General features: G+C 72.0%; 36 protein-coding genes and 1 pseudogene (1 of these 37 running past the window's edge). 11 read left to right on the forward strand and 26 right to left on the reverse strand.

Annotated features, from left to right (window positions below; translation table 11 throughout):
* Positions 1–182 precede the first annotated feature (182 nt).
* The 9 genes from AC0682_RS25805 to AC0682_RS25845 all read right to left on the reverse strand — a co-directional run bounded on the left by AC0682_RS25805 (position 183) and on the right by AC0682_RS25845 (position 30571).
* Positions 183–2576, reverse strand: coding sequence for an ATP-binding cassette domain-containing protein (locus AC0682_RS25805; RefSeq protein WP_478535388.1), 2394 nt, complete (start codon positions 2574–2576; stop codon positions 183–185).
* Between the two features lie 94 nt (positions 2577–2670).
* Positions 2671–3087, reverse strand: coding sequence for a VOC family protein (locus tag AC0682_RS25810; RefSeq protein ID WP_478535389.1), 417 nt, complete (start codon positions 3085–3087; stop codon positions 2671–2673).
* A 10-nt stretch (positions 3088–3097) separates the two neighbouring features.
* Entirely contained in the window at positions 3098–3517 is a 420-nt protein-coding gene (locus AC0682_RS25815) for a helix-turn-helix transcriptional regulator (protein ID WP_478535391.1), read from the reverse strand.
* Between the two features lie 306 nt (positions 3518–3823).
* Positions 3824–5071 (reverse strand): ACP S-malonyltransferase, encoded by a 1248-nt coding sequence (gene fabD / locus AC0682_RS25820; RefSeq protein ID WP_478535392.1) that lies wholly within the window; start codon positions 5069–5071, stop codon positions 3824–3826.
* Positions 5071–6135, reverse strand: a complete 1065-nt coding sequence (locus AC0682_RS25825; protein WP_478535393.1) for a ketoacyl-ACP synthase III family protein — start codon at positions 6133–6135, stop codon at positions 5071–5073. Before AC0682_RS25825 ends, fabD begins: the two co-directional genes overlap by 1 nt.
* Positions 6132–14543, reverse strand: coding sequence for a type I polyketide synthase (locus AC0682_RS25830; RefSeq protein ID WP_478535394.1), 8412 nt, complete (start codon positions 14541–14543; stop codon positions 6132–6134). The genes AC0682_RS25825 and AC0682_RS25830 overlap by 4 nt, the downstream gene beginning before the upstream one ends.
* On the reverse strand, positions 14536–18969 hold the full coding sequence (locus AC0682_RS25835) for a beta-ketoacyl synthase N-terminal-like domain-containing protein (RefSeq protein WP_478535396.1): 4434 nt from the start codon (positions 18967–18969) through the stop codon (positions 14536–14538). The genes AC0682_RS25830 and AC0682_RS25835 overlap by 8 nt, the downstream gene beginning before the upstream one ends.
* 24 nt (positions 18970–18993) lie before the next feature.
* On the reverse strand, positions 18994–29676 hold the full coding sequence (locus AC0682_RS25840; protein WP_478535398.1) for an amino acid adenylation domain-containing protein: 10683 nt from the start codon (positions 29674–29676) through the stop codon (positions 18994–18996).
* A gap of 478 nt (positions 29677–30154) precedes the next feature.
* Positions 30155–30571 (reverse strand): nuclear transport factor 2 family protein, encoded by a 417-nt coding sequence (locus tag AC0682_RS25845; protein WP_478535400.1) that lies wholly within the window; start codon positions 30569–30571, stop codon positions 30155–30157.
* A 139-nt stretch (positions 30572–30710) separates the two neighbouring features.
* On the opposite strand from AC0682_RS25845, the gene AC0682_RS25850 reads away from it, so the two are divergent.
* The gene (locus AC0682_RS25850; protein WP_478535402.1) at positions 30711–31304 is read left to right on the forward strand and encodes a PadR family transcriptional regulator; all 594 of its coding nucleotides are present in this window, start codon (positions 30711–30713) and stop codon (positions 31302–31304) included.
* A 528-nt stretch (positions 31305–31832) separates the two neighbouring features.
* On the opposite strand, the pseudogene AC0682_RS25855 reads toward AC0682_RS25850, so the two are convergent.
* Positions 31833–31961: pseudogene (locus AC0682_RS25855) on the reverse strand (alcohol dehydrogenase); the annotation flags it as partial.
* Positions 31962–32277: 316 nt separating this feature from the next.
* Here AC0682_RS25855 and AC0682_RS25860 point away from each other — a divergent pair.
* From AC0682_RS25860 to AC0682_RS25870, 3 genes are all read left to right on the forward strand, one after another.
* Positions 32278–32685, forward strand: a complete 408-nt coding sequence (locus AC0682_RS25860) for a cation:proton antiporter regulatory subunit (RefSeq protein ID WP_478535404.1) — start codon at positions 32278–32280, stop codon at positions 32683–32685.
* Positions 32682–35444 (forward strand): HAD-IC family P-type ATPase, encoded by a 2763-nt coding sequence (locus AC0682_RS25865; RefSeq protein WP_478535405.1) that lies wholly within the window; start codon positions 32682–32684, stop codon positions 35442–35444. The genes AC0682_RS25860 and AC0682_RS25865 overlap by 4 nt, the downstream gene beginning before the upstream one ends.
* Positions 35445–35619: 175 nt before the next feature.
* Positions 35620–36255: a universal stress protein gene (locus AC0682_RS25870; RefSeq protein ID WP_478535406.1), complete on the forward strand. Its 636-nt coding sequence runs from the start codon at positions 35620–35622 to the stop codon at positions 36253–36255.
* Here the strand turns inward: AC0682_RS25870 and AC0682_RS25875 are convergent.
* The 3 genes from AC0682_RS25875 to AC0682_RS25885 form a co-directional block, all read right to left on the reverse strand.
* The gene (locus AC0682_RS25875) at positions 36252–36404 is read right to left on the reverse strand and encodes a hypothetical protein (protein WP_478535408.1); all 153 of its coding nucleotides are present in this window, start codon (positions 36402–36404) and stop codon (positions 36252–36254) included. The two genes, AC0682_RS25870 and AC0682_RS25875, sit on opposite strands and share 4 nt — an antisense overlap.
* Before the next feature lie 335 nt (positions 36405–36739).
* On the reverse strand, positions 36740–37900 hold the full coding sequence (locus AC0682_RS25880; protein WP_478535409.1) for a methyltransferase: 1161 nt from the start codon (positions 37898–37900) through the stop codon (positions 36740–36742).
* Positions 37901–38113: 213 nt separating this feature from the next.
* Positions 38114–38326, reverse strand: a complete 213-nt coding sequence (locus AC0682_RS25885; RefSeq protein WP_478535411.1) for a hypothetical protein — start codon at positions 38324–38326, stop codon at positions 38114–38116.
* Positions 38327–38493: 167 nt separating this feature from the next.
* On the opposite strand from AC0682_RS25885, the gene AC0682_RS25890 reads away from it, so the two are divergent.
* Both AC0682_RS25890 and AC0682_RS25895 read left to right on the forward strand, forming a co-directional pair.
* Entirely contained in the window at positions 38494–39045 is a 552-nt protein-coding gene (locus AC0682_RS25890) for a GH25 family lysozyme (protein ID WP_478535412.1), read from the forward strand.
* Between the two features lie 220 nt (positions 39046–39265).
* Positions 39266–40099, forward strand: coding sequence for an endonuclease I family protein (locus AC0682_RS25895; RefSeq protein ID WP_478535413.1), 834 nt, complete (start codon positions 39266–39268; stop codon positions 40097–40099).
* A 21-nt stretch (positions 40100–40120) separates the two neighbouring features.
* Here the strand turns inward: AC0682_RS25895 and glsA are convergent, their stop codons facing one another.
* Both glsA and AC0682_RS25905 read right to left on the reverse strand, forming a co-directional pair.
* Entirely contained in the window at positions 40121–41473 is a 1353-nt protein-coding gene (glsA, locus tag AC0682_RS25900) for a glutaminase A (protein WP_478535414.1), read from the reverse strand.
* A gap of 13 nt (positions 41474–41486) precedes the next feature.
* Entirely contained in the window at positions 41487–41903 is a 417-nt protein-coding gene (locus AC0682_RS25905) for a hypothetical protein (protein ID WP_478535415.1), read from the reverse strand.
* 183 nt (positions 41904–42086) lie between these two features.
* Between AC0682_RS25905 and AC0682_RS25910 the strand changes: the two genes are divergently transcribed.
* The gene (locus tag AC0682_RS25910; protein ID WP_478535416.1) at positions 42087–43202 is read left to right on the forward strand and encodes a baeRF3 domain-containing protein; all 1116 of its coding nucleotides are present in this window, start codon (positions 42087–42089) and stop codon (positions 43200–43202) included.
* Positions 43203–43254: 52 nt separating this feature from the next.
* On the opposite strand, the gene AC0682_RS25915 is transcribed toward AC0682_RS25910, so the two are convergent.
* From AC0682_RS25915 to AC0682_RS25955, 9 genes are all read right to left on the reverse strand, one after another.
* Positions 43255–44214, reverse strand: coding sequence for a D-2-hydroxyacid dehydrogenase family protein (locus AC0682_RS25915; RefSeq protein WP_478535417.1), 960 nt, complete (start codon positions 44212–44214; stop codon positions 43255–43257).
* A gap of 71 nt (positions 44215–44285) precedes the next feature.
* The gene (locus AC0682_RS25920; protein WP_478535419.1) at positions 44286–46682 is read right to left on the reverse strand and encodes a phosphoketolase family protein; all 2397 of its coding nucleotides are present in this window, start codon (positions 46680–46682) and stop codon (positions 44286–44288) included.
* Positions 46683–46769: 87 nt separating this feature from the next.
* Positions 46770–48182 carry an NADP-dependent succinic semialdehyde dehydrogenase gene (locus AC0682_RS25925; RefSeq protein ID WP_478535420.1) on the reverse strand — a complete coding sequence of 471 codons (1413 nt, stop codon included), beginning with the start codon at positions 48180–48182 and terminating at the stop codon, positions 46770–46772.
* Positions 48183–48330: 148 nt separating this feature from the next.
* Positions 48331–48801 carry an ATP-binding protein gene (locus tag AC0682_RS25930; RefSeq protein ID WP_478535422.1) on the reverse strand — a complete coding sequence of 157 codons (471 nt, stop codon included), beginning with the start codon at positions 48799–48801 and terminating at the stop codon, positions 48331–48333.
* 184 nt (positions 48802–48985) lie between these two features.
* Positions 48986–51082, reverse strand: coding sequence for a xanthine dehydrogenase family protein molybdopterin-binding subunit (locus AC0682_RS25935; RefSeq protein WP_478535423.1), 2097 nt, complete (start codon positions 51080–51082; stop codon positions 48986–48988).
* Positions 51083–51121: 39 nt separating this feature from the next.
* Positions 51122–52132, reverse strand: coding sequence for an FAD binding domain-containing protein (locus AC0682_RS25940; protein ID WP_478535425.1), 1011 nt, complete (start codon positions 52130–52132; stop codon positions 51122–51124).
* Positions 52129–52692, reverse strand: coding sequence for a 2Fe-2S iron-sulfur cluster-binding protein (locus tag AC0682_RS25945; RefSeq protein ID WP_254813140.1), 564 nt, complete (start codon positions 52690–52692; stop codon positions 52129–52131). The genes AC0682_RS25940 and AC0682_RS25945 overlap by 4 nt, the downstream gene beginning before the upstream one ends.
* Before the next feature lie 87 nt (positions 52693–52779).
* Positions 52780–53175: a hypothetical protein gene (locus AC0682_RS25950; protein WP_254813139.1), complete on the reverse strand. Its 396-nt coding sequence runs from the start codon at positions 53173–53175 to the stop codon at positions 52780–52782.
* Positions 53176–53265: 90 nt separating this feature from the next.
* Positions 53266–54231 (reverse strand): LLM class F420-dependent oxidoreductase, encoded by a 966-nt coding sequence (locus AC0682_RS25955; protein WP_478535426.1) that lies wholly within the window; start codon positions 54229–54231, stop codon positions 53266–53268.
* A gap of 88 nt (positions 54232–54319) precedes the next feature.
* On the opposite strand from AC0682_RS25955, the gene AC0682_RS25960 reads away from it, so the two are divergent.
* Positions 54320–54676 carry a DUF6479 family protein gene (locus AC0682_RS25960; protein WP_478535428.1) on the forward strand — a complete coding sequence of 119 codons (357 nt, stop codon included), beginning with the start codon at positions 54320–54322 and terminating at the stop codon, positions 54674–54676.
* A gap of 320 nt (positions 54677–54996) precedes the next feature.
* A complete protein-coding gene (locus AC0682_RS25965) occupies positions 54997–55821 on the forward strand; it encodes a VOC family protein (RefSeq protein WP_478535429.1) in 825 nt (274 codons plus the stop codon).
* 5 nt (positions 55822–55826) lie between these two features.
* Here AC0682_RS25965 and AC0682_RS25970 read toward each other — a convergent pair whose 3' ends face one another.
* Positions 55827–56354 carry a DUF6328 family protein gene (locus AC0682_RS25970; RefSeq protein WP_478535431.1) on the reverse strand — a complete coding sequence of 176 codons (528 nt, stop codon included), beginning with the start codon at positions 56352–56354 and terminating at the stop codon, positions 55827–55829.
* A 224-nt stretch (positions 56355–56578) separates the two neighbouring features.
* Between AC0682_RS25970 and AC0682_RS25975 the strand changes: the two genes are divergently transcribed.
* The gene (locus tag AC0682_RS25975; RefSeq protein WP_478535432.1) at positions 56579–56959 is read left to right on the forward strand and encodes a VOC family protein; all 381 of its coding nucleotides are present in this window, start codon (positions 56579–56581) and stop codon (positions 56957–56959) included.
* A gap of 7 nt (positions 56960–56966) precedes the next feature.
* Here the strand turns inward: AC0682_RS25975 and AC0682_RS25980 are convergent, their stop codons facing one another.
* A complete protein-coding gene (locus AC0682_RS25980; RefSeq protein ID WP_478535434.1) occupies positions 56967–57461 on the reverse strand; it encodes a GNAT family N-acetyltransferase in 495 nt (164 codons plus the stop codon).
* Positions 57462–57666: 205 nt separating this feature from the next.
* Here AC0682_RS25980 and AC0682_RS25985 point away from each other — a divergent pair, with 205 nt between their 5' ends.
* On the forward strand, positions 57667–57671 hold the start of the coding sequence (locus tag AC0682_RS25985; RefSeq protein ID WP_478535435.1) for a hypothetical protein. 577 nt of this gene lie beyond the right edge of the window; 5 of the gene's 582 nt are visible here — the first part of the coding sequence; the start codon lies at positions 57667–57669; its stop codon lies off the right edge, out of view.

The following is a 57671-nucleotide window of genomic DNA, read 5'->3' on the forward strand; positions in this document are numbered from 1 at the left end:
CGGCGCACCCTCTTCCGCTTCCTCGTCCGTCGGCGAGGACACAGGAACACGAGGAGCCGCGGGCGGGGGACGCGGGGGGGCCAGGGGTCCCGTGGGGGCGGGACCGGCCCCGCCCGTCCGGGGGGGGGCGGCCGGGCCCGAGGGGAGGTCCCCCGGCCCCGGCCCCGTACAGCGCTGTTCCCTCACTCCCCCACGTACGCCGCCAGGTGCTCGCCCGTGAGCGTGGAGCGGTCCGCGACCAGGTCGGCCGGGGTGCCCTCGAAGACGATCCGGCCGCCGTCGTGTCCGGCGCCGGGGCCGAGGTCGACGATCCAGTCGGCGTGCGCCATGACCGCCTGGTGGTGTTCGATGACGATCACCGACTTCCCGGAGTCCACCAGCCGGTCCAGCAGCCCGAGCAGCTGCTCCACGTCGGCCAGATGCAGACCGGTGGTCGGCTCGTCGAGCACGTACACACCGCCCTTCTCACCCATGTGGGTGGCGAGCTTCAACCGCTGGCGCTCACCGCCGGAGAGCGTGGTGAGCGGCTGGCCGAGGCTGAGGTAGCCGAGCCCGACGTCGGAGAGGCGGGTGAGGATCCTGTGGGCGGCGGGGGTGCGCGCCTCGCCCTCGGAGAAGAACGTCTCGGCCTCGTCCACCGACATCGCGAGCACCTGGCTGATGTCACGGCCGCCGAGGTGGTGGTCGAGGACCGAGGCTTCGAACCGCTTGCCCTCGCACTCCTCGCAGACGGTGGCGATGCCCGCCATCATCGCCAGGTCGGTGTAGAGGACACCTGCGCCCTTGCAGGTGGGGCAGGCGCCCTCGGAGTTGGCGCTGAACAGGGCGGGCTTCACGCCGTTGGCCTTGGCGAAGGCCTTGCGGATCGGGTCGAGGAGCCCGGTGTACGTCGCCGGGTTGCTGCGGCGGGAACCGCGGATCGCGGTCTGGTCGACGGAGACGACGTCCTCACCGGCGGGGATCGACCCGTGGATGAGCGAACTCTTGCCGGAGCCGGCGACCCCGGTGACCACGCAGAGCACCCCGAGCGGGATGTCCACGTCGACGTCCTTCAGGTTGTGCGTGGTGGCGCCGCGGATCTCCAGCGTGCCGGAGGGCGTGCGGACCTTCTCCTTGAGGACGGCCCGGTCGTCCAGGTGGCGGCCGGTGAGGGTCCCGCCCGCGCGCAGTCCGTCCACGGTGCCCTCGAAGCAGACGGTGCCGCCCGCGCTGCCGGCCCCGGGGCCGAGGTCGACGACGTGGTCCGCGATGGCGATCGTCTCCGGCTTGTGTTCCACGACGAGGACGGTGTTGCCCTTGTCCCGCAGCCGCAGGAGCAGGTCGTTCATCCGCTGGATGTCGTGCGGGTGCAGGCCGATGGTGGGCTCGTCGAAGACGTAGGTGACATCGGTGAGCGAGGAGCCGAGGTGGCGGATCATCTTGACGCGCTGCGCCTCACCGCCCGAGAGGGTGCCCGAGGGGCGGTCGAGCGAGAGATAGCCGAGACCGATCTCCACGAACGATTCGAGGGTGCCGAGCAGCGCGCCGAGCAGGGGTGCCACCGAGGGCTCGTCCAGCTCACGCACCCAGTCGGCCAGGTCGCTGATCTGCATGGCGCAGGCGTCGGCGATGGAGATCTTCCTGATCTTCGAGGACCGGGCGCCCTCGCTGAGCCGGGTGCCCTCGCACTCGGGACAGGTGGTGAAGGTGACCGCTCGCTCCACGAAGGCGCGGATGTGCGGCTGCATCGCCTCCCTGTCCTTGGAGAGGAACGACTTCTGGATCTTGGGGATGAGTCCTTCGAAGGTGAGGTTGACGCCCTCGACCTTCACCTTGGTGGGCTCCCGGTAGAGGAAGTCCTGCATCTCCTTCTTGGTGAACCTGCGGATCGGCTTGTCCGGGTCGAGGAACCCCGACTCGGCATAGGTCCGTACGGTCCACCAGCTGTCGGACTTCCAGCCGGGGATGGTGAACGCGCCCTCGGCGATCGACTTGGTGTCGTCGTACAGCTGGGTGAGGTCGATGTCGGAGACCGTGCCCCGGCCCTCGCAGCGGACGCACATGCCGCCGGTGCGGGTGAAGGTCTGCTTCTCCGTCTTGGTCCCGGCGCCGCGCTGGACGGTGATCGCGCCACTGGCCTTGACGGAGGCCACGTTGAAGGAGAACGCGTTGGGCGAGCCGATGTGGGGCTTGCCGAGCCGGCTGAAGAGGATGCGCAGCATCGCGTTGGCGTCGGTGGCGGTGCCGACGGTGGAACGGGGGTCGGCGCCCAGCCGCTGCTGGTCGACGATGATCGCCGTCGTCAGCCCTTCGAGGACGTCGACCTCGGGGCGGGCCTGCGTCGGCATGAAGCCCTGGACGAAGGCGCTGTAGGTCTCGTTGATCAGCCGCTGGGACTCCGCGGCGATCGTGTCGAAGACCAGGGAGCTCTTGCCGGAGCCGGAGACCCCGGTGAACACCGTCAGCCGGCGCTTGGGGATCTCGATGTCGACATCCTTGAGGTTGTTCTCGCGTGCCCCGTGCACACGGATCACTTCGTGGCTGTCGGCGACCGGCTGCGCAGCCGACTGCGATCCGGTCTTCCCGGCCTTGCTCATCGTCTCTCCATCTGTCGCACACACGTCGTCTCTGTCATCGCCCCGGTCCGGTTCCGACCCCGCTCGGCGGTCGGAACCGGTTCATCGGCGGGCGTCAGCCCTTGCGCGGCTGGTTGAAGCGCAGCATGTTCCCGGCGGGGTCGCGGAAGGCGCAGTCGCGGACACCGTACGGCTGGTCGATCGGCTCCTGGAGCACCTCTCCGCCGGCCGCGCGGATGCGTTCGAAGGTGGCGTCGACGTCGTCGGTGGAGAAGATCGCGCCGCGCAGCAGGCCCTTGGCGAGCAGCTCGGCCATGGCCTGCCTGTCGGCGGCCGGGGCGTTGGGGTCGGCGAGCGGCGGTTCGAGGACGATCTCCACGTCCGGCTGCGCCGGGGAGCCGACCGTCACCCAGCGCATCCCCTCGAACCCCACGTCGTTGCGGACCTCCAGACCGAGAACGTCCCGGTAGAAGGTGAGCGCCTTGTCGTGGTCGTCGACGGCGATGAAGGTCTGTGCGAGCTTGATTTCCATGCCCCTCACGCTACGGAGAGGCCGGAGGTTTTGCTTCTCCGTTCCTGACCGGTCTCGTGTGGACCTTGGCGACGCAGGCCGGGATGGCGGCGCCTTCCTCGTGCGGCCGGGCCCGGTACGCGCTGGGGCTCTCCCCGACCAGCTCGGTGAAACGGGAGCTGAAGGACCCCAGCGACGTACACCCGACCGCGAAGCAGACCCCGGTCACCGACAGGTCGCCCCTGCGCAGCAGCGCCTTGGCCCGCTCGATCCGGCGGGTCATGAGGTAGCTGTACGGGCTCTCGCCGTACGCGGCACGGAAACTGCGGGAGAAATGGCCGGGCGACATCAGCGCACCCCGCGCCAGCGCGGGCACGTCCAGCGGCTCCGCGTAGTCACGGTCCATCCGGTCGCGGGCCCGGCGCAACCGGACGAGATCCTCCAGCGTCACCCCGCCATCCTCCCACGGGCCCGACGGCTCGCGGCGTCAGGCCTTCGGGCATGACGCCGTCCGCGGGCGTCGGGCGGTGGGTGCCGCCACGCCGTCCGCGGTGTGAGGCGGTCCGAGCCCGCGCCTGCCCCGGCGCCCCGTCCCGGCGCACCCGCCCCCACGCCGAGCCCGGTCGCCACGGTGGCCCCGGCGAGTGCCCCCGCCTTGCGTGCGGAGCGCCGTGATACGGCCCGGCCGGTGTTCTGCCGGCGGCAGAACGGCGCGGGTGTCCCCCGGAGAGCGAAGTGACGGCGTGTTCGGGTCTCGTCACGCGAGGGCGCGGATCGCCTCGATGGTCCGGTCCACGCTGAGGGCCCCGTTCGCGCAGTCGCGCAGCAGGGCCGTCACCCGTTCGTCCTGGTACTCGCGCAGAGGCGCGGGTGGAGCCTCGGGGGCTGCGGCTCGGGCGATGTCGCCGCGGGTCAGGAGGTAGTCCGCCAGCGCGGCGCAGGAACGGTGCTGGAAGATGACGTCCGGCTTGACCGGAACGCCGAGGACCGTCCCGACCCGACGGGCCAGGCGCACGTAGATGATGGAGTTCAGGCCGAGCTGCCGGAACGACGCGTCCTCGTCGAAGCCCAGCGCCCCGTCACCGATCTCCGGCTGGAGGATCTCGCGTTTGATGCGCTCGATCAGGTCCCGGCGCGGGTCGGGCGCGGGCTCCGGCGCGGTGGTGATCCGGTCGATGAGTGAGGTGAGCACCTTCGATTCGCCCAGTTCCGTGAAGACCGACACGCCCGCGTCCCGGAGATACCGGATGCAGTCGGTCCAGCGGACGGGCTTGGCGATCTGCTCGGCAAGCAGTTCACGGACTTCCCCGGCTCCGGGACCGAACGGCCGGCCGGTCACGTTGGAGATGACCGGTGTCCGCAGTTCGCCCACCTCGACCGAGGCCAGCAGGGAGCGGAAGCGCTCGGCGGCCGGGGCCATCGCCGGCGCATGGAAGGGTCCGCTGACGCGGACCGGGACGAAGCCCCGGACACCCTCCACCTTCTCGAAGACCGGTCTGATCCGCGCCAGTTCCTCGCGGCTGCCGGAGAGCACGAACTGCTCGGGCGCGTTGTAGTTGGCGATGACGACGCCGGCGGCATCGTGCTGCCTCAGGGTCTCCTGGACGATCTGCTCGGAGAGACCGACGACCGCGGCCATCGCCCCGCCGCTGACCCGGCTCATCAGTTCCGCACGGCGTCGCACCAGCGTCAGGCCGGTTTCGAAGTCGAAGGCGCCGGCCGCGAGCAGGGCGCTGTACTCACCGAGGCTGTGGCCCGCGAAGAAGTCCGCGGGGGGCAGGTCCTCCCGCGCCGCCCACCAGTGCAGCGCGTTGACGACGTAGATCGCGGGCTGCGCGTACGCCGTATCGGACAGCCGTCGTTCCGGGTTCTCCAGACACAGCTCTTCGATCGGGTAGCCGAGCACCCGGTCGGCGCGGCGGCTGAGGTCGGGGAACCTTTTGAAGAGGCTCCGCCCCATCCCCTTCTTCTGGGTGCCCTGACCCGGGAACACGTGGCAGCGCATCAGATCCGCCCGCCTCCGAGGCCGGAACCGGCCGACCGCGCCGACCACTCGGGAAGCTCGACGATCCGGACCACGGCGCACGTCCAGGTGAAGCCCGCACCGACGCCGAGCAGCATGCAGAGGTCACCGACGTCCACGGCACGCTGCTCCACGAGGTGGCTGAGTCCGGCGATCTGGTCGCCCGCGCCGAGGTGGCCGACGGTGCGGCCCCAGGACCAGGTCGTGAGATCGAGGTCGATGTCGAGTGCCGCGAGGACCTCGCGCTGCAGCACGATGCGGCCGAAGTGCGGAACCACGAACCGGGCGATGTCCCCCAGACCTGTGCCCGCGTCGCGCAGGGCCCCGTCGACGCAGTCGCTCAGGCCTGCCCGGAACCGGCGGGTGAACTCGTCGAGTTCCACATCTCCCAGGTACTGCAGTTTGCGCAGGCGCAGATCGATGGGGAGCGCGGGGTCGTGGTGAGGCGTGAAGGGCGCGTCGCCGCGGTGCAGCCGCTCCAGGGTGGGGTCCGACACCGTGGAGGTGCTCAGGACCTGTGCGAACCCGGACCTCTTGCTGACCACCATCGCCGACGCGCCGTCGCCGGGGACGATGCCGATGTCGCTGTTCCAGCGGTCGATCGCCGGGAGGCTCACCTTGTCGGCGGTGGTCACCAGCGCCGCCACGTCGTCGGTGGCCGCGAGGGACCGTGCCGCGATGTCCAAGGCGGTCATGCAGCCGTTGGAGGCGTTCTTGACCTCGAAGGCGAGTGCCGAATGGTCCCCGAGCACCTCGCGGTGGATGTAGGAGGCCGTCGGGTAGAGCTCAAGGCCTTGGAAGTACACGCAGGCGTGCAGCAGCAGCGCGATGTCCTCGCCCCGGTGACCCGACCTTTCCAGGGCATCCCTGGCAGCGGCCACCGCCATCTCGGGCGGAGCTTCGTCCGTGGCCTCGCAGACCGACTCGAGCTGCGTGTCCTCGGCGTCCTGGGCGTCGAACCTGCCTTCGGCGACGGCCTGTTCGACCTTGGTCGCCGGGGGCAGATAGGTTGCGGTACCCGCGATGAACAGGGCCTCAGTCTTCACTTCTCGTTCCCTCGTGAGGTGGTGGTGTCATGGAGCAGGAGCCCGGTGATGGCCTCGGCGGTCGGGTAGTCGAAGACCAGGGTGGCGGGCAGCGTGGTGTTCAGTCGCTTGGCGAGGCGCTTGCGCAACTGGACCATGGTGAGCGAGTCGAGCCCGAGGGAACGCAGTGCCCGGTCGACCGGCACGCTGTCGGGTCCGGGCAGTCCGAGCACGTCGGCGACTTCGCTGCGGACGAGGTGCAGCAGCAGAGCCGGTCGTTCGGCTTCGGAGGCGTCCGCCATCCGCGCGTCGAGCGACTGCCCGGTCCCGGGAACTCCGGGCGCGCGCCCTTCGGTTGTGCGCTTGAGCATGCCGCGCAGCAAGGGCGGCGCTTCCGCATCACCGAGCGCGTGTCGCAGCGATGCCAGTTCCAGGCGTACGGGCATCAGCTGGGTTTCGGGCCGCGCGAGTGCGACGTCCAGGGCATGCAGGCCCTCGGCCAGGGTCAGGGCGCCGACCCCCTGACGCCGCAGGCGTCCCAGCTCGGCCTTGCCGAGGTGGGCGGTCATGCCCACTCCGGCCTGCTCCCAGAGCCCGAAAGCGAGGCTGAGTCCGGCAAGGCCCCGCTTGCGCCGGTTCGCCGCCAGGGCGTCCAGCGTCGCGTTGGCAGCCGCGTACCCGCCCTGTCCGGCTGTGCCCAGCGTTCCGGCCGCCGAGGAGAAGAGGACGAACGCGGCCAGGTCCAGCCGCTCGGTCAACTCGTCCAGCAGGCGCGCGCCCTGGACCTTGGGCGCCATCACCCGGTGCAGCCGCTCTGCGGTGTAGCCCTCCACGAGGCCGTCGTCGAGCACGCCGGCGAGGTGGAACACGGCCGTGAGGGGATGGCTCGGGTGGATCCCTTCCAGGACCGCGGCCACTGGGGCACGGTCCGTGATGTCGACCGCGACCAGGTCCACTCGCTCGGCGCCCGCGGCTTCGAGTTCCCGCACGAACGAGCCGGCTTCGGGGGTGCTGCCACCGCGCCGCGACAGCAGCACGAGCCGCCGCACCCCGTGCGCGCGGACCAGGTGGGCGGCGAGTTCGCTGCCGAGTTCGCCGAGTCCGCCGCTGATCAGCACCGTGCCGCGCGGATCGAGAGCGCGTGGCAGGGTCAGTACGGTCGTGCGTGCGGCGTTCTGCTGCGCGTGGCGCAGGGCGTACGGCGCTTCGCGTACGTCGAAGGCGGTGAACGATCCCTGGTCGTGCCTCAGTTCGGTGGCGGAGGGCCCAGCGGCCGCCTGGGCGAAGGTGAGGTTGGCGGGCATCGGCCTGAGGGTGGCGCCCTCCACCCGGATCTCCTTGCCGAGCGCGGCCCGCGCACGGCCCATGACCCGGTCACCGACGTGTACGGAGGTGACGCCGCTGCCTACCTCCATGACGGTTCCCGCGAATTCCAGGGCCTGTGCCTGCTCCGGGCTCATCCCGGCCGCCCGTACCTCGACGCGGACTTGCGACGGCGCGACCGGCCCCGGCTCGCCCTCGTCGTGCGTGGCGGCGATGACGTCCAACCGGCCGTCCTCCCGCTGACGCACGTGCCAGCTGCCTTCGTCCGGCAGGACGAGCGCGTCGACCTCCTCGACGGTCGGCCTCGCCCGTGGTACGTGGACGGTCCCGCCGCGCAGTACGCACTCCGGCTCGCCGCCGGTCCCGATCACACGCGCCAGGAGCGGGAAGTCCGGGGTACCGGGATCGAGGTCGATCAGGCGCAGGACGCGCTCCGGTTGTTCCGTGCGGGCCGTACGCACCATGCCCCACACGGCGGCGTGGGCCCAGTTCCGTACCTGGTCGTCAGGGCTCGACGACACCGCGTCCCGGGTGATCCAGACCAGCTCCGTGCCCTGGAGCCGGGCCTCACCCAGGCACACCCGCAGCGTCCGCAGCGCTTCGGCGGCGCTCCGTTCCGCTTCCTGCCCCTGGGCGGACGCGTGGTCGGGCAGCGCGAACAGCAGCCGCCGAGGCGCATCGGCCCGGCTGTCGAGCCGCTTCACGAGGGCGTCCAGGTCGGCTACGACGTCGGCGCCGAGCCCCGCGCCCAACTCCGCGTCACCGACCACGACAGTGCCCGCGGGGTCGGGGGTTTCGTCCTGGGGGTGTACGGGTTCGAAGCCGACGCGGTAGAGGTGCTCGGCGAACGCGTGTCCGCGGCGTCGGCCGCGCTGGAACTGCAGCCCACCGATCCGGGCCACCGGGTGGCCTGCCGGGTCGGCCAGCCGGACGGTGGCCGACGCGAGGTCCCCGTCTCCGCCGGACTCGTACGACACGCGCACGGTCAGTTCTCTGCCCGCGGCACGGAACAGCTCGACGTCCGACCAGATGAACGGGACGAGCGGACCGGGAGCCGCGCCCGCCTCCATCAGACCGGCGACGACGACCTGCAGGGCCGCGTCGAACAACGCCGGATGCAGGCCGTGTTCGCCCGGGTCCAGCTCGTCGGGGAGGGACACCCGGGCGTAGTAGACGCCGTCGCGGCAGGTGAGTTCGCGCAGTCCCCGGAACGCCGGTCCGTAGTCGAGCCCGTTGGCGAGGGCGCGTGCGTAGAAGGCCTGGACGTCGAGGGCGCGGGCATCGGGCACCGGCCGGTTGCCGAGGTCCGGCGGCACCGTGGCGTCGGCGCCCTCGCGGGTCACGCACTCTCCGGTCACATGCTGCTGCCAGACCAGCGGCTCGTCCGTGTCCTCGGGCTGGCTGTGCAACGTGAAGGGGCGCCGTCCGTGGCTGTCCGGATCACCGACGGTGGCCTGGATCCGCAGTGCGCGACCCGGAAGCAGAACCACCGGCTCCAGCAGCGTCAGGTCCGTCAGGGCGTCGGCGCCTGCGGTCCGCGCGGCGAACAGCGCGGCGTCGGTCAGGCCCGCGCCCGGCACGTAGACCTGCCCGCCGACGACGTGATCGGCCAGCCACGGGCCGTCGTCGAGCGAGAGCCGACCGGTGAACAGGTGGCCACCACCGCCTGCGAGCGTCGTGGCCGCATCGAACCAGGGGTGGCCGGACGTGGACTGACCGTCCGTCACCGCAGCGGGCCCGGCCGGAAGCTCCCCGAGCCAGAAGCGTCGGCGTTGGAACGCGTACGTCGGGATGTCGACCTTGTCGGCGCCACGGGCCCCCAGGACTCGCTCCCAGTCGAGAGGGAAGCCCCGTTCGAACAAGGTCGCGGCCGCTCGCCACAGCTGGTCCACGCCGCCCGAGGCGCCTTCGGAGGGCGGGCCGATCTCGACGAACGCTCCGAACCCCTGGCCGCGCAGCCGCTCCAGCACGTGGTCGAGCCCCCCGGACTCCTGCTCCGGCTCCGGCAGGTCACGCAACCAGTAGTCGCCGCCGAGCTCCGGGCCCGGCACGGCCTCGCCCGTGAGACGCGAGTAGAAGGGGACGGAGGTCCGGGCGGGAACCATCCCCGACATCGGATGGCCGACCGTGTTCCCCGACGACGAGCGGGCCCGCGTCGCGATGACGCGGGCACCGTCCGCCAGGCTCAACGCCCCGCTCACCACGGCGGCGGCGACCTCGCCCTGCGCGTCGCCCACCACCGCCGCCGGCTCCACACCCCAACTGCGCCACAGCGCCGCATGCCCGAGGTGGGTCGCGAACAGCGTGCACGGCAGCGCATCAGGGCTGTCCACGTGCTCCTCGCCGCGCAGCACCTTCAGCACGGACCAGCCGGTCAGCGGCGAGAGGACCGCGTCGCACTCCGCCACGGTGTCGCGGAACACCGCGCTCTGCTCCAGAAGTCGACTGCTCCCCCCGGGCGGCTGCGCGTCCTGGCCGCCGAAGACGAAGGCGACCTCGCCCAGCGCCGTGCCGGAGCCGGGCTCGATCGCCCGCAGGGCTTCGGCGGCACCCTCGGCGTCGCCCGCGAAGACCACGGCGCGGGCGTCGAAGTGCGTACGGCCGACGGCGGAGGTGTAGGCGATGTCCCTCATCGGCGCGGCGGGCCGTGCGTCGAGCCACTGGGCCCAGTGCGCGGCCTGCGCACGCAGAGCGGCCACGTCGGGGGCGGAGATCACCAACGGGTGGGCGAGATCGTCGCCGGACCGGTCCGCGACGACCATCTGGGGTGCTTCCCCGATCTGTGGTGCCTCTTCGATCTGTGGTGCCTCTTCGATGATGACGTGCGTGTTCGTGCCACTGATGCCGAAGGAGCTGATACCGGCGCGACGCACCCGCCGTGTCCGCGGCCACGGCCTCGGCTGCCGCAGAAGCTCCAGTTCGCCGCCGGTCCAGTCGATCCGGGTGTTCGGCTTCTCGGCGTGGAGCGTGCGGGGCAGCCGCTCGTGCTGGAGCGCCATCACCATCTTGATGACTCCGATGACGCCGGAGGCGGCCTGGGCGTGCCCGATGTTGGACTTGGCCGATCCCAGGTGCAGGGGTCGTACGCGGCCCGAGAACACCGCGGCAAGGGCACCGGCCTCGATGGGATCGCCGAGCACGGTGCCCGTGGCGTGCGCTTCGACGGCGTCGATGTCGGCCGGGGCCAGTCCCCCGTCGGACAGGGCGCTGCGGACCACGCGCTGCTGCGCGAGGCCGTTCGGCGCGGTGAGCCCCTGGCTGCGGCCGTCCTGGTTCATGGCGGTGCCCCGCACCACGGCCAGCACCCGGTCACCGTCGCGCCTCGCGTCCGAGAGCCGCTTGAGGACCAGGACACCGCAGCCTTCCGCCCAGCTCGTCCCGTCGGCGCCGTCGGCGAAGCTCTTGCAGCGGCCGTCGGCCGCGAGCCCGTCGAGGCGGCTGAACTCGACGAAGATCTGCGGGGTGCTCATCACGGTCACTCCCCCGGCGAACGCCAGGTCGCACTCGCCGCTGCGCAGCGCCTCGCACGCCAGGCGCAGGGCCACGAGCGAGGAGCTGCACGCGGTGTCGATGGTGAGCGCCGGCCCGGACAGGCCGAGTGTGTACGCCACCCGCCCGGAGATGAGGCTCGACCCGTTGCCCGTGATCTTGTAGCCGTCGCTGCTCCCGACGTCCCAGCGCCGGGCGACGTCGTAGTCCGAACTCATCGCGCCGAGGTAGACACCCGTGTTGCTGCCTTCCAGGGACGCGGAGCGCAGGTTGGCCCGCTCCAGTGCCTCCCATACGACTTCCAGCACGAGCCGCTGCTGCGGGTCCAGGGACAGCGCCTCACGCGGGCTGATCCCGAAGAACGCGGCGTCGAAGTCCTCGACGTCGCGTACGAAGCCGCCCTTGCGCTCGAAGCGTCTGCCGGTGGCGGCCCGCTCCGTCTCCTCGATCGTGCCGAGATCCCACCCGTCCCAGCGCCGCGGGAACGGGGAGGAGGCTTCGCGGCCGTCGGCGAGCAGTTCCCAGAACGCTTCGGGTGTGTCGATTCCGTCCGGAAGCCGACAGGCCATCGACACGATCACGACCGGGTCGTCAGCGTCGGGCCGCACGGGCACCGCGGCGACGGCGGGCGGGGCCTTCGGAGCCTCGTACTGCGCATCGGCGTGCGTCAGCAGCAGGTTCGCGATCGCTTGCGGTGTGGGGTAGTCGAAGGCGAGCACCGTGGGCAGCGGGACCCGTGTCCGTGCGCTGAGCCGGTTCCGCAGCTCGACCACCATGAGGGAGTCGAAACCCTGTTCGCGCAGCGTCAGGTCCGGGCGGACGCCGTCCACGGGTCGGCCGAGCAGTGCCGCGGCCTCCTCCTTGACGAGTGCGACCAGGGATCCGGGACGCTCGGATGCGGGCAGCGCCATCACGTCCTCGCGCCACGAGGCCGTGCTGACGGCCGGGACCGCGTCGTCGTGTTCGTCCAGCCAGTAGCTGCGGTGGTCGAACGCGTACGTCGGAAGGTCCGCCCTGTTCACGTCCGAGGTCGACAACACACGCTCCCAGGGGACCGGGACCCCTTGGACGTGCAGCTCCGCCAGCCCTCGCAGCGCCTGCTCGACCCCGCCGTGGCCACGGCGCAGGCTGCCCACCACGACGGCCGCCCCGTCGGCTTCGGTTCCCTGTACCAGGGCTATCTGGAGCACCGGATGCGGACTGACCTCGACGAAGGTCGCGAACCCGTCCGCTCGCAGACGTTCCAGCGCTCGGTCGAAGCGGACCGGCTCGCGCAGGTTGCGGCACCAGTAGTCCGCGTCGAGCTCCGGCCCGGCCGCCCGCTCCCCCGTCACGCTCGAATAGAAGGCGACCCCTGCGTGCGCGGGGGCAAGGCCCGTGAGCTGCTCGCGCAGGGCCGGCAGCAGCGCATCCATGTGCGGGCTGTGCGAGGCGTAGTCCACGTCCACGCGCTGGCAGTACGCGCCGGTGGCCTCCATCCGCGCGAGGAAACGGTCCACCGCCTCGGTGTCTCCGGCCACGACGGTCGATCGCGCGGTGTTCACCACCGCGACGGACAGCGCCTCGCCGCAGGCCGCCAGCTCCTCGGTGACCTGGCCCACCGGGCGCTCCACGAGCCCCATCGCCCCGTCCGGCGCGTGGTCGTGCACGGCCCGGGCGCGCAACGCCACGATGCGGGCGCCGTCCGCCAGGCTCAACGCCCCGCTGACGACGGCCGCGGCCACCTCACCCTGGCTGTGGCCGACGACCGCTGAGGGCTCGACACCCCAGGCACGCCACATCGCGGCGAGACCGACATACATCGCGAACAGCGCCGGCTGCACCACGTCCGTACGCGTGAAGGAGGGCGGGGTACCGTCCCGCCCCCGCACGATCGCGGCGACCGAGAACCCGGTGTGCGGGGCGAGGGCCTCGTCGCAGGCCGTCACGGCCTCGCGGAAGGCGTCGTTCTGCTCCCACAGCGACCGGCCCATCCCCCACCACTGGGCGCCCTGGCCGGGGAAGACGAACGCGACGCGGCCGCGCTCGGCAGCCGCGCCCGTCACCACCGCGTCGTGGCTCTCGTCGGCGGCGAGCGCCCGAAGACCGGCCACCGCCTCGTCCGTCGTACCGGCGATCACCACGCCACGCGTGGGGTGCTGGGTGCGGGTCGTCGCCAGCGAGTGCGCCACGTCGGACAGCCTCGTCCCGGGCGACTGCCGGAGGTGGCCGGCCAGCCGTGCGGCGTTGCGCGCGAGCGCGTTCGGGCTCGTGCCGGACACCGCGAGGCAGACCGGACCGCCCGCGTCCGGTGCGCCCGGCACCAGCGTGCTCTCGGGCGCCTCACCGAGGGCGACATGGGCGTTGGTGCCGCCGTATCCGAAGCTGCTCACCCCCGCGAACCGCGGCCCGTGCGGCCACGAGGCCGCCTCGGTGACCACGTCCAGCCGTTCGGCGGAGAAGTCGATGCGCGGGTTCGGTGTGCGGAAGTGCAGGCTCGGCGGAAGGACGCCGTGGTGCACCGCCAGCGCGGCCTTGACGAGCCCGAGCACGCCGGCCGCCGCTTCGAGATGGCCGAAGTTCGTCTTCGCGGAGCCGATGCGCAGCGGCGCGGGCCGGTCGGGCCCGAACACGGTGCCGAGCGCGCCCGCCTCCGTCACGTCGCCCAGGGGCGTGCCCGTGCCGTGCGCCTCGACGTAGGACACCGATGACGGTGCGACCCCGGCGTTCTCCCACGCCGACCGCAGCACCTCTGTCTGCGCCTCGTGGCCGGGGGCGGTCAGTCCGTCCGTCGCGCCGTCGTTGTTGACGGCGCTGCCGAGCACCAGTGCGTAGACGCGGTCGCCGTCGGCGAGCGCATCGGACAGCCGACGCAGCGCGACCACCGCGCAGCCCTCGCCCCGGGCGTAGCCGTCGCCGTCGGCGTCGAAGGCCCGGCACAGGCCGTCAGGGCTCTGGGTGCCGAGTCTCGTCATGGCCACCGAGGTGTTCGGATGCAGCATCAGGTTGACGCCACCGGCGAGGGCGAAGTCCGACTCGCCGGAGCGCAGGCTCTGCACGGCGAGGTGCACCGCGACCAGGGAGGAGCTGGACGCGGTCGCCACACCCATCGCGGGGCCGCGCAGCCCCAGCGCGTACGCGATGCGGGACGGGATCACCGAGGTGTCCCAGCCGATGGCCGAGTGGGCGTGGATCGCCTCGGTGGCGCCCTGCGTGAACAGCGGGTACTCCTGCCACATCGCACCCATGAAGACGCCGGTGCGGGTGCCCGCGAGGCTCTCGGTGGAGCGCCGCGCGTCCTCGACGGCGGCACACGCCACCTCCAGGGCGATCCGCTGCTGCGGGTCCATCTGCCGTGCCTCGGCCGGGGGGATACCGAAGTACTCCGCGTCGAATCCGGTGACGTCGTCGAGGAATCCGCCCCGGCGGTTCGCCGCCGCGCCGGACGCCTCCGCGTCGGCCCATGCGGGGGCGTTCCACCGGTCGGCCGGCACCTGGCGCACCGCGTCGACGCCGTCGAGCAGCGCCTGCCAGAGCGCGGCCGGGTCCTCGATCCGGGCCGGCAGCCGGCAGCCGATGCCGACGATCGCCACCGGCTCGTGGCGGCCGTCCGTCCGGGCGGCGGTCAGGTCAGACACAGGTGGCCCCGATCTCGTCGGGCGCGTAGAGCGCCAGGCAGGTCTCCTCGATCGCGGCGAGCGGCCCCGCGTCGTTCAGGATCGTCATGTGGTTCGCGGCGTCGATCTCCACCAGGCGGAGGCCCGGGAGCTCACGCTCCCAGTCCTGCCGGTAGTTCACGTGGTCGAGGGAGAAGGTCTCGCCCGCGACCTGGAAGTAGGGTTCGACCTCGCCCAGGAAGAGCCCGCGCCGGTTGCGGAAGTAGGTGCACACCACGGCTTCCGGCCGCGGCAGGGGCCTGATGGTGTGCTCTCCGAGCCGGTAGGCGAGCTGGATCGCCATGGTGCGTCTGACGAACCGCGCGGTCCGGTCAGGTCTCATGGCCAGCCCGCGCTCGGCCGCCAGCTCCGCGAGCCGCAGGACGAACGCGTCCTCGTCCAGCTCTTCCGCGACCTCGTCCCGGTGGACGAGACTGGCCCGCAGGGCCGCCGGGTCCTTCTCCCCCGCCGGCCAGAGCAGGGAGTTGACGACCTGGAGGGCCGCGCTCCGCGCCGACTGGAACCCGTTCGCGTTCGCCTTCGCCAGGCCGGTCTCGTCCGGCGAGTCCACCATCGTCAGCGACGCCGCGTCCTGGCCCTGCGCCTGCAGCCGCCGGGTCACTTCATAGGCGACGATGCCACCGAGGCAGAATCCGCCGACGTCGTACGGCCCTTCGGGCTGCACCGAGCGGATGACCTCGGTGTAGTACTCGGCCATGGCCGTGACGCCCTCGATCGGGGGGTCCTCGGTCAGCAGGCCGCGGGCCTGGATGCCGTAGAACGGGCGGTCGATCCGCCCGGCGATCGTACGGTAGGACTCGACGCCGGCCAGGGCGCCGTGGATCCAGAAGACCGGCCTGCCCTCGGTCGCACCGTTGAGGCGCACCAGCTCCGGGGCCGACGCGTGTGTGGAGCGGGCCTCCGCTTCGGACAGCCTCGCGACCACGTCGTTCAACGTGTCGTGCGGCTGCCACCATTCCGGCCGGAATCCCGGGAACACACTGCTGATCCGGCCCAGCATCGCGACCAGCAGCAGGGAGTTGAGACCGTAGTCCGCGAGCGACCTCGTGCCGTCGATCTCGTGGCGCGGCAGGCCCAGCACCGAGGCGACGAGGTCGGCGACGAAGGCTTCGCGGTCCTCGCCGTGGGGAGTGCCGACGCCTGTGTGCGCGGCCTGATCCGGCCGCGGCGTCTGCTCGGCGAAACAGCTCAGCCGGGCGAAGGGGTACCCGGGCAGGGGGATCCGCCTGCGTCGGGCGCCGCGATGCATCAGGTCCCAGTCGACGGACGTGCCGGCGACCCAGTGTTCCGCCACGTCGTCCAGCCGCGTCGGGTTCCCGTCGTGGCCGGCTTCGGCAGCGGGATCGACGCCGTCGGTGAACGCCACGCGGGCGAGCGTGTCCGGGTCCTCGTCGAGCCAACCGCCCAGCATGCGAGCGGCCTCCTCGGTGCTCCGGGCCACGAAGGCCAGTCGGCAGCTCATCGCTTCCCGGCCGACCTGCAACGTGTACGCGATGTCCGCCCAGGAGCGCGGATCGGCTTCGGCGAGCCGGTGCGTCAGCCGGCGCGCCCGCTCGCGCAGGGCGTCGACGCTCCGCGCCGAGAGCACGAGGACCTGCGCACCCGGGTCGTCGTCCGGGAGCGCGGGGGCGATGTGCTGTTCCAGCACCACATGCGCGTTCACGCCGCCGATTCCGAAGCTGTGCATGCCCGCGCGGCGCGGCAGCGGACGGCCGACGGCGTCGGTGCGCTCGGGCCAGGGCAGGTTCCGCTCGGCGATGCGCAGCCGCGTCCCCTTGAGGGAGAGGTCGGGATGGAGCCGCCCGAAGCCCGGGAGCGCCGGAATCACACCGTGCCGCATGGCCTGCGCGGTCTTCACCAGCGCGGCCAGGCCGGAGACGACCTCGGTGTGCCCGATGCAGGGCTTCACGCTGCCCAGATACGTCACATCCTCGCTCTCGTCCTCCGTACGGTGTCCGGCGCCGAGTGCCGCCAGCTCCGCGCTGTCCGCCAGCATCGAACTCATGCCGTGGGCCTCGATGTAGTCCGCGGCGCCCGGATCGATCGCGGCATCGGCGTGGGCGTGCGCGACGGCTGTCTTCATGCCCCTGATGTTCGGTGCCGTGAAGGACACGCCCCTCCCGCCGTGGGCCACGCCGGTGCCGCGCACGACGCAGTGGACGAAGTCCCCGTCCTCCAGGGCCCGGCGCAGTGGTTTGACCAGTACGGCGGCGACGCCCTCGCTGCGCACCGTACCGTCGGCGCCCTCCTGGAACGGCCGGACGTCGCCGCCCGGGCTGAGCATCCCGGCGGCCCGCATCCCGCCGAAACCGGCGGGCGACATCACCAGGTTCACCCCGCCGACGATCGCCTGCTCGCACTCGCCGTCGCGGATGGAGCGGATCGCCCGGTGCAGGGCCACGAAGGAGGACGAGCACGTCGTGTCGCACTGCTCGCTGGGGCCGTTGAGGTCGAGCAGGTACGAGATCCGGTTGGGCAGCGTCGCGGGAGACGGGAGGCTCAGCAAGTCCATGGCCGCGGGCCGGTATTCGCTCTGCGTCGTGGCGACGAAGACGCCCGTGGGCCGGCTCCGCAGCTCGGTCGCCCGGTAGCCCGCGTCCTCCACGGCGTTCCACGAGGCCATCAGCAGCAGGCGCAGCTCCGGCGTCACCTGGCGCGCCTCGGTCATCGACATGCGGAAGAAGAGCGGGTCGAATTCATGGACCCCGTCGAGGAATCCGCCCCGCAGCGCGGCGGCCTCGTCGCCGTGGCCCGCCCAGTCGGCACGCTCTTGGGGCGGTGCGGTGATGCACCGTCTGCCCTGCTCGACGATCCGCCAGAACTCGTCGACGTCGTCGGCGCCGGGGAAGCGTGCGGACATGCCGACGACCGCCATGCCGTCGAGCGCGGCCTCGTCCCGCTCGGGCTGCGGTCGAGGTCGCACGGGGCCGGACGCCTCCTTTGGCGGTGCGGGCTCCGGCGGCAGAACGTCCCGCAGCTCCTCGGCGTACTCGGAGACGATGAACTCGCCCAATTCCGCCAGGGTGTTGTGCTCGAACAGCACCGTGATGTCGAGGTCGATGCCGAGCGTCCCGCCGAGGGTCCGGGCCACGTTCACCGCGAAGATGGAATCGAGCCCGTAGTTCGAGAAGGGCTCGTCCCGCGCGATCCTCGTCCGCGGGATGTCCAGCGCCTCTGCCAGCACATCGAGCGCGACCGCCTCGATGCGGGCGCGCAGCCCGTCTCCGGGCTCGCTCCCGGCGCTGTGTCCGGCCACGGTCGGCGCCGGACTCTCTGGCACCGCCTCCACGTGGGGCAGGGACGGGCGCAGCACGGCCGTCGCCTGTCGTACGACGCCGTCGCTCTCGGCCACGATGATCTGCTGTCCCAGGTCCTCGGCGTCCCGCGCGGGCAGAACGATCGCGCGAAACCCCTCCTGCGTCAGGACGTTCCGCCAGTGCGCCGTGGACAGCAACGGGCTGCCCTGGATCCGCAGGTGCGGGTCCTCGTAGCGCCACCATCCGTCGAGCAGGCCGAACGAGAACTGGCTGAGCAGGTTGTTCGCGGTCAGCTCGTTCAGGACCAGCAGTCCGCCGGGCCGGAGCAGCGCCTTGGCGTTGCGCAGGGTGTGGCGGATGTCCCGGGTCGCGTGCAGGACGTTGGCGGCGACCACGGCGTCGTACCCGCCGAGGGTGAGCCCCTGGTCCGCCACCGGGTGCTCGATGTCCAGGATTCCGTAGGTCAGCCAGGGGTTCTCCGCACCGAACGAACGCTCCGCGTGGTTGAGGAAGGCCCTTGATATGTCGGTGTAGCGGTACTCGCGCACGTCCAGCCGCGCGGACCGCAGCGCCTCCAGGACGACGGCGCTCGTGGCACCCGTACCGGCGCCGATCTCCAGGATCCGCGCTCCGTCCGCCGTCCGGTCCCCTGCCCGCCGTCGCAGCCGCGCCACCAGGTCGGCGGCCAGCACCTGGTTGAAGAACGCGGACGCCGGATTGGTCGCGTAGGCGTGTCGCACCAGCTCCAGCGATCCGCCGGGGAAGATGACCTCGGTGGCCGACCGCCGTCCGCTGAGGATGTCGGGGAAGGCGCGTAAGGCGGTCTCCACCAGGAGGTGGGTGGCCGCGAGGTCCGGATTCCCCTGCCACGCGGGTTTCTCCGTCTCCCATTCGCGCCACAGCTGCTCGATCGACCGGTGCGGCCTGGCATCGTCGAGCAGGATCCTGCCGTCCCGCCGGTCGATGTAGCCGGCCCCCTCGAAGATGCGCAGGCACTCGTCGAACCAGGCACCGTAGCCCGGCGCGAGGCCTGCCGACTCCCGTGCGGCCTCCGGAGTCTGCCCGGACGCACGGAACGCGCCGAGGGTGCGCAGATGGGACCAGAGAAAGTCGAGCAGCAGCTGTTTCATGATCAGTCCCTTCGAAGGCCGCGATCAGATCGCGAGCGCGGTCAGCTCGGCGATGCGGGCGCGCACCAGCTCCGGTTCGCCGTCCGGCACCGCCGCCGGTTCGCGGACGTCGGCAGGCGCCGCGTCCGGCAGCACCTCCGTGGGGAGGGTGACTTCGTCGTCGCCCAGAACGATGCCCCGGTCGTTGAGCGCGGGACTGAACTTCATCAACGTCAGCCTGCCGACCGGCGCCGCGCACAGCCGCTCGATCGCCGCCGTCAGCTCGTCCGGCTGGATGAGGGGTGCCTGCGCTCCGACCACCGCCCCCCGCTCTCCCTCGGCGGGTGCGTTGTTGAAGCAGTAGCCCAGGTTCAGCACCTTGCCCGCAGCTCCGTACCGGCGCTGCACGGACAGTGCGAACGCATCGAGGAACGTGCAGGCGGCCGCGTAGTTCGCCTGTTTGATGGCCTTGAGGTAGGAGTTGATCGAGGACAGGAACAGGGCGAAATCGAGCGAGTCGCCGCCGAACACCTCCATGCACCGGACGCTCGCGTCGACCTTGCCGCGCAGCACGTCCTCGAACTGCGCCTCGCCCATCCGGGCCAGGCTCGCCCCGGAGAACACAAGGCCCGCGTGGATGACGCCGTGCACCGCGCCGAACCGTCGTACGGTCTCGTCCTTCGCCGCCCGCAGGGACGCGAGATCGGTGGCGTCGGCCCGCAGGTACAGCGGTGCGGGCCCGTGCGCGCCGGCCGCCTGCGCGATGGCGGCTTCGACGCGCGCGTCCTGCGGTCTGCGTCCGAGCCACACCACCTGGGCGCGGTAGCGGCGGATCAGGTACTCGGTGATGACCGTGCCGAGGGCGCCCGCCCCGCCGATGATGACGTACGTGCCGCCCTGCCTCAGCCGGGACACCGCGGGTGCGGCCGACCGGACAGTCAGCAGCCGCTGCTCGTGCCATCGGCCGTCGCGGTGGATGCGCAGGTTGCCGTCCGGGTCCGCGGTCAGGCCGAGCACGGCGGCGAGGGAAGGCGCGTCGTAGGCCTCGACGTCCGCCACCCGCACCCGCCAGTGCGGGTACTCCTTCGCGGTCGTCCCCGCCAGGCCGGCGACACCGGCGTGGGCCGGGTCGACGATCTCCGCCTCGTGGACGGGGTGCGCCCGCTCCGTGATCAGGGTCAGGCCCAGCGAGCGGTCGCCGTAGCCTGCGGACAGAAGGGCTTTCACCGTACGGAAGGCGTGCAGCGAGCCGTCGGCCTGGTCCGCGATGACACGCGCACCGGACCGGTCGTCCACGGCACCGGGCGCCACCCAGATCAGATGGTCGAGTTCCGGGGCCGACCGGAGAGACGTCTCCAGGTCGTCGGGCGTACCTTGTGCCGGGTCCGCGACCACGTGCGCGCCGGGAAAGCGCGCGAGGAGAACGTCCCGCGCCCGCCCCGGGGAGGCGATGATGCCCACCGATGCGGCACTCCCCGGCCATGGCGCGGATTCCGTCCGCCGCAGCGGATCCCACACCGGCATCAACGTGGCGACGCTGTCCGCCGGGCCGGTCGTCTGCTCGGCCCGGCGGCCCGCGATGCCCCGCAGGCGCAGGCACACCGTGCCGTCGTCGGCCGCCAGGTCGATGTCGATCCGGTCGGCGCCGCGCGCGTCCCCGGCACGGCGTACGAGGGCCCACATCGTGGTCGCGCCGGGGGCGAGGACTTCGGCCGACTTGATGCTGAACACCAGCCCGACCCGGTCGTCGCCGTCCAGCAGTCGCATGCACTGCATCGCCGCGTCCACCAGCGCCGGGTGCGGGACGTCGCCGCCCATGGTTCCTGACGCCGTGCCGGGCAGCCGTAGTTCGGCGAGCACCGCGTCGTCGCCGCGGTGCACCGCCACGACTCCTTGGAACGTGGGGCCGTAGTAGATGCCGCGATCCCGCCACTCGGCGTAGAACCGCTGGGGGTCGAGCGCCGTGGGCCGGAAGTCCCTGAGCAGTGCGGGCAGATCGAGCGCCTGCGCAGCCGTCGGCTCCATGGCGGACACCTCGCCCTGACAATGGAGTACGGGCTCGTCCCCGGCGGACTCCGTGGAGGACACCGTGAACCGGGTGAGCCCGCCGTCGGCGCGAAGATCCACCCGCAGTGCTCGCGGCGCTCCCGGCACCGAGAGGGGACGCAGGAAGACGACGTCGTGCAGGCGGACCGCGTCTCCCACGGTCCGCTTCGCCGCTGCCGCGGCCCACTGCAGATACACGGCCCCCGGGGCGATCCCGGTCCCCCGCACCTGATGTTCCCGCAGGTAGAACTCGTCGCCGGTGAGGACCTGCCCGTCGCGCGGCGGCTCGTCGTCCGCCTCCGCACGGACCGGCAGCGCGTAGCGTTCCCTCTCGAAGGGGTAGCCGGGCAGCGGAACACGGCGGTAGCGGCTGTCGCGGAACAACTCGGTGAAATCCGGTGCCTCACCGTCAAGGAACTGCTGGGCGAGTGCGTCCGCCCTGGAGTCTGCGCTCCGCGCCGGGACGGCCTGCCCGGAGAGCCAGGCGGTGCACCGGCTCTCCAGCTCCGCGATGTCCCGGACCACGCTCGCCCAGCGATGCCGCAGGTGCCTGCGGCCGAGCAGGAGGGTGTGGCTCACGTCGCCGACATCGAGGTCCGGGTGCTCACGGCAGTGGCGCGCGAGCCGGACGACCTGTTCGCGCAGGGCGTGCTCCGTCGCCGCTGACAGCGCGATCAGCCGGGCCCCGGCCGGCCTGGCCCGCGGCGGCGTGGGCGGCTTCGTCGGCTGCTCGACAACAGCGTGGGCGTTGGTTCCGCTCGCACCGAGCGACGTGACCGCGGCCCGCCGTCTGCCGCCCTCGGGCACGGCCCACCGCCTCGGCTCCGTGTGCACGAAGAACGGGCTGCCGGCCAACGTGACACTGGAGTTCGTCGCGGTGTGGTGGGGCAGACCGGGGATCACCTCGTGCCTCATCGCCAGCAGTGCCTTGATGACGCCGATCACGCCGGCGGCGGCCTGCGCGTGGCCGATGGAAGCCTTGGCCGAGCCGAGCGAGCAGAACCCCTCGCCGTCCGTGAAGCTGCGAAACGCGCGATCCAGCGCCCGGAATTCCACCGGATCACCGAGCCTGGTCCCGGTGCCGTGCGCCTCGACCAACCCGATCCCGGCGGGGTCGATGTCGAAGTCCTGATAGATCTGCCGGATCAGCCGTTCCTGCGAGGTCCCGTTCGGCGCGACGATCCCGTTCGTCGTGCCGTTGTGGTTGATCCCGATTCCACGGATCACGCCGTGGATGTGGTCGCCGTCCGCCTCGGCGTCCGAGAGCCGTTTGAGGATCAGCGCACCGACCCCCTCGGCGGGCACGAATCCGTCGGCCGCCTGGTCGAACGAGCGGCACCTGCCCGTCGGGGAGAGCATCCCGGCCCGCGACGCCGCCAGATAGAGCCGCGGCGAGTTCTGGACGTAGACCCCGCCAGCGATCGCCGTGGTGACCTCGCCCGCCCACAGCGCCTGACACGCCAGGTGGAGGGAGACCAACGAGCTGGAGCACGCGGTGTCGACCGCGATCGCCGGACCGTGCAGGTCCAGGTAGTACGCGATGCGGGACGGCACGAGGGAGTTCATGTTGCCCCACAGTGCCTGGCCCGGGTAGTCGGACGGACCCGTCAGATCCAGGTAGTCGCCCGCACCGCAGCCCACGTAGATACCGCACCGGTCCCGGTCGAGCGATTCGCCCGCGTGGCCCGCGTCCTCGAGCGCCCGCCACGCTTCCTGGAGGAACAGCCGCTGCTGCGGCTCCATGTAGACGGCCTCCGCACCGGAGATCCCGAAGAAGAGCGGGTCGAACTCGTCGACGCCGTCCAGGAGCCCCCCGTCCTGGCACACGCTGCCCAGTGACGCGAGGTCCCAGCGGTCCACCTTCGAGACGGCGTCCCGGCCGGAGGCCAACAGGTCCCAGAACTCGTCGGTGTCCCGGGCGCCCGGGAACCGGCCGCTCATGCCGACGATCGCGACAGGCTCCCGGCCACCGCCCGACAGCTCGGACACGGCCGACGGCACCGGTACCACCGACGGCTCGGACACCGCGGACGGCCGGCGTACGACCGACGGCTCCGGTGCCGCGGACGGCTCGGACACGGCCGAGGGCTGGGGTACGGCCGACGGCTCCAGTGCCTCGGGGGCCGCGAGGGTGGCGCCTTCCTCGTCGACGATGAAGGTCGTCAGCCGCCTGACCGACGGGTTCTCGAACAGCACGCTCGGATCGAGGTCGGTGCCCAGCGACTCGTTGAGCCGCTGCACCAGAGAGACGCCCGTGAGCGAGTCCAGTCCGTAGTCGGCGAAGGGCTTGTCGGCCGCGAGCTCATCCGCCGTCAGTTTCAGCGTTTCGGCGAGGATCCGCTCCACGGTCGCGCGGACGTGCTCCGTGAGCGAAGCGGGCTCGGCAGGCCGCGCCTCCCGGCGCGGCACGGGCGTGCCGGCGCGCGCCAGCAGCACCTGCTGACCCAGGTCACGGGCGGGCTCCGCCAGCAGTTCGACCGTGTCGAACCCGCACTCCCGCAGCACTTCGCGCCACGCGTCCGAGGACAGCGCAGGTCCGCCCTGGATGCGCCTTCCGTCCGTGAACCGCCACCACCCTTCGAGGAGCCCGAAGGTCAGATGGGACCACCAGTCGTTCCGGGCGAGCTCGTTGAGTACGAGGACTCCGCCGGGCCGCAGCAGGGCTCTGGCGTGGCGCACCGCCTGCACGATGTCCTCGGTGGCGTGCAGGACGTTGTTGGCGATGACGATGTCGTAGTCGCCCGTGGCAAGTCCCTGTGCGCCGGGCTCCCGCTCCACGTCGAAGGTCGAGAAGGCCACGTACGGCACCTGGCCGGCGAACCGCCGCTCCGCGTCGATCAGGAACGCCTTGGAAACGTCGGTATAGCAGTACTCGGCGATGTCGCGGCCCGTCAGTCGGGCGAAGACGCGCTCGCTGGTGCTGCCGGTGCCCGCTCCGATCTCCAGCAGCCGGACCCCGTGGCGGCGGCCATCCAGCTCCGCGCGCACCGCGCCGGCCGTCACGTCGTTGAAGTAGTCGGCCGTCGCGTTCCCCCGGTACGCCGGTTCGACCAGCTCGAACGAGCCGCCCGGGAACATGACCGCCGTGGCCTTCGTCCGCTCGGACAGGATCGCGGGCAGGGCCTCGATCATGCGCTCGGTCAGACCGGCCTTGGCCGCCAGCTCCCGATCGTCGGCATGGGCGTCCTTCCACGCGCGCCAGGTGCGCCACGCCTGTTCGAGACCTGGCGCGTTCTTCCCGGCCGCCACGAAATCGCCCTCGCACACGAGTTCTCCGTGGCTCAGCAGCACGCTCACCGTGCGGTCGAGCCACGGGGCGAAGGAGGGCGTGATCCTCTGCCCGAGAAGGTCACGACGGACGGGCTCGTCGAAGAGTCCCGTCGCCACGAGCTGGGCGAGCACGAGCGGGCGCGAGAGGCTGTCCATCTCGTCGGTGGCGGACCTGCGACCGGACAGGAACGTCTCGACGCCCTCGGGCCCGGCCGCGGCCACGAGCAGCGATGCCGCGTCGAGCGGGTCGGTGGACCGGGGAACCGGCACGGCGTCGAGCCCGTGCGCGTGGGTGGACCGGGGAACCGGCACCGCCTCGGCGGCAGGCCAGTACCGCTTCGCGGCGAACGGATACGTCGGCAGGCTCACCCGCATCGGCGGACGCGCGCCGTGGTAGGCGTGCCACTCGACGTCGACGCCGTTGACCCACAGGGGCGCGACCTTGTCCCACTCCCCGCGTTCGAGCCACCCGACGGCCAGGTCCCGCAGCTCCCCGGGGCGGTCGAAGAGGCCGAGCAGCTGGTCCTCGGGCCGTCGGGCGGTACCTTCGAAGACCGCTCCGCGCGCCCCGCGCCCGACGTAGTCCTGAAGAGTGGCGATCAGCCCGTCGAGGTCGTTCGCGACGAACACCACGCGTTCGGCCATCGCCCGCCGTCCGACCTGGAGCGTGTACGCGAGCGACGCCAGGTCGCCGTGCGCGTCCCGGTATCCGGGCAGGAACTCCAGAAGCTGCCGTGCGAGGACACCGAGCCGCTCCCCGTCGCGGGCCGAGAGCACCACCGCCTGGGGGCCGGGGCGTCCGGCGGCCCGCGCACCGGTCGGCGCCTGCTCCAGCACCGCGTGCGCGTTGGTGCCGCCGATCCCGAAGGAGCTCAGTCCCGCCCGCGCGGGCTCGTCGCCGTCCAGCGGCAGATTCCGGTCGGCCACGAAGAACGGTGACTCGTCCCAGTCGATCTCCGGGCTCGGCACGTCGCAGTGCAGGGTCCGCGGAACCTCTCCGTGCTGCAGGGCCAGGGCCACCTTGATGAGGCCGGCGATCCCCGCGGCAGCGTCCAGGTGGCCGATGTTGCTCTTCACCGAGCCGATGGCGCAGTACCGGCTGCGTGCCGTGTAGTGGCGGTACGCCTCGGTCAGAGCCGCGACCTCGACGGGATCGCCGAGCTTCGTGCCCGTGCCGTGCGCTTCGACGTAGCTGATGGTCGACGGGTCCGTGCCCGCCTTGTCCAGGGCCTTGCGGATCACCTCGGCCTGGCCGCGCACACCGGGCGCGTAGAACCCTGCTTTGTCGCCTCCGTCGTTGTTCACCGCGATGCCGCGGATCAGGCAGTAGACGTGGTCGCCTGCGGCGATCGCCTCGCTGGCGCGCTTGAGGAGGACCACGCCGACACCTTCACCGCCGGACATGCCGTCGGCACCGTCGGCGAACGCGCGGCTGCGCCCGTCGCTGGAGAAGTTCAGGCCCGGCTGGTGCACGTATCCCAGTTCCCCCGCGGAGAACAGGCTGGCCGCGCCGACGATCGCCTGGTCGGCATCACCGGCCAGGAGTCCCTGACAGGCGACGTGCACCGCGCTGAGCGCCGAGGAGCAGTTGGTGCTCACCGCCATGCTGGGGCCACGCAGGCCCAGCTTCGTGGAGATCATCGTGGGCACCGTGCCGCCCTGGGCGAACAGCCACGCGGCGTAGGTCTCGGAGCCGGCCAGGACCCGCGGGCCCGACGCGTTGGCCATCAGGGCCGGGAGCAGGGCCTGGTAGAAGTTGGTACTCGTGGAGGTGGTGACGCTGGTTTCGGGAACGTCCTCCGGGCGGTAGCCGGCGTCCTCCAACGCCTGCCACGCGTGCTGCAGCAGCAAGCGCGCCTGTGGGTCCATGAACTCGGCGTCGCGCGGGGAGATGTCGAAGAACGCCGCGTCGAACTCCGCCCTGCCGTCCACGACCGACCGCTGCGGCACGTATCCGGATCGGGTGATCAGCTCCTCCGGCACTCCGAGCGTGCGCAGTTCCTCGACCGACCAGGTTGTGGAGCCGCTGCGTCCTTCCACGAGCGCGGACCAGAAGGCGCGGTGGTCCATGGCTCCCGGGAACCGGCAGGAGATGCCGATCACCGCGATCGCGTCGTCGAGCGAGGCCTCGTCGGCCGCCGGAGCCGCACGGCCCGGACCGGGGCGCTGCGCGGGCTCGGCCGGCTGCGCCGCGGGGCTTGGCCCGGCAGGCAGCTGCCCCGTCAGGTGTCGGGCCATCGCCGCGACGGACGGGTGCGCGAAGACGCTGGTGGGGCGTAACGAGCAGCCGAACTCGCGGTTGATCCGCTCCACCGCTTCGATGGCCGCGAACGAGTCTCCGCCGATGTCGAAGAACCCTGCGGCACGATCGATGTCACGCGAGCCGAGCACCTCTTCGAAGATGCCGCGCACGGTCCGCTCGACGTCGAGCGCGGCCACGGGGCTGTCGGCGGCCTGGCGCGGCACGGTCCGGGCGGCCTCGGTCAGCCTGGCCCGGTCGACCTTGCCGTGCGCCGTGAGCGGAAAGGCGTCCAGGGCCACGAACGCGGCGGGCAGCATGTAGGCGGGGAGGGTCTTGGCGAGTTCCGCGCGCAGCAGTGCTGCGTCGACCGGCGCGTCCCCGTCCCCCGTGTAGTAGGCCGTGAGCCTGTCCGAGAGACCTGCGTGTTCGAGCAGGACGACACTTCGGCCGATCTCCGGGCGGGCGTCGAGCACGGCCTCGATCTCCCCGAGTTCAACACGGTGGCCGCGCAGTTTGACCTGGTTGTCCATCCGGCCCAGGACGACGATCTCGCCGTTCGGCAGTCGGCGTGCGCGGTCGCCGGTACGGTACAGCCGTCCGGGCGCGAACGGGTTGTCCAGGAAGCGCTCGGCCGTCAGCTCCGGCTTCCCGTGGTAGCCCAGGGCGACCCCCTCGCCCCCGATGTGCAGCTCCCCTGTCACTCCGACGGGCAGGGGGCACAGGTTCTGGTCGAGGACGTACAGCTGGGTGTTGGCGATGGGGCCGCCGATCGTCACCGGCTCCTTGCGGCTCAGCCGCTTGGCCGCTGACCAGATGGTCGTCTCCGTGGGCCCGTACAGGTTCCAGGCCTCGCCGCGCGCCACGAGTTGGTCCTTCAGGCCGTCCGGTAACGCCTCGCCGCCGCACAGCACCTTGACGCCCTCGGTGTTCTGCCACCCGACGCGCACCAGCATGGCCCAGGTCGCCGGAGTGCCCTGCATGATGGTGGGCCGCCAGTCGGCGACCTCCTCGGCCAGCAGGGTGGCGTCGGCGGCCGTGGCCGCATCAGCGATGCAGAGCTGCCCGCCGGTGATCAGCGGGAGGTAGAGCTCCAGGGCGGCGATGTCGAAGCTGTGCGTGGTGATGGCCAGCAGCCGGTCGTCGGACGTCACGTGCAGTGTGTCCGCCATGGCCAGCAGGAAGTTGGTGAGCGCCGCGTGCGGAACGACGACGCCCTTGGGCCTTCCCGTGCTGCCCGAGGTGTAGATGATGTAGGCGGCCGACGGGGTCGGCGCGTCGGCGGTCGTCCGCTCCGCCGCCCTGGCCCGGGTGGCCTGATCGCCCGGGCGGTCCGTCGGGTACAGTCTCGCCCCCGGTATCCCCGCGGCGGCCAGCCTGTCCATCACCGCCTCCTGGCAGACGACGAGTTGCGCGCCGCTGTCCTCGACCATGTAGGAGAGGCGTTCGGCCGGCAGTCGGCCGTCCAGGGGCAGGTACACCGCGCCGAGCCTCATGACCGCGAGGAGGGCCACGACCAGGTCGGGTGACCGCTCGTAGCAGACCCCTACGACGTCCCCGGAGCGGACGCCCTGACGCGCCAGGGCCTGGGCCAGCGCCGAGCTGCGGTCCGCGAGTTCGCGGTAGGTGAGCGTCCGCTCCCCGCAGGTGACCGCCGGGGCGCTGGGGTTCGTCTCCGCCTGCTCGGCGAAGAGATCCCAGCACGTGCGATGCGTGGGAAAGTCGGCCTCGGTGCGGTTCCACGCCTCGGTGACGAGGCGCCGTTCCTCGTCACCGAGCAGGTTCAGCCGGTCTGTCGGCGCCTGCCCGTCCGAGTCGAGGATGCTGTCCACCAGGGTGGCGAAGTGCCGGGCCATGCCCGCGACGGCGTCGGCCGAGAAGGCGTCGGGGTGGTACTTCCAGTTCACCAGGAACCCGTCACCGGGAGCCACGTCCACCGTGAGGTCGTACTCACCCAGCTGGTACAGCCCGTCGACGAGCTCGAAGTCTCTCTCGCCGGTGGCGCGGGCCCGCTCGCCCAGGTATCCGGAGAGAGCGGAATCCTGGTAGTTGTACACGACCTGGTAAAGGGGCGACCGAGGGTTCACGCCCCGGGCACCGAGATCGTCCACGATCCGGTGGAACGGGTAGCTCCCGTGCTCCAGGACTTCGAGCACCGTGGACTGTACGCGCCGGGCGAACGACGTGAACTCCTCGTGGGCGTCCGGCCTGCTCCGGACGGGCAGCGTGTTGACGAAACAGCCGACGACCGGGTCGAAGTGCTCCGTCGGGCGCCCGGCCACCGGCATCCCGATGACGAGGTCCTCGCTTCCGGTGTACCGGTGCAGCAGCGTCAGGAAGGCCGCCAGGAAGAAGATCCCCGGGCTGATCCCGTGGGAAGCGGTGAAGGCCGCGACGGCGGCGGCCCGCTCGTGCGGCAGCCGACTGGTGTACACCTCGCCCACGTGAGGCGCGTCCGGCGCCAGAGCCACCTGCGAGGGCAACCCGGTGAGGACCTCCGCGCCGGCGAGCTCCCGCGCCCAGAAATCCCGGTCCACCTCGGCGCGTCGACCGGCGAGTGCGTCCCGCTCCCAGGCGACGAACTCACCGAACGAGGCGGAGCCCGCCTCGATCGGCACGTCCCGCCCCTCGGCCCGCGCCCGGTACGAACGGAACAGCGTGTCGATGACGAGACGCCCGGACACCCCGTCGATCACCAGGTGATGGACGACCAGCAGAACGTACGCCTCGGACGGGGAGCGACGCAGGACAGCCAGCCTGGTCAAGGGACCACCGGCCAGGTCGAACGGCTGCCTCGCCCTTTCCTTCAGGAAGTCCAGCACCCGGTCGGACGGCACATCGGAGATGTCCACGTACGAGACGGAGAATCCGTCCGCGTCCATGGGGGACAGAAACGGCCCGTCGTCCGTCTCACGCACCGCGGCCGAGAGAAGCGGATGCCGGGACAACGTGTCGCGGAACGCCGCCTGAAGCGCCTCCGCGTCCACGTCCGCAGACGAGAAGCACACGGGAACGTTGTACGCGTACGTCTCCGGCTCCATCTTGGCAAGCGCCCACAGACCGCGCTGTCCCTCGGAGAGAGGAGTGTCCACGCGTCTGCCGAGTTCGGCCAGCACCTCCGTCGTCGACACCTTGCCGTCGGCGTACATGCGGGCGAGCGCGTGAAGGCTCATGCCGGATTCCTTCCTGTCACGCCACCGGACGACTCGGGACGGTCCGACCGCTTCAACACGCTCACCAGCGCGTCGGCCACGTCGTTCGACCAGCCGTCGGGGGTACGGGCGCAAGGGCGGATCGAGCCGACATCGGCGCGGCTCACCGGGGTGCCGCGGTCAGGGCACGAGCCGGGGCCTGCGCGCAGCGAACAGCAGGTACCCACGGATGTGCCCTCGGTGTCATGGAACTCAGTATGTCTCGCGGACCGTTGCGTGTTCATACGTTTGTTCCACTGTGAAGCACGTCACTTTCGCCGCGCCCCCGACGGGCGGCAGGACCGCTCGGCAGGGGGCGACCTGGGGTCCTCCAGGGCCGGTCCCGCTTCGCGGGAGGCCGCCCACACGGCCTCCTCCGCCCCGGGTCAGCAGCTGACGCGTGCCGGTGCCGGCCAGCCTGCGGCCAGGGCGGCGGAGCGGCCGCTCCCGGCCGATCCGGTCAGCGTCCAGGTGAGGGGGCCGTCACCCTCTCGGCGGCCTCGGCGGCGATCCTGTCGAACTGGGCGCCCATCGCGGCGGCGAGGGCCTGGGCGGCGGAGAGCGGCCGGACCATGACGGTGAAGTCGTCGATCCTGCCCGCCTCGTCGAAGTGGAGGAAGTCGCAGCCCTGGATCTGCCGCCCGTCCACAGTCGCCGTGAAGACGAAGGCGTGGTCACGGCCGTCCGGGTTCGCGATCTCCCGGACGTAGGTGAAGTCCTCGAAGACCCGCATCACACCGCGCAGGATCGCAGCGGTGATCTCCTTGCCCGAGTACGGCTTGAAGGCGACGGGGCTGGTGAAAACGACGTTCTCGGCGAGGAGCGCCTCGATGGCGACCTCGTCTCGGTTCTCGACGGCCTGGCGGAACGGGTGCACGACATCTCCTGTACTCAATTAGTTGACTAGACACTTCGGAGATTAGGTTCGCGCCGTGGAGGTTGTCCATCCCTCTGCGCAAAGGCCAGCGGACAGTAGTCATATCGATGACTATTCAACAATGCGATACTCTGCTTCCATGGCACTACGCAACGCTGTGATGGCCGCGCTCCTTGAAGGAGAGGCGTCCGGCTACGACCTGGCCAAGGGCTTCGACGCCTCCGTCGCCAACTTCTGGATGGCCGCCCCGCAGCAGCTCTACCGGGAGCTCGACCGCATGGAGCGCGAGGGGCTCATCACCGCACGGGTCGTCGAGCAGGAGCGCCGGCCGAACAAGCGGCTCTTCTCGCTCACCACGGCCGGCATGGCAGCCGTACGCGGCTACGTCGCCGAACCACCGGGCAAACCGACGACCATCCGCGATGAACTCCTGGTCAAGGTGCAGTGCGCGGACGTCGGCGACATCGCAGCGGTACGAGCGGCGATCACCGAGCGCATGGAGTGGGCCGCCGCCAAGCTCGCCCGGTACGAACGGCTCCGGGAGCGCCTCCTCAAAGGACGCACAGAGGACGAGTACTGCGCGCAGGCCGAACGGATCGGGCCGTACCTGACGCTGCTGCGCGGCATGGGCTTCGAGCGGGAGAACCTCCAGTGGGGCCAGACCGCGCTCCGCATCCTCGAACGGCGCACCGCCTCAGTCCGTGATCAGGACCCCGCCACATCGCAGACCTGACTCTTCGGACCACCGTCTTCCCGCCCCCGACTCACCGAACAGAGGCCGCACCGTGCCCGGAGCACACGCGACCCCCTTCTGGCGGTACGTGGCCCTCGGCGACAGCCGGACCGAGGGCGTCGGCGACCCTCGGCCCGACGGCCGGCCGGCAGGCCCGACGCCTCCGCCGAGCTGCGCTGGGCGGAGGCGTCCCACGGCCCCTGGGTCGCCCCCCGGCTGCGCGGCCGGTCCTCGGGCGACGGCCGCACCGCCAAGCGCCCGTACCTCACGCCTACCGTCGCCGAACCCGCCCGGGAATCGTGACCTCGGCAGGCCGGCACAGCGCTGTCACCAATATTCTTGGTCGGCGTCAGGCAACGTTCCTGACCAGTGCTGATGCCAACTGGGTTCAGCTCCTGTCGGTACGTGTCAGAGAGATGTTTGGCATTTCGGTACAGCGCGGGTAGCCGGGTGTTGCACCGGGGGCGCGGGGCCAGGTGCCCTCCGGGCGGACGGCTCCCGCGTGTCCACCACCCGGGGGGAATCTCCTGGCACGCGGACGTATTCCGCCCGGGTTCCGTCGATGGTGTGCCCGAGCACCCAGCCCCCTCCACCCCGGCACTGTCCGTAGCGAGCTTCCCGGCAGAAGCGGCACCTCCCGCAGGTGGAGATCGAGGAGCGGCGCACCGCGCAAGTGCCCTCACGGGCCGCGGGATCGACCGACTCCAGGGTTGGAGACGGACCCGCCCACTCCGTCGATCACCGGATCACTCGTCACGCAGCCCGTCCCGGAGCACGACCGGCGAGCGGCTGCTGCCGGCTTCCAGGATTCGCCCCGGCCGTCCGCATCGGCCAAGGACCATCGGGCCCGCCGGGGGCCCGCTCGGCCCTGCCCCGTGCCGCGCGGGACTGACAACAATGACGTCAACTCGCATGGACCCGCCCGGGGGTACCACGGGACGCCGACGCTCCGGCTCCCGCCGCCACCTCCCGAATGCCTGGACATGACGGGCCGACGAGTGCAAGGCGTACTCGGAATCGGGATCCGATCGGCGATGGACAGGGTGATGGCGTGGATGTCAACGAGGGGCTGCTGCCTGGTGTCGGGCTGCGCTACGAGTTCGCCAACCGTGACGGTGACCGGATCGGCGTGGTGGCCCGCCGCTCGGGCGACTTCGAGCTGGTGGTCCACGAGGGCGCCGACCCTGACGAGGCGCGGGCCGCGCTTTCGGCTCCCAGCGTCCCCCGATGCCTCACCGCTGCCGGGGAAGTGCCGGTAAGGCTCCGCCCCTTCACGCCAAGGCCAGAGCCGGGTGGTGTTCTCCTACAGAGAACCCGACCGGCTCGTAGACACCACCCGACCAGTCAGAACATTAGCGGCATATGCGAGAAATGGTCATGATGAGTGTTGTTCGTGCAGAGCCTCAGGGCGAGGCCTCCGGAGCTCCCGGACGAGACGGCGGTTCCACGCGTGACGCGCATCACGGGCTGAGCGCCCATGAGGTGGTGCTGCTCCTGGAGAGCGATAGCGATCGCGGCCTCAGCGAGGAGGAGGTCGCACGGCGCCTTGAGCTGTTCGGCCCCAACGTGCTGCCCTCGACCGCGGGCGCCGGTCTGCTGCGACGGGTCCTGCGCCAGTTCCACCACCCGCTGCTCTACGTCCTGCTGGTCGCGGGTGCGATCACGACGGCGCTGGGTGAGTACGTCGACTCGGCGGTGATCTTCGGCGTGGTGCTGGTGAACGCGCTGGTCGGGTTCGTGCAGGAATCGAAGGCCGAGGCCGCGCTGGAGGGGCTGCGGGCGATGGTGCGTACGACGGCCACGGTCGTACGCGGCGGCCGCAGACGACAAGTCCCTTCCGGCGAGCTGGTTCCCGGGGACCTGGTGCTGGTGGAGGCCGGCGAGAAGGTACCGGCCGATGTCCGGCTGCTCCGGCAGACCGAGCTGCGTGTGGACGAGTCGGCGCTGACGGGGGAGTCCGTCCCGGTGCCGAAGGACGAGGTGGTGCTGAACGCGCGGACCCCCGTCGCCGACCGGCGCAACATGCTGCACTCCGGGACGCTGGTGATCGCCGGGCAGGGGGCGGGGATCACTGTGGCCACCGGTACGGAGACCGAGCTGGGGCAGATTCACCGTCTGGTGGGGGCGGCCCGGATGCTGGCGACACCGCTGACCGCCAAGCTCGCCGCCTTCAGCAAGTTCCTGACGGTGGTGATCCTGGCGCTGGCCGCGGCGACCTTCGCGATCGGCGTGGTCCGCGGGCAGGATGCGGTGCAGACGTTCACGGCCGCCGTCGCCCTGGCGGTCGGTGCGATTCCCGAGGGGCTTCCGGCAGCCGTCACGATCACGCTGGCCATCGGCGTGGCTCGGATGGCCAGGCGCCGGGCCGTGGTCCGCAGGATGCCGGCCGTGGAGACGCTCGGCAGCACCACCGTCATCTGCTCCGACAAGACCGGCACGCTGACCGAGAACCAGATGACCGTGCGGGCGGTGTGGACACCCGATGGCGCCTTCGACGTGACCGGCTCCGGATACGACCCCGACGGTGTGCTGCGCGACACGGCCGGCGCGGTGGTCAGCGCCGACGCGAACCGTGCCCTTGGGTGGTGCCTGCTGGCCGGCGCCGCCTGCAACGACGCAGTCCTCGTCCGCAAGAACGGCCGATGGGACCTGTTGGGCGACCCGACCGAGGGCGCCATGCGGGTCGTGGCCGACAAGGGGCGCCTGAACGCGGTGGACGTGGCCCAACGCTATCCGCGCGCCGAGACGATCCCTTTCAGCTCCGACCGGCAGTACATGGCCACCCTCCACCGCGACACCGACACCGCCGGCCACCTGGTCCTGGCGAAGGGCGCCACTGAACGGATCCTCACTCTGTGCACGGGGCAGATGGCCGCTGACGGCAGTGTCCGACCGCTGGACCCCGCCGCCGTCATGGCAGCCGCCGAGCGCCTGGCCGCCGACGGTCTCCGGGTCCTGGCCACCGCCGCTCTGCCGTCCGCGGACCCGGGCGCCTTCACCGAGCACCAGCTGCCCGGCACCCTGGTCCTCACCGGGTTGCAGGCCATGCTCGACCCGCCCCGTCCGGCCGCGACCGCCGCGGTGAGCGCCTGCCACACCGCGGGCATCACCGTCAAAATGATCACAGGCGACCACGCGGGCACCGCCTCCGCCATCGCCGGCCGCATCGGACTGCTGACCGGTCCGGGCCCGCGCGAGGGCGACGTCCTCACCGGGACTGACCTGACGGCGCTGCCCGACCGGGAATACCCCGAGGCCGTCGACCGGGCCCGCGTCTTCGCCCGGGTCTCGCCCGAGCAGAAACTCCGGCTCGTCCAGGCCCTGCAGGAGCGCGGGCAGGTGGTGGCCATGACCGGCGACGGCGTCAACGACGCCCCCGCCCTGCGCCAGGCCAACATCGGCATCGCCATGGGCCGCGGCGGCACCGAGGTCGCCAAGGACGCCGCCGACATGGTCCTCACCGACGACGACTTCGCCACCGTCGAAGCCGCCGTCGAAGAAGGACGCGGCGTCTTCGACAACCTCACCAAGTTCATCGTCTGGACCCTGCCGACCAACATGGGCGAGGGCCTCGTCATCCTCATGGCCATCCTGCTCGGCTCCACGCTGCCGATCCTGCCCACCCAGATCCTGTGGATCAACATGACCACCGCCGTGGCCCTCGGCCTGATGCTCGCCTTCGAACCCAAAGAGCCGGGCATCATGACCAGGCCGCCCCGCGACCCGGCCCGCCCCCTGCTCACCGGCGCCCTCGTCGTCCGCATCCTGCTGGTCTCCGCCCTGCTCGTCGCCGGCGCCTGGTGGCTGTTCACCTGGGAACGCAACGCCGGCGCGACCCTGCCCGAGGCCCGCACCGCAGCCGTGAACCTGTTCGTCACCGTCGAGACGTTCTACCTCTTCAGCTGCCGTTCCCTGACCCGCTCCGCCTGGCGCCTCGGCCTGCTCGGCAACCGGTGGATCATCGGCGGCGTTCTCGCCCAGACCGCCGGACAGCTCGCCCTCACCTACCTGCCGGCCATGAACCACCTCTTCCAGACCGCCCCCATCAGCGGTGCGGCCTGGCTGAGGATCCTCGCCCTTGCCGTACTCGCCGCCGTCGTGGTCGCCATCGACAAGCGCCTGCGGCGCCACCTCATGTGACCCCGAACCTCCGGTCGGCCGGGCCTGCCGTCCACCACCCGGGGGACTGCCCAGTCGCCCTGAGCGGGGCACCCCGGATCCGGGCCCCTCCGCCCCAGCATCACCGTGGCAGTCAACACATCACGCACGACCCGCCACCCGTCAACCGCCCAAGCCTCACCACCTGGAACCCGCCATGGACAATTTCTCACTCGCCCTCATCGCCCTGGGGGTCTGGATCTCCATCGGCCTCGCCACCGCCTGGTGGATGGCCCGCAAGGGATTCCGCCACCCGGGTTGGTCGTTCATGGGGATCATCTTCGGACCGATCCTGGCCCTCGCCGCCAGCGAGCGCACTCAACTGCACCGCCTCGGACCGCTCGCTCACACAGAAGTCGGCCCGCCCGGCCCGGGCGGCCTGCGCGTACTGGTGGGCGTGGACGGTTCCCCGCAATCCCTGGCCGCGCTGGACCAGGCCGCCAACCTCCTGGGGCCCTACGCGCAGGCCCTCGTCGCCGTCGAGGTGGTCGGCTACGACACGCCCGACAGTGAAACGGACTCGAGTGTCACCGCGGCGAAGAACCACCTGAAAGCCGCCGCCGAGCGCGCCGCCGGGCGGGTGACGCACTGCGACATCATCTCCGGGCCACCCGCGCAGGCGCTGATGACCTACGCCAGGGAACAAGACGTCGACCTCATCGTCGTCGGCACCCACGGACGCGGCCTGTCCCGCCGCCTCCTCGGCAACGTGGCCCAGCAACTGGTGCGTCAACAGAGCGTGCCGGTCCTCGTCATCGGCGAGCGGCGTACGCCCGTCGGTGAAACCGCCTAGAGGAAACACGCCAGCCGGTGCTCGACCGGGGCCTGCGGGTACCTCTCCCGATGACCCGCCAGTGCCTCGGAGAGCAGCCGCTCCTCGGCCCCGGCGAGCACGCCCGGTACGCCTGCGTATGGTTCGGCGGTGTCCTGCGGCCGAGGCACGGGGGGCGTTCCACGCGGTCCAGGCACGCAGGGCGAGGACATCGGCGCCGGGTCGTGACGCGGGCGACGGGGTCGCGTTGATCAGGTGGTCCGCCAGGACTGCTGATCGCCGAGGTGACCCGTCGGCCGTACGCCACGGTTTCGCGCCGCCCGGTCTGACGACGCTCTCCCGCGTGTTCGCTGTCGCCGCGGGCCCCTTCGCGCCTGGCCATCCGGGCGAGCTGACGGAGGTCGTGCCGTTCGAACTCGTCGAAGTCGCCGGGCCGCGCGTTCGGCTTCGTTCTTCGGCGCGAGCACCACCAGGAATCCGGAGGGGCCGGGGCGGGGATATGCCGTCAGCGCTTCACCGCGCGCAGGACCACGAACTTCGGGTCCCCCGCCACCGTGGTGCAGTTGCCGAAGATCCGGCGCAGATGCGTGTGGTACGAGAGGTGCCGGTTGCCCACCACCCAGAGTTCGCCGCCCTGCCGCAGCGCCGTCCGCGCACCGACGAACATCGTGCGGGCGGTGGCGTCGGTGGTCGCCAGGTGGGAGTGGAACGGGGGGTTGTTGAGCACCAGGTCCATGGAGCCGGGGGCCAGGTCCGCGAGTCCGTCGCCGACCAGGAAGTCCGCCTTCGCCCCGTCCGGCGCGCCCAGGCGGAACGTCTCCTCGGCGGAGGCGACGGCTCCGTAGGACTCGTCCACGAAGGTGAGGTGCGCGTCGGGGTTCGCGAGCGCGGCGGAGAGACCGAGGACGCCGTTGCCGCAGCCCAGGTCGGCGATCCGGACCGGCCCGGACCGGGTGGGCAGGTGCTTGAGGAAGAAGCGGGTGCCGATGTCCAGCCGGTCGGCGCAGAAGATCCCGGCATGGTTGACGGCGGTGCGCCCCGAGGCGGGGCCGATGCCGGTGGGGAGTTCGTAGCGGTACGGCCACGGGTTCGGGGTGCGCCGCGGAGCGAGGTCCGGGTCGGGCGTGGTGAAGATGAGCCGCGCCTTCCGTACCGCCAGGGACGTACGGGTCGGCCCGATGATGCGCTCGAAGAGCTTGAGGGTGGAGGTGTGGATCTCCTTGACCATGCCGGTCCCGATGACCACGGTGCCCGCGTGGACGGCGGGGGCGATCCGGTGGAGCTGGTCCTCCAGGAACGCCAGGGACTTCGGCACCCGTACGAGCAGGACGTCGATCCGGTCCGGAGGAGTGTCGCGCGAGGACAGCAGCGTCACGGCGTCGGCGTCCAGGCCGTTGCGCTCGAGGTTGGCCAGGGTGGCCCGCCGGGCCAGGTAGGAGTCGCTGATCTGGACGGGCCGGTGGGCGGCGAGCGCGGTGGCCAGGGCACCCCACCGGTCCCCCACGACGGCGACCGTACCCGAGAGGTCGACGGGCCCGGCCTCGGCGTCCGTCAGCTGCCGGAGCAGGTATTCGTCGGATGCGTCCCAGGCCCGGAAGGGGTCGCTCGGGTGCTCGGGGAAGCGGGCCAGCTCGAAAGTGCCCTGTGAGGTCGTCAGACGGTTCATATGCCACTCAGGCTAACCGAGGGAAACCGGGGGCGCCCCACACGCTCCCCGGCCCCTCGGCCACAGCGCCCCGGCGGCCGGTCCACCGGGTTCCCGCCGACGCCGCTCCGGGGTTCCCGCCAGGGCCGCTGGAGGGCTCCCGGCGGGCCCGTCCGTCCCGGTCTCCCGGAGGACCTGTCCGTCCTGAATTCTCCTGCGGGGCGGTGCGCTCCCTCAGGGCAGCTGCCTGTCGAGGGCGGAGCGCCCCTCGTCGGCCAGCCTGCGCCGCGCCCACTCCAGGGTCTCGGGCGTCACGTCCCGCCCGGAGGAGAGCACCAGGTCCTCCGCGCTCGGCCGGTCGCTCCCGCCGGTGTGCAGGAGCCGGTCCGGGGTGATGCCCGACGCCTGGGGCGCGGGCGCGGTCACGGATTCGGGGTCTTCGCTCATGCCGCCTCCTCCTCGTCCTTGTGCCGCAATTCTCGCCCCGTACGGGCCTGGCCGCATCCGAGGGGCCCAGCGCCCGGTGCGCCACCCGGGAGAGTGAACCCGTCATTGGGCCGGACGAGGAGTGGGCAGGACCGGAGCGTCGTTTCTCATCTCTTGAGGCGGTGCCCATGCTCCACGGCGTCGACGTCAGCGCCTACCAGCCCTCCTACGACACGGACGGCCTCGACTTCGTCTTCATCAAGTCCACCGAGGGCCGCAGCTATGTCAATCCACGTCTCGACGCCCAGGCGAAACGGGCCCGGGACGCCGAGTGCGTCGTCGGCTTCTACCACTTCCTCTGGCCGGGGGACATCGAGGACCAGGTGGCGTACTTCCTCGGCAGGACCCCGGAGAAGGAGGGCGACCTGCTCGCCGTCGACTGGGAACAGACCGGCGGCGGGACGCGCGCGAGCAGCGCGGAGAAGGACCGCTTCCTGCGCGCGGTGAAGCGGGATCGGCCCGGCCACCGGGTCCTCCTCTACTGCAACCGGGCCTTCTGGCGCACCCACGACACCAGCGGCTACGCGGGCGACGGGCTCTGGATCGCCGACTACGTCTCCCCCGGAAAGCCCCGGATCGAGGCGTCCTGGCGGATCCACCAGTACACCGACGACCCCCTGGACAGAAACGTCGCCGACTTCGGCTCGGTCCAGGCCCTGCGCGACTGGGCCGCCGGCTAGCCGTACCCGCCGGACAGCCGCTCGACCGTGCCCCTGGAGCGAGCCCGCTCCAGGGGCCGACCGGGCTATCTTGACCTGCACATGATAGGTACACAGCGTTCACACGCGGGCCACGGCGCGTGTGCGACGCTCCCGAGTACCACCCGTCGCACGGCATTCCGGCGAGCGCCCCCGCCCCGGGCGCGCGCCGTGGTGCCCGCGTTCCGAGAGGACACCCCACATGTCCCGTCGCCATCCGTTCTACGCGCGTCCGCTCCTGGCCACCGCCGCCGCCGTCGCCGTTCTCGCGGGCACCGCCGCCGCTGCGCCCGCCGCCGCCGCGCCCGCCGACACCCCGCCCGACCGTCCCGCGACCCTCGCCGCCGCGCTCGACGACACGTACTACCAGGACGCCCGGGGCAAGACCGGTTCCGAGCTCAAGGCGGCCCTGCACACGATCATCAGCGACCAGACCAAGCTCTCCTACAGCCAGGTCTGGGACGCCCTCAAGGCCACCGACGAGGACCCGGACGACTCCTCGAACGTGATCCTGCTCTACACCGGGCGCTCCCAGTCCAAGAACGACAACGGCGGCAACGCCGACCAGTGGAACCGCGAGCACGTCTGGGCCACGTCGCACGGCGGCTTCGGTACGGCCACGGGCCCGGGCACCGACATCCACCATCTGCGGCCCGCGGACGTCTCGGTCAACTCCACTCGGGGGAACAAGGACTTCGACAACGGCGGCAGCGAACTGGGCGAGGCGCCCGGCAACTTCACCGACGGGGACTCCTTCGAGCCGCGTGACGCGGTCAAGGGGGACGTCGCCCGCATGATCCTCTACATGGCGGTGCGCTACGAGGGCAACGACTCCTTCGCCGATCTCGAACCCAACGAGCAGGTGAACAACGGCTCGGCACCCAGGACGGGCAAGCTGTCCGTGCTGAAGCGGTGGAGCCAGGAGGACCCGCCGGACGCCTTCGAGAAGCGCCGTAACGACGTCATATTCGAGCGGTTCCAGCACAACCGGAACCCGTTCATCGACCACCCCGAGTGGGTCGACTCCATCTGGTAGCCCCGGCCTCCCGGCTCCGGCTCACCCCTCCCCGACCAGGACCTGCGCGCTGCCTTCCACCGCGGCCTCCCGGGTCGCATAGCGCGGCAGGTCCTGGCCGATGCCCTCCCGGACGATGTCCGGCGGGCCCAGCAGGTCGCGCGGGTCGACGATCGCGACGTGCCGGCCGTCGGCGGAGAGCCGGCCCAGCCCCGTGTGCAGCATCCCCAGGCCTACGGAGTCGACGGAGGTGACGTCGTGCAGGTCGAGCACGACCGGGCTCTCCTGGTCCGGCCCCGACTCGTCCAGGGCGTACAGCACCCGCTCGGCGGCCGTGAAGTCGATGGACCCCTGCGCGGCGACCACGCCGACCTGCTCGTGCAGGACCCGCTCGTGATCGGCCGATGGCGCGGACGGCAGGTCGTCGGCGGTGGTGACGAGGCTGACGGTGGAGCCGGGCAGCGCGGGGTTGAGCATCAGATGGAGCCCGTACCGCTCGGAGAGCGCGCGGAGCGCCGCCTGGCCGCGCACCGAATTGCCGGCGGTGTCCAGGGGCGGGCTGTAGGTGGCGAGGCCGAAGCGGGCCGGTCCGACCGCGATGAGGCCGCCGGAGACCCCGCTCTTGGCGGGCAGCCCGATCCGCAGCAACCACTCCCCCGAACCGTCGTACATCCCGCAGGTGGCCATCACGGCGAGCACCCGGGCGGCGACCTCCGCCGAGACGACCTGCTCCCGCGTGACGGGGTTGAATCCGCCGTACGCGAGGGTCGCGGCCATGGTGGCGAGGTCGAGCGCGGTGACGCGTACGGCGCACTGCCGGAAGTACCGGTCCACCGCGAGCACCGGGTCGACGGGCATGGTGCCGGTGGCGCGGATCAGATAGGCGAGGGCCCTGTTGCGGTCCCCGGTCGTCGACTCGGAGGTGAACACCTCCTCGTCCACATCCAGTTCACGCCCGGCGAAGCGGCCGAGGCAGTGCAGGATGCGCTCGAAGGCGGGTTCGTCGGGGGCGTCGGGGATCAGGGCGGTGGTGACGATGGCCCCGGCGTTGACCATCGCGTTGGCGGGGCGGCCGGTGCCGGGTTCGAGGCTGATCGCGTTGAACGCGTCGCCGCTCGGCTCGGCGCCCACCCACCGGCTCACCTCGTCCAGACCGAGGACGGAGAGGGCGAGGGCGTAGACGAACGGTTTGGAGACCGACTGGATGGTGAAGGGCACGTCGGCCTCGCCCGCGCTGTAGCAGTGGCCGTCCATACTGACCAGGGCGAGCCCGAAGGCGTCGGGGTCGGCGAGCCCCAGCTGCGGGATGTAGTCGGCGGGCCGGCCACCGGGCAGGTCCCGGTATTCGGCGCGCAGCTTGTTGAGCGAGTCGGTCACCGCGTCGGAAGCACTCATCTCCGCCTCCTCCTCAACCGCGCTCGGCCTGGGCGACCCGGGGGAAGGCCTTCACCCCGGCGGCCTCGCGGCTGTCGGCCCGGGCGGTGACCGTCCGGTCCGGCGGGGCGTCCGCCACCCCGACGGACACCGTGTCGAGAACCTCGTCCTCCGCGTCGGCGAACTCCACCCTCACGGCGTGGAAGGCGGGCTCGTCCGTGGGACCGGCGCCCCGGACGAGGGCGCTGCGGGCCTCCTCCGCCGGGGCGACGGGCAGCCCGTTCATCGAGGCCTCGGCCACCGCGTCGCCCCGGCCTCGGACACCTTCGAGCTTCGCGGCGGCGTCCTGCCGCAGGTGCTCGGTTGCGGCGGAGGCGGTCGGCACGGCTGCGGCTGCCGCTGCGGCGGGCACCAGGAGACGGGCCCTGCGGCGGTGGAGATTCTTTGTCACGGACAGTCCGTCCCATCGAGGTTGTGAAGCGGGCGGAGGGGAACGAGGAGACCGCGAGCGTGCACATCGCGCACCTCGACGGCCGATGATCACCAACTCGCCCATACTAGGATCAAAAGGTATGAATGACTCGTCGAAGCATCCGCTTCATACGGGAGCGGGTTCGAGCCCCGGGAGGGAACGATGGACACGGACGCCCTGACCGCCGGAGTGTTGCGGGAGCTGCGGGCGACCCGGCCCTATCCGGCCCTGTCCCTGACGATGCCGACCCACCGCACGGCCCCCGACAACGCCCAGGACCCCGTGCGGCTGCGCAACCTGGTGGCGGAGGCGGGCCACCGCATGGACGCCGATCCGCGGGTGAGCCGGGAGACGGCCGCCGCCATCCGGGCCGAGCTGGACCGGGCCGTGGACGAGGTGGACCTGCGCCGGGCCCTGGACTCGCTGGTCGTGCTGGCCACGGCCGACGGACACCAGGTCTGGCAGCTGCCGCGCACCGCGCCCGAACGGGTGGTGCTCAGCGACTCCTACCTCACCCGGAACCTCGTCGCCGCGAAGGCCCAGGCCCGTCCGTACTGGGCGCTCACCGTCGCCGCCGACCAGGCCACCCTGTGGAGCGGCACGGACGGGGGCATCGAGGTGCGGGAGACCGGCGGTTTCCCCCTCACCGCGCCGAAGGAGCCGCCCAACCCGCAGCGCGAGATGCGGATCGGGGACACCCCGAGCACGTTCACCGACGAGGACACCCGCAACTTCTTCCGTACGGTCGACGAGAAGCTGCGCGCCCTGCTGGCCGCCGATCCGCGCCCGCTGTACGTGATGGGGCTGCCGCCCGCGCTCTCGCTCCTGGACGAGGTGGGCGAGAGCGCCAAGGCGGCCGTCGGCCGCGTCGCCAAGGGCGCACCGGCCGACCTGCCCCCGGCCGACGTGCTCAAGGAGCTGCAACCCGCCCTGAAGGAGGGTGCCCGGCAGGCCACCGCCGACGTGGAGCGGCGCCTCGACAACGCGCGCAGCGCCCACACGTTCGCCGGCGGGCTCGATGAGGTGTGGGCCGCCGTCCGGGAGGGCCGGGTGGGTCTGGTCGCGGTGGAGGAGCACTTCCAGACCACCGTCCGGGTGACCGACGAGCACCTGGAGCCGGTCCCCGAGGGCACGACGGCGGCGGAGGACCCGCAGATCCGCGAGGACATCGTGGACGAGCTGATCGAAGCGGCCCTGGACGGCGGCGCCGAGGTGGTGTTCGTCGAGGACGGTGCACTGGCCGAGCACGGCCGGATCGCGGCGGCGCTGCGGTTCTGACGACCGCCGACCGGCCGAGGCCGTCTCCGTACGCGACCGTACGGGGGCGGCCTCAGCCGATCCGCCGCACCGGCTCCCCGTCGAGGAACGCCCGGATGTTCTCGACCGCCTGCCCGTAGTACGTCGCGTAGTTGGCGCGGGAGACATATCCCAGGTGCGGGGTGGCCAGCAGGCGCGGGGCGGTGCGCATCGGGTGGCCGGACGGGAGCGGTTCGACGTCGAACACGTCGATCCCGGCCCCGGCGATGGTCCCGGCGTGCAGGGCCGCGAGCAGGGCGTCCTGGTCGACGATGGCGGCCCGCGAGGTGTTGACGAGGTAGGCGGTGGGGCGCATGAGGGCGAGTTCGGCGGCGCCGACCAGGCCCCGGGTGCGCTCGCTGAGCGCCAGGTGCACGGAGACGAAGTCGGCGGCCTCCAGCAGTTCTTCCTTCGACGCGGCGAGCGCGGTCCCGACCTCCCGCGTACGTTCCTCGGTCAGGTTCTGGCTCCAGGCGACCACCTCCATGCCGAAGGCCCGGCCCACCTCCGCGACCCGGCCGCCGATCCTGCCCAGCCCCAGCAGTCCGAGCGTCCGGCCGTGCAGGTCGGCGCCGAGGGTGGACTGCCAGGGGCCGTTCTCGCGCAGGCCGTTCGCCTCGGGGACGATCGAGCGGGCGAGGCCGAGGAGCAGGGCCCAGGTGAGTTCGACCGGCGGGGTGGAGGAGCTGGCCGTCCCGCAGACGGTGACGCCGTGCCGCTCGGCGGCGGCGAAGTCGATCACGGAGTTGCGCATGCCGGAGGCGACCAGCAGTCGGAGCCGGGGCAGCCGCGCGAACACCTCCGCGGGGAACGGAACCCGCTCGCGCAGGGTGACGACGATGTCGAACTCCGCCAGGGCGTCGGCCACTTCCTCCACCGAGCCCAGGTGGTCGGCGAAGGTGACGACGTCCACGTCGGCGGTGACGGGCGACCAGTCGGCGACGGTGGTGGCGGCGGACTGGAAGTCCTCGATCACGGCGCAGCGCAGCTTCACGAAGGGCTCTCCGGCAGGGTGGTCGGGGCAGTGGGACGCTCTCCATGATCGCCCCACGCGCCTCACGGCGCTCACCCGCCCCAGCTCCATTCCGCGACCTCCGGCAGGTCGACGCCGTGCTCGCGGATCCAGGCGTGGTGGCGGGTGCGGGTGTCGGCCATCGCCTGGCGTACGGCGACCGCGCGGACGCCGAGCCCCGGCACCCGGTCGATGACGTCCATGACCAGCCGGTAGCGGTCCAGGTCGTTGCGGACCACCATGTCGAACGGTGTGGTCGTGGTGCCCTCCTCCTTGTAGCCGCGCACATGCAGGTGGGCGTGGCCCCGCCGGCGGTAGGCGAGCCGGTGGATCAGCCACGGGTAGCCGTGGTAGGCGAAGATCACCGGCCGGTCCCGGGTGAACAGGGCGTCGTACTCGGCGTCCGCCATCCCGTGCGGGTGCTCCTCGTTGGGCATCATGCGGGCGATGTCGACGACGTTGACCACCCGGACGGCCAGCTCCGGCAGGTGGCGGCGCAGCAGGTCGGCGGCGGCCAGCACCTCCTGGGTGGGCACGTCCCCGGCGCAGCCGAGCACCACGTCCGGTTCCCGGCCGCCGTCCTCGGTCCCGGCCCACTCCCACACCCCGGCCCCGCGGGCGCAGTGGGCGCGGGCCTCCTCCAGGGTGAGCCAGTCGAAGGTCGGCTGTTTGCCCGCCACGATCACGTTGACGTGGTCCCGGCTGCGCAGGGCGTGGTCCGCGACGCAGAGCAGGGTGTTGGCGTCCGGCGGCAGATAGACCCGGACGACTTCGGGGCTCTTGTTCAGGACGTGGTCGACGAAGCCGGGGTCCTGGTGCGAGAAGCCGTTGTGGTCCTGGCGCCAGACATGCGAGGTGAGCAGGTAGTTGAGCGAGGCGATGGGGCGCCGCCAGGGCAGCCGGCGGGCGGTGCGCAGCCATTTGATGTGCTGGTTGACCATGGAGTCGACGATGTGGGCGAACGCCTCGTAGCTGGAGAAGAGTCCGTGCCGTCCGGTCAGGAGGTACCCCTCCAGCCAGCCCTGGCAGAGGTGTTCGGAGAGCACCTCCATCACCCGGCCGTCGCGGGCGAGGTGTTCGTCGGTGGGCAGGGTCTCGGCCTGCCAGGCCTTGCCGGTCGCCCGGTAGAGGTCCTGGAGGCGGTTGGAGGCGGTCTCGTCGGGGCCGACCACCCGGAAGTCCCGGCGCTCGGCCGTCGCGGCCATCACCGCCTCCAGGAGTCCGCCGAGCACCTGGGTCGGTGAGTGCAGGGCGGCGCCCGGCTTCTCGACACGTACGGCGTGGCCCTCCAGGGCGGGCAGCGGCAGCGTGCGCAGGAGCAGACCGCCGTTGGCGTACGGGGTCGAGCCGAGGCGGGCCGTGCCCTCGGGGACGCAGGCGAGGACCTGTGCGGTGGGGCGGCCGTCGGCGTCGAAGAGTTCCTCGGGGCGGTAGGAGCGCAGCCAGTCCTCCAGCTGCCGCAGGTGGGCCGGGTTCTCCCGGACCCCCGGGAGCGGGACCTGGTGGGAGCGCCAGGTGTTCTCGACGGGGAGGCCGTCGACCTCCTCTGGGCCGGTCCAGCCCTTGGGGGTGCGCAGGACGATCACGGGCCAGCGGGGGCGCTCGGTGGCTCCTTCCTCGCGGGCCGCGCGCTGGTGGGCGGCGATCCGGTCGGCGGCGGTGTCCATGGCGGCGGCCATCGCCCGGTGGACGGTGGCCGGGTCGTCGCCGGTGACGTGGAGCGGGTCGTGGCCGTAGCCGCGCAGGAGGGCGTCGAGTTCGTCCTCGGGGAGGCGGGCCAGGACGGTGGGGTTGGCGATCTTGTAGCCGTTGAGGTGGAGGACCGGCAGGACGGCCCCGTCGTGGACCGGGTCGAGGAACTTGTTCGCGTGCCAGGAGGCGGCGAGCGGTCCGGTCTCCGCCTCGCCGTCCCCGATCACGCAGGTGACCAGCAGGTTCGGGTGGTCGAAGGCGGCTCCGTAGGCGTGGGTGAGGGCGTAGCCGAGTTCGCCGCCCTCGTGGATGGAGCCGGGCACGTCCGGGGCGACATGGCTGGGCACCCCGCCGGGGAAGGAGAACTGCTTGAAGAGGACGCCCATGCCCTCGGCGGTGCGGGGCACGTCGGGGTACGTCTCGGAGTAGCTGCCCTCCAGCCAGGCGTTGGCGAGGACGGCCGGGCCGCCGTGGCCCGGGCCCCAGACGCAGAGCGCGTCGAGGGACCGGTCCTTGACGACGCGGTTGAGATGGGTGTGGACGAGGTTGAGCCCCGGCGAGGTGCCCCAGTGGCCGAGCAGCCTCGGCTTGATGTCCTCGGGGGTGAGCGGCCGGGTCAGCGGGGGGTTGGCCATCAGGTAGATCTGGCCGACGGCGAGGTAGTTGGCCGCGCGCCAGTGCGCGTCGAGCGCGGCGAGTTCCTCGTCGGAGAGGGCGGACGGGGTGGGGGTGTCGCTCGCATCGCGGGGGTCGCTCACGGAGCAGGTCTCCTCGTCGGGTGGCGGCGCACGGGTGGTCGGGGCTGCCCCGGAAAGACCGGGGCTGAGGCCTTGAGGGCCCAGGGCTCAGGCCTTCTCGGGGCCGTACCAGAGCGTGGTCGGGTTGCAGAACTCGCGGATGCCGTGCCCGGCCAGCTCCCGCCCGTAACCGGAGCGTTTGATCCCGCCGAAGGGCAGGGCCGGGTGCGAGGCGGTCATCCCGTTGAAGAAGACCCCGCCCGCCTCCAGGTCCCGGGCGCAGCGTTCCTGCTCCCCCGCGTCCCGGGTCCAGACGTTGGAACTGAGCCCGAACGGGGTGTCGTTGGCCAGGTGGACGGCCTCGTCGAGGTCCGCGACCCGGTAGAGGGTGGCGACCGGGCCGAAGGTCTCCTCTCGGTGGATGCGCATGGCGGGGGTGATCCCGGCAAGCACGGTCGGGGTGTAGAACCAGCCGTTCTCCAGGCCGCCGTCGAGATGGTCGGGCCGGCCGCCGCCGCACAGGACGGTGGCGCCGCGCTCCACGGCGTCGTCGACCAGCTCCTCCAGGTCGGTGCGGCCCTGTTCGCTGGAGAGCGGCCCGATGTCGGTGGCCTCCGCCATCGGGTCGCCCACGGTGAGGTCCCGCATCCCGGCGGTGAAGTGCTCGGCGAACGCGTCGTACACGTCGGCGTGGACGATGAACCGCTTGGCGGCGATACAGGACTGGCCGTTGTTCTGGACGCGTGCGGTGACGGCGGTGGCGGCGGCCTTCTCGACGTCGGCCGAGGGCAGCACGATGTACGGGTCGCTGCCGCCCAGCTCCAGCACGGTCTTCTTGATCTCGTCCCCGGCGGTGGCGGCGACGGCGCGGCCCGCCGGTTCGCTGCCGGTGAGGGTGGCCGCCGCGACCCGGGGGTCGCGCAGGACGGCCTCGACGGCGCCCGAGCCGATCAGCAGCGTACGGAAGCAGCCTGCCGGGAATCCGGCCCGGTGGAACAGGTCCTCCAGATAGAGCGCGGTCTGCGGGACGTTCGAGGCGTGCTTGAGGAGGCCGGTGTTGCCCGCCATCAGGGCGGGGGCGGCGAAGCGCACGACCTGCCAGAGCGGGAAGTTCCACGGCATCACGGCGAGGACGACGCCGAGCGGCCGGTAGCGGACCAGGGCGCGGGAGGCGCCGGAGTCCGTCACGTCGGCGGGCTCGGGGTGCTCGTCGGCGAGCAGGCGTTCGGCGTTGGCCGCGTACCAGCGCATCGCCTTGGCGCACTTGGCCGCCTCGGCGCGGGCCGCGGTGACCGGCTTGCCCATTTCGAGCGTCATCGTACGGGCGATGGTGTCGCGTTCCGCCTCCAGCAGGTCGGCGGCCCGGTTCAGCCAGGCGGCGCGCTGCTCGAACGGAGTGGTGCGGTACTGCTGGAAGGTGGTGTGGGCGGCGGTGATCCTGCGCTCGGTCTCCTCCTCGCCCAGGGCGTCGTAGGACCTGATCAGTTCGCCGGTCGCGGGGTTGACCGTCGCGATGGGCATGGCAGTGGCCTCCTTGCATCGGTAGTCCGACGGTGCCGCGTCGCGTGGCCGGGCGCAACGCGGCCCCTCCCCCCGCGCGTACCCGGCCGACGCGGATCATGCGTGCCGGTGGGGCACGTTCCGCGTCGGCCGGGTGGGGGTGCTGTCGCTATACGAGCGTCTGGACCAACGCCGCCAGCGGGGCGCGGCGGGACTCGCGCACGCCCGGCAGCGGGGTGTACGGGGACAAGCCCGCGGTCTGCGGCGCCTGGGCGTAGCGGGTGAACCAGACGACCTTGCCGTCCGTGGTCCGGCAGGTGCCCCAGCTGTCGCTGAGGGCCATCACCCGGCTCAGCCCGCCGCCGGTCTCCAGCAGCCGGGGCATCCGGGCGCTGTTGTCGGCGACGGAGACGGTGACGTGCCGTCCGGTCCAGCGGAGTTCGACGACACAGGTGTTCGCGTCGCCGACGTGCCGGTGGACATTGGCCAGGAGTTCGTCCAGGGCCCGGCAGACCGGCCGGACCTGGAGTTCGAGGCTCCAGTGACGGAGGTGGGCGGCGACGATGCGCCGTACCTGGGAAACGCGCTCTGCGGACACCCGCAGTTCGACCGCGTAGTGCCGGTCGGGTGGAACGGTCATCGTCGAGGCTCCTCACCACGAGGCCCATCTGCTTCACCCCGTCGTACCAACGACCCCCGAACACGAAGCGTGAGCACTGATCACTTCTGGGTCACTCAACAGGGTGGCCCGGGTGAGCCGTCCCCGCAACAGATGAGCTGTCGCCGCTGGTGAGGGCCGTTCGGCGGCGCTCGTCAGCGGGAGGTCAGAGGAGGTACGGCAGCAGTCGGTCGGGGGTCAGGGGCAGCTCCCGGATCCGCGCCCCGGTGGCATGGCGGACCGCGTTGCCGATGGCGGCGGCCGTGCCGACGATGCCGATCTCGCCGATGCCCTTGGAGCCCATCGGGTTGAGGTGGCGGTCGTCCTCGTCGATCCAGTGGGCCTGGATGTCGAGCGCGTCGGCGTTGACGGGGACGTGGTAGGAGGCGAGGTCCTTCGCGGTGAAGTCTCCGAAGACCGGGTCGATGGCGGACCCTTCGGTGAGCGCCATGCCGAGGCCCATGACCATGCCGCCGACGAGCTGGGAGCGCGCGGTCCGGGCGTTGAGGATCTTCCCCGCGGCGTACACGCCGAGGAGCCGACGCACCCGGATCTCGCCGGTGACGGAGTCGACGGCCGTCTCGGCGAAGTGGGCTCCGAAGGCGTGCCGGGCGTACGGGGAGTCCGCGGCGGTCTCCTCCTCGGTGTCGGCGGTGGTGGTCAGCCCTTCGGCGGGGAGCGGCCCCCGGTGGCCGGCGAGGCGGTCGGCCAGGTCGGCCGCCGCCTTGTGGACCGCCCAGCCCCAGGAGGCGGTGCCGGAGGAGCCGCCGGCGAGCGGGGCCGTGGGCAGGTCGGTGGAGCCGACGGCCACGTCGACGCTCTCCACGTCCACGCCGAGCGCCGAGGCGGCGATCTGGGCGAGGACGGTCCGGGCGCCGGTGCCGATGTCGGTGGCGTTGACCTCGATCCGGAAGGCTCCGTCGGCCGCCGCGTGGGCGCGTGCGGCGGACCGGGAGACGAGGACGGGGTACGTCGCGGAGGCCACGCCCGTACCGAGGAGCCAGCGGCCGTCCTGGCGGGCGGCGGGGCGGGGGTCGCGGCCGTGCCAGCCGAACCGGTCGGCGCCCTCGCGCAGGCAGGCGGCCAGACCCCGGCTGCTGAAGGGGCGGCCGCTGTCCGGTTCGGTGGCCGGGTCGTTGAGCAGCCGCAGTTCGACCGGGTCCATGCCGAGGGCGGAGGCGAGTTCGTCCATGGCCGACTCCAGCGCGTACATCCCCGAGGCCTCGCCGGGTGCGCGCATCCAGGAGGGGCTGGGGACGTCCAGGGCGGCCACCCGGTGGGCGGTCGTGCTGTCCGGCGACCCGTACATCACGCGGGCGGGTACGGCGGCCTGCTCGACGAACTCCTTGAGGGTGGAGGTGTGGGTGGCGATCTCCTGGGAAAGGGCGTGCAGGGTGCCGTCGAGGTCGGCGCCGAGGCGCACCCGCTGGATCGTGGGCGCCCGGTGGCCGACGACCTCCGCGAGCTGGGCGCGGGGGAAGACCACCTTCACCGGGTGGCCGGTGTGGCGGGCGGCAAGAGCGGCCAGGACCGGCTGGGGGCGGGTGGTGCCCTTGGATCCGAAGCCGCCGCCCACGTGCTCGGAGTGGACGGTGATGCGGTCGGGGGCGAGGCCGAAGACCTGCGCGAGGCTCTTGCGTACGGCGTTGGAGCCCTGGCTGGAGTCGTGGACGGTGAGGTGCCCGTCCTCCCACCAGGCGGTGGCGGCGTGCGGCTCCATGGGGTGGTTGTGGAGCGAGCCCATCCGGTAGGTGGCGTCGACCTGGACGGGGGCGGCGGCGAAGGACCGCTCGAAGTCACCCCGCTTGCGGACGGCGGGGAAGCCGCCGTTGGCCTCCTCGGGCGTGTAGAGGCCCGGGTGGTCCTCGGTGAGGATCACGTCGTGCTCGGTGCTCTCGTACTCGACCAGAAGCCGCCCGGCGCCCGTGCGGGCGGCCTCCGGGGAGTCCGCGACGACCAGGGCGACGGTCCAGCCGTGGTGCGGGACCCGGTCGCTCTGGAGGACGGCGAGGATGGGGTCGTCGGGTTCCGCGAGCCGGGGCGCGTTGTCGTGGGTGAGGACGGTGCGGACGCCGGGGGCGGCGAGCGCGTCGACGGCCCGTACGGCGGTGACCCGGCCGGCGGCGATGGAGGCGGGGACGGGCCAGGCGTACAGGGTGCCGGGCGGGGTGTGCTCGGCCGCGTACCGGGCGGTGCCGGTGACCTTGTCCCGGGCCTCCCTGCGGACGACGGGCGCACCGGTGAGCTGCGGGGCGTGCGACATGGCGGTGGGGCCTCCGGTCGGTGGGGCGGGCGGGGCGGGTCAGCCGGTCGGGCCGGCCTCGGGGTCGTGCGGCCCGGTGAGTTCGCCCAGGACGTCGAGGGCCACCCGGCGGACCAGGTCCACCTTGAAGGCGTTGTCGCGCAGGGGCCGGGCCTCGGCGAGTTCGGCGGTCAGGGCGTGCTGGAAGGCGGCGGGCGTGGCGGGGGCGCCGAGGAGTTCGGCCTCGGCCCGGTGGGCGCGCCAGGGCCGGTGGGCGACCCCGCCGAAGGCGAGCGTGGCGCGTTCGACGCGGCCGTCGTCCACCTGGAGGGTGGCGGCGACGGAGACGAGGGCGAAGGCGTACGAGGCCCGGTCGCGGGCCTTGCGGTAGCGGGAGGCCGTGCCGGAGGCGGGCGGTGGGAGCACCACCTCGGTGATGAGTTCGCCCGGCCGGATGACGGTGTCCTGGTCGGGGTTCTCGCCGGGCAGCCGGTGGAACTCGGTGACGGGGACGCTCCGTTCGCCCTCCGGCCCGAGCAGCAGCACGGTCGCGTCGAGGGCGGCGAGGGCGACGGCCATGTCGGAGGGGTTGGTGGCCACGCACTCGGTGGAGTGGCCGAGGATCGCGAGGTCGCGGTGGTGGCCCTCGCGGGCGGGGCAGCCGGAGCCGGGGAGCCGTTTGTTGCAGGGCTTGGAGACGTCCTGGAAGTAGGTGCAGCGGGTGCGCTGGAGGAGGTTGCCGCCGGTGGTGGCGGCGTTGCGGAGCTGCCCCGACGCCCCCGCGAGCAGGGCCTGGGCGAGGGCGGGGTAGGCGCGGCGTACGTCCGGGTGGGCGGCGAGGTCGCTGTTGCGTACGGTGGCGCCGATGCGCAGGCCGCCGTCGGGGGCGGCGGTCACCTGGTCCAGAGGGAGCCTGGTGACGTCGATGAGGAGGCCGGGTTCCTCGACGCCGAGCTTCATGAGGTCGACGAGGTTGGTGCCACCGCCCAGGAACCGGGCGCCGGGTCCGGCCGCGCAGAGCCGTACGGCCTCGGCGGTGGTGGTGGGTCGCTGGTAGCCGAAGGGCTTCACGGTGTCACGTCCTCGATGGCTTCGACGATCCGGGGGTAGGCGCCGCACCGGCAGAGGTTGCCGCTCATCCGCTCGCGGATCTCGTCCGGGGTGAGGGTGGCGGGTTCCATGGTCAGGGCGTCCGCAGGGGTGGCGTGGGACGGGTGGCCGTCGGCGGCCTCCGTGAGCATCCCGACGGCCGAGCAGAGCTGCCCGGGGGTGCAGTACCCGCACTGGAGGGCGTCGCGTTCCACGAAGGCCTGTTGCAGAGGGTGGAGGGTGTCGCCGTCGGCCAGGCCCTCCACCGTGGTGATCTCCGCGCCGTCCTGGGCGACGGCGAGCAGCAGGCAGCTGTTGGTGCGGCGGCCGTCGACGAGGACGGTGCAGGCACCGCACTGGCCGTGGTCGCAGCCCTTCTTGGCGCCGGTCAGGCCGAGCTGTTCGCGCAACAGGTCCAGCACCGTGGTGCGGTGGTCGAGCGTCAGATCGGTCTCCTCCCCGTTGATGCGGAGGGTCACGGAGGAGCGTTCGACGGTGACCGGTTCCGGGGCGGTGACCGTCTCCAGGGCGAGGGAGTCCATGCGCGAGCACCTTTCACTGCGGGCCCCTGATCGGCCCGGTTCACAGGCTTTCCGGCGTACGTGGTCCGTAAGGGGTCGCGTTACGCGTCAGCGGTTCTCCAGGCGCAGCCGTACCTCCTGCTCCTGGTCCCCCGCCGCCGTACCGACCACGCGTACGGCGAACGCCCCGGTGAGATGGGTGCGCAGCCGGTCCACGGCCCAGTAGCCGCCCTGGGCGTCCACGGTGACGGGGGCGGTGAGTGTCACGGGTTCGGCGGCGGCCCTGGGCTCGGAGACGTCGACCGTGGTGACCCAGACGGTGGGGCGGGGGCCGCTTGTCACCTCGGGTTCGTCGTCCGCCTCGCGGTCGGAGTCGAAGGCGTGGCCGAGCACACCGAAGACGCTCCGCGCGTCCGCGAGGTCGCACCGGCTCAGCGACACCAGCACCTCCTGGCCGTGGCCGTCCGTGGCTCCGTCGCCGCTTCGTTCGGGGGTGCTGTTCACGGGGTTCCTTCCGTCGGATGCCGGCCTTCGGGTCCACTCCAGGCTGACCCCGCATCGGGCCGACGGCGACACGGGAAGGGCCGAAGAGGGCTACAGCTCCCGGAGAGCGGGCAGGAGGGTCTTCTCCGCCCACGAGATGAAGGACTGCTGGTGTTCCCCGCCCACCTGGACGAGCGCGATCTCGGTGAAGCCCGCGTCGCTGTAGGCGCGCACCGCCTCGACGAACGCGTCGACGTCCGGTCCGCAGGGGATGGCGGAGGCGATGTCCTCCTCGCGGACGAGTTCGGTCGCCTGGGCGAAGCTCGTCGGTCCGGGGAGTTCGGAGTTGACCTTCCAGCCGCCGAGCGACCAGCGGAACTGTGCGTGGGCGCGGGCCACGGCGGCGTCCCGGTCGGGGTCGTAGCAGACGGGCAGCTGGCCCACCCGGGGCTTGCCCGCCCCTCCGTTGCGGTCGAAGTCGTCCAGCAGCGCGCTCTTGGCCTCGGTGGCGATCACCAGGTCGGCGCCGCGCCCGGCGAGGGCGCAGGAGGCCGGGCCGGAGACGGCGACGCCGATGGGCACCCGGGTCTCCGGGAGGTCCCAGAGGCGGGCGTTCTCCACGTCGAAGTGGGTGCCGTGGTGGTTGACGTTCCCGCCGTCGAAGAGGGCGCCGATGATCTCCACGGCCTCTTCGAGCATCTCCAGCCGTACGTGGGCGGCGGGCCAGCCCGCGCCGACGACGTGTTCGTTGAGGTTCTCGCCGGAGCCGAGGCCGAGCCGGAACCGGCCCTCGGCCAGGATCTGCAGCGTGGCGGCCTTCTGGGCGACGACAGCGGGGTGGTAGCGGGTGGTCGGGCAGGTCACGTACGTCATCAGGCCGATGCGCTCGGTGGCCTGCGCCGCCGCGCCGAGGACCGCCCAGGCGTACGGGGAGTGGCCCTGCTCCCGGAGCCAGGGGAAGTAGTGGTCGGAGGTGACGGAGAAGTCGAAGCCCGCCTGTTCCGCGGCGACCACGTCCCGTACGAGCTCTCGCGGTCCGGTCTGTTCGGTCATCATCGTGTAGCCGATTCGCACCATGCGAAACGCTTTTCCCCTGAGATACCCATAAAACATGAATTGCTGTGATCAGCCGACTGACGCCCTTCCTCAGGGGTATGCGGCAACCATGGACGTATCGAACGGAGCCACACAGGCACTGGCCGCCCCCCTCGCCGACGGGACGGGCGCGCTGGCGGCCATCCTCTTCCCCATCGCCGCGCTCGCCGTGGTCGGGCTGCTGATCGGCGGCTTCCTGCTGGGCAAGCGGAAGAGGGACGCGGAGCTGCCGCCGCCGCGCCCCGACGAGCAGCCCCACAAACCCGAGGGACGCACGCACATCGAGACGCACGACCCGCACGGCAGCGACCGCTTCCCCACCGACGGCAGCGCCCTCAACCCGCACCAGCTCGACGACCACGGCAACGCACCGCTCCCGCCCCACGGGGACGACCCGCGGCCCGACACCGATCCCCCGCGCAGCTGACCCGTCCCCCTCAGGAGGCGGGTCTGCCCGGCCCCGGCCACCCGGGCCCTGGTCACCGGCAGTACGGCCCGGGAGGCCGCCATTCCGGGCACCGGGTCGGCCCCGGCCCACGTCGCCTTCCGGCGCGCGGCCGGTGTACGAGGGATGGCCGCAGGCGGGCCGGGCCCTGCCGCACGTCACGGACGCCCCGCCGCGCACCGGACGGTGAGCGCGCCACCCGTGCGGCCCCGCGTTGCGCCGCCGCACGGGTCGTCCGAGGGTGGGTGCTGGACCGCGGCGGCTCCTCCCCTCGCCGCACCCCCGTGAGAAGGCAGTGGACCATGACCGGAAGCGACCCCCGTACGGCCCCGTCGACGGCGCCCCTGACCGGCCCGGCCGCACCGTGCTGGGTGACCCTGATGACGCGGGACCTCCAGGCCGCCCAGCGGTTCTACTCCGGGGTGCTGGGGTGGACGTTCCGCCCGGGGAAGGTCGGCGCGGAGTTCTCCGTGGCCCGCCGCGGCGACATCCCGGTGGCGGGGATCTTCGCGGTCTCCACCGCGTACCAGGTGGCGGTGGCGTGGACCCCGTACTTCGCGGTGGCGGACGCCGATGTGGCCGCCGCACGGGTCCGGGAGCGCAGCGGGACGGTGGCGGTGGGGCCGCTGACACTCGGCAAGGGGCGCGGTGTCCTGGCCTCCGACCGGGACGGCGCCTCGTTCGGCCTCTGGGAGCGCACCGAGCCGGTCGCCTCGCCGCCGGCCCCCGAGGGCCACGCCCACACCTGGCTGCGGTTGCGCACCCGCAACGCGTTCGACGCCGCCATCTTCTACGGCGAGGTGCTCGACTGGGCGAGCGGCCGTCCGGGCTGCTGCGACGTCGCGTACGAGGGTGACGAGGTCATCGTGCGGTGCGAGGGCCGGCCGCTGGCCCGGATCAGCTCCGGGGCGGTGGAGGCCGCCGTGGACCCGCTGGTGCGCCCGCACTGGCAGGCGCAGTTCCCGGTGGCGGACGTCCCCGTGACGGTGGCCGAGGCCGTGAGGGAGGGCGGCACCCTGGTGGAGGAGAGGGCCGTCGCGGGCGGCAGCGAGGCCACCCTGCGGGACCCCGACGGTGCGCTGTTCACGGTGACCGATGTGCGCGGCCCGGTCGACTCCTGGGGCTGAGCCGCTCAGCCCTCCCGGTCCTCGGAGTCGGGAAGCGGCGCGTCGTCGCGTGGTCCGGAGCGGTTTCGGGCCAGCGCCCAGACGGGGAAGACGAACCAGCAGGCCAGGAACCACAGCGCGATGCCGCCGACCAGCCAGAGCGCGAACGGGCTGTGGAGCGCGACGCGCATGATCAGCAGCAGGGTCGAGCACATCGTGAGGAACAGCAGCACCAGTCCGACCAGAGTCATCCGCGAGGCCCAGATGACCGTCTGCGGCTTCATCAGCCGGCCGGTGAGCAGCCGGTGGTAGGTGACCGGCCCGATGAGGGCGGCGACGGTCGAGGAGCCGAGCACCACGGTGGTGACGTAGATGTCCCGGTCCACCTCCGACAGTTCGGTGAACCTCGGCTGGAACACCACGGCGAGGAGAAAACCGAAGAGGATCTGCACCCCGGTCTGGGCCACGCGCAACTCCTGGAGCAGATCGGACCACTGCCGGTCCGCCCGCTCCTCCTCGGTCTCCTCCCGGCCTCTGCCATCGGTGGTGGACACGCGCACCTCCTCGTCTCGACGCCGGCGGGAGCCCGGGCACACCCGTCGGCTCCGGGGCTACGGGTTCCCCGGCCCTACGGGCTCAATCCCGGTGGCGGGGACCGCCGTCCGCTCGACCGCACCGCGCCCTTCGCCTAGGATCACGTCCACGGCATCGCGCGTCGGTCACCGTCCGGGTGAGGCGTGGAGGTAGCCCGTGAGATGCCCGTTGGAGGCATTCCACCGTGTCGGTCGAGTTGAACCACACCATCATTCATTCCCGCGACAACCGCCAGTCCGCGGAGTTCCTGGCAGATCTGCTGGGCCTGGAAGTCGGACAGGAGTGGGGCCCGTTCGTCCCGGTCGTCCTCGCGAACGACGTCACCCTGGACTTCGCGACGGTCCCGGAGGAGTCGATCACCCCGCAGCACTACGCCTTCCTGGTCTCGGAGGCGGAGTTCGACGCCGCGTTCGCCCGGATCCAGGAGCTGGGGATCGCGTACTACGCCGATCCGCATCTCAAGCACCCGGGCGAGATCAACCACAACGACGGCGGCCGGGGCGTCTACTTCCCCGATCCCAGCGGTCACGGCATGGAGCTGATCACCCGCCCCTACGGCGGCTGAGCGGCGTTCACCCCCCGACGGGGAGCAGAAGCTCCGGGCGGTCCCACAGGACCGCCGGCGGGTGGGCACGGGCGGTGCCGGTGCGCTCGGCGCCCACACTGCGGTAGAAGCCCTCGGCGGGCGGGTGGGCCACGATCCGGACACCGGTGAGGCCCGCCCGCCGCGCCTCCTCGCGCAGATGGCCGATGAGCAGCCGTCCGATGCCGAGCCCCTGCGCCTCGTCGGCGACGAACATCAGGTCCAGCTCGGGCGGCTGGAGGGTCAGCGCGTAGAAGCCGAGGACCCGGTCGTCGTGGCGGTCGGCGGCGACGAAGACCCGGTGTGCCTCGATGTAGTCGGGCCCGACCCGGTACCCGGCGACCATCGGGGCGTACGGGCCTTCGTAGGCGCGTGACGTCCGGACCAGCCGGGTGAGCCGCCGGGCGTCGCCCGCCGTCGCCCGGCGGACCACGGGCGCAGGGCGGTGCGGGCCGCGCTGCGACTTCGTAATAGCTGATGTCATGCGTCGAGTATTACGCACGGCGACGCCCTCCGGATACGGGGAGCGTTCGGCGGACCTCGGCCGCATGAACGGCTGTTCGGGGGTACACGGACTCCTGCACGTCGCCCGGCGGTGTCTCAGCCGGGCGACCACAGGACCGAAAGGGGTTGACCACTGTGCGACAACACAGCCGTGTACCGGCCGACGAGCGGTGGGGGCGGTAGCCGTGAC

The organism is Streptomyces sp. NPDC043746 (assembly GCF_056436485.1).

Excerpts from the sequence above, each read along its gene's own strand:
- AC0682_RS25805 (WP_478535388.1), bottom strand. The coding sequence starts at position 2,576 with ATGAGCAAGGCCGGGAAGACCGGATCGCAGTCGGCTGCGCAGCCGGTC.
- AC0682_RS25810 (WP_478535389.1), bottom strand. The coding sequence starts at position 3,087 with ATGGAAATCAAGCTCGCACAGACCTTCATCGCCGTCGACGACCACGAC.
- fabD (WP_478535392.1), bottom strand. The coding sequence starts at position 5,071 with ATGCGCTGCCACGTGTTCCCGGGTCAGGGCACCCAGAAGAAGGGGATG.
- AC0682_RS25835 (WP_478535396.1), bottom strand. The coding sequence starts at position 18,969 with ATGAAACAGCTGCTGCTCGACTTTCTCTGGTCCCATCTGCGCACCCTC.
- AC0682_RS25840 (WP_478535398.1), bottom strand. The coding sequence starts at position 29,676 with ATGAGCCTTCACGCGCTCGCCCGCATGTACGCCGACGGCAAGGTGTCG.
- AC0682_RS25850 (WP_478535402.1), top strand. The coding sequence starts at position 30,711 with ATGGCACTACGCAACGCTGTGATGGCCGCGCTCCTTGAAGGAGAGGCG.
- AC0682_RS25860 (WP_478535404.1), top strand. The coding sequence starts at position 32,278 with ATGCCTGGACATGACGGGCCGACGAGTGCAAGGCGTACTCGGAATCGG.
- AC0682_RS25865 (WP_478535405.1), top strand. The coding sequence starts at position 32,682 with ATGATGAGTGTTGTTCGTGCAGAGCCTCAGGGCGAGGCCTCCGGAGCT.
- AC0682_RS25870 (WP_478535406.1), top strand. The coding sequence starts at position 35,620 with ATGGACAATTTCTCACTCGCCCTCATCGCCCTGGGGGTCTGGATCTCC.
- AC0682_RS25880 (WP_478535409.1), bottom strand. The coding sequence starts at position 37,900 with ATGAACCGTCTGACGACCTCACAGGGCACTTTCGAGCTGGCCCGCTTC.
- AC0682_RS25885 (WP_478535411.1), bottom strand. The coding sequence starts at position 38,326 with ATGAGCGAAGACCCCGAATCCGTGACCGCGCCCGCGCCCCAGGCGTCG.
- AC0682_RS25890 (WP_478535412.1), top strand. The coding sequence starts at position 38,494 with ATGCTCCACGGCGTCGACGTCAGCGCCTACCAGCCCTCCTACGACACG.
- AC0682_RS25895 (WP_478535413.1), top strand. The coding sequence starts at position 39,266 with ATGTCCCGTCGCCATCCGTTCTACGCGCGTCCGCTCCTGGCCACCGCC.
- glsA (WP_478535414.1), bottom strand. The coding sequence starts at position 41,473 with ATGAGTGCTTCCGACGCGGTGACCGACTCGCTCAACAAGCTGCGCGCC.
- AC0682_RS25910 (WP_478535416.1), top strand. The coding sequence starts at position 42,087 with ATGGACACGGACGCCCTGACCGCCGGAGTGTTGCGGGAGCTGCGGGCG.
- AC0682_RS25925 (WP_478535420.1), bottom strand. The coding sequence starts at position 48,182 with ATGCCCATCGCGACGGTCAACCCCGCGACCGGCGAACTGATCAGGTCC.
- AC0682_RS25930 (WP_478535422.1), bottom strand. The coding sequence starts at position 48,801 with ATGACCGTTCCACCCGACCGGCACTACGCGGTCGAACTGCGGGTGTCC.
- AC0682_RS25935 (WP_478535423.1), bottom strand. The coding sequence starts at position 51,082 with ATGTCGCACGCCCCGCAGCTCACCGGTGCGCCCGTCGTCCGCAGGGAG.
- AC0682_RS25945 (WP_254813140.1), bottom strand. The coding sequence starts at position 52,692 with ATGGACTCCCTCGCCCTGGAGACGGTCACCGCCCCGGAACCGGTCACC.
- AC0682_RS25955 (WP_478535426.1), bottom strand. The coding sequence starts at position 54,231 with ATGGTGCGAATCGGCTACACGATGATGACCGAACAGACCGGACCGCGA.
- AC0682_RS25960 (WP_478535428.1), top strand. The coding sequence starts at position 54,320 with ATGGACGTATCGAACGGAGCCACACAGGCACTGGCCGCCCCCCTCGCC.
- AC0682_RS25965 (WP_478535429.1), top strand. The coding sequence starts at position 54,997 with ATGACCGGAAGCGACCCCCGTACGGCCCCGTCGACGGCGCCCCTGACC.
- AC0682_RS25980 (WP_478535434.1), bottom strand. The coding sequence starts at position 57,461 with ATGACATCAGCTATTACGAAGTCGCAGCGCGGCCCGCACCGCCCTGCG.